Source organism: Thermoplasmatales archaeon, from assembly GCA_026127925.1.
In the GTDB taxonomy this organism is placed as follows: domain Archaea; phylum Thermoplasmatota; class Thermoplasmata; order Thermoplasmatales; family Thermoplasmataceae; genus JAKAYB01.
The window spans coordinates 115344-173014 of record JAJSLM010000003.1 but is presented as its reverse complement, the minus strand read 5'-3'; the positions used below and the strand labels follow the sequence as shown (position 1 = coordinate 173014).

Genomic DNA, 57671 nt, shown 5'->3' with positions numbered 1-57671 from the left:
CGGCGCGAGAAAAATCCTCACCTCCATCCAAACTGTGAATGTGTAAAATCTTCTTACTCTATCTAGAATAGGATATTTTCTTGGCGGCTGTAATTTGAACGCAGTTGCGGCATTTTCTTTCGTCCTCGTTAAGTTCATAATTTTTCGTTATTCTCAATTGCAACTAGCCCTAGTTTCAGGTATTGCGCTCCTCGGAGCAGTTGTTGGTGCAATAATGTTCGAAAGACTATCCGATAGATTCCGAATAAGGAGGCAGGGATGCTTATTCCACATAGAGAAGGATTACAGGTAAGGACGAGAGGGAAGTCGTCCAGATCATGCTATACAAGCTTAACAGTCCTTGCTATGAAGATTCAATAATGCGATCGTTCCTTGATTTCATAAGGAACCACATTTCTTGATTCGGTCATGGCTATTCAAGCATAGGACCAAGCCAAAAGAAGGTTTGTTTGGAACAGCCCGAAAGCATCAGTCAACTTATCAACTTGAGACTTAAGATATCAAAGTCCGATAAAGTTTTAACTTACAATACTGTTACATTTCGTGATCGGGTCGATATCTTGGATGGACTTGAGCTAGAATGGATCAGAAAAATGCTGGAAAGTGGGCTATGTCTGAACGAAGTAGAGCAAAAAATTGTCGAAAAATACATAGATCCTCACGTGGTATGGAAAGACTGTGACGGGAGTGAAGAATCAATTTTACTTGAGAAAGGGACCATTTCTGAATGGAAGGAAAATGAAGCCAAGAGATGGGTTCGACACTACATAAAGAATGCAGAGGAAGAGGATGTGGATATTATGAAGGATGTTATCAAGGTTAGTTTGTATAATTCTCTTTACAGATCAAATGATTTAGGCGAGGTGATAGAAAAAGTTCTAGGAAAGATCAGGGAAGACCGCGAAGGGAATGTGCTTCTTGAAAAGCTTCTCAACGATAATATCTCATATGATGAAACAATGAAACTAAGACTTATTCGGGACATTTGCGGTTATCCTCACATTTTCGACGTTGATTTCCCCTCACTTATGGAGGTAAGAAGGATCTGGGATATTCTTACCATGCGCGAAAAGATCGCCTTCACGCATCTGAATTCTGCCTATACGGATACTTTTCTAAAACGAATAAGGAGAAAGAAACACTGGAACTATGAGGATGAACTCTTGGATCAGTATTACGATGCTGAATGGGAACGCAATCCCGACAAGTTAAGAAGACGTCCTTAATTTTATCTTTAACAATAATATACCTTGTTCATCCGATTCTTTTAAACGACTTCCATGTATGGTTCGGTTATACAGCTCAGAGATCAATTTGAATTTATATACACTTTTATCGGTTTCTATGTATCCAGTGTTACCTTTGAGATTTTTCATATACCCACTTCTCGCGCCTTGTCTTTTGTTTCTATCCTAGCGGTGCGTTACCATACACATCCACTGAGTCTGCCTGTACTATCTCATAAATTTGAACTATCTTTTGTCGACGGAAATGGGAAACTCATTCTATATTTATCCGTCCGATTATCAACGTACGTTACCCATTTCTTTGGTCCCTTTACCTTCAGTCTCGAGGAGAGAGAGCAATTGTGGAAACAGGTAAACTGTAACAATACAAAAATAATGAAGTAACGCCTTATTTGGATTTAGAGTTCTAAGGAGTTACGGAAAGATTATTTTGCCCTTCGTCTATGAATAGCCACTTTATATGCTCGAGTACTTTTGGAATATTTATTTGCACCGGGCATACTTCCCTGCAGCCTCCAGAATGCGTGCAATAATTTGCAGTTTCATAATCCTTGTTTACTATAGCGGTCCACATGGCCCCAGTTGGTCCACCATAAGGCGGCTGTCCCCAGCTGCTTCCCTTTACCCTATAAACAGGGCATGAAAAATAGCATCTTCCACATTTTATGCAGAGTAGGGCTTCTTTCATATCTGGATCTTTAGATGCTTCCATTCTCCCATTGTCAAGTAGGATTACATGAAATTCTTTTGGACCGGTGGCTGGGCTGACTCTCTTCAATTCGATGTCTGCCGTAGAACTCGGTCCCGAACTTACATTTATGTATGTCGGAGGGTATAATCCAGCATATGCGGATTGAACCATGACCTCCTTGAGAGCATCATCAAGCGTTGGCACGATCTTGTCTATTCCGGTTATCACAATATGAACTGGAGGAAAAACGGTATCAATTCGTATATTGCCTTCATTTTCAACAAGTGCAACCGAACCGGAATCAGCGGAAATTGAGTTTGCTCCAGTAATACCTATATCGGCCTCCATGTATCTCTGCCTGAGAAACTGCCTTACCTGTGCAACAAGCTCCTCAATTGTTGAGTTTCTATTGACTGGCATATTTAGCTTGTCGTGGAGCAATTCCCCTATATTTTCCCTCGTGAGGTGGAGTGATGGAAAAACAATGTGGGAAGATTCCCCATGTGATAGCTGTATCAAATATGCACCCAGATCGGTTTCAAACACTTGATTGTTCTTTGCTTCGAGCGTTTCCGTAACATTTATTTCATGACCAACGTTGGTCTTTGCCATCACAATTTTTTTATTGCTACCAACAATGTCTTTCAAAATTTCCCTCGCTTCTTCCGCATCTTTTGCAAGGTAAACTTTTCCTCCGGTTCTTTTGACCGACTCCATGGTCTGCTTAACATATTTTTCGAGGTTATTCACTACTTCTTCTTTTGTTTGGCGTAGTTGTACGCCGTAGTCTTTCAGATATGGGTACTGATTTAATATTTCCTCTACTTTTGGGATGTTGTTCTCAAGTGCCCTTTCAATTGCTATCTGCCAATCGCTCAAGAGACCACCTCTGCTATATCCTTGATGTTTTTGATATAAGGCGAAAGATTCTGGTAGCACAATGGACACGCCACAAGTACCTTATCAGAGACAGAAAGGAGTTTCCTTGCCCTGTCTTCTGCAATCTTGCTACTCAGTTCAAGATCTACCGGGCCTAGTGGACCCCCACAGCAAGTTCCATACTCCTTGCTTGTCACCATTATATCTTCCTTCACCTTGATCCCGGCATTTGTGAGGACGTCCCTCATCGTTTCTCCAAGATCAAGATACCGGGTGTAAAGGCACGGATCGTGTATTACAAATTGCCCGTTTCCACTTAGTCCTTTGATCAGGGTGAGATAGTTCACTACCTCTATGTCCGAATTGAGTAATTTTTTCATTCTCTCCATGGCGTTGGTTGTATGAGGATCAACTGTTATCACCCTCCTTACACCGTTGTCCTTAAACTTCTGCAGCACCTTCCCACCGTACTCTTTGAATTCGTTTATCATTCCGAGTTCGAGCAACAGACCCCCACTGTACGGTTCATCATCATACAGGTATCCATGATTGATACCTGCCTTTTTGAGCATGGCAGAGATGTTCCTCAAAATTGCGTATGATCTTTCGAGGTCCTCTTTCTTTGGTTTAATGAATAATTTCCCCAGCGATGCCATCCTTGAAGAACCCCCCATGTTAGAAAACGTTGGAAGGTATTTCTCGTAAGATTTGAACAATGATGCTAACTGATACATAAACGACGTGTAAATGATTGTTTCTCCTCCATGTGAAAGATCATTCGTCCATCTACTGCACAGAGATTTATCAACTGGAAAAGGAACATAATTCTTGTTCAGAGTTCCCACCATTACTTTTTTTATGGCAGAGAGCTGTCTCTGGAGTTTTTGAGCCATAGAAGTAAGATGGAAATTCAATATATATACATATAGCTAGACATGTCAAGGTCCAAGAAAGATATATTTTCATGCCGCACTATTCTTCCAAAAGGTTTATCTTGATGTAATGCTAGATAGCTAATATGATTACCAATCAGAAAAGATTTCTAGGAAAGGGAGCAGTTGTTACCGGTGGTTCAAGAGGAATTGGGAGGGCGATATCAATTGGACTGGCACGAGAGGGAGCAAACGTTTGCATTTCCTATTCTAGTCACCCCGATGAGGCAGAATCAGCAGTAAGGGAAATGAAGGGCTTCGGAGTCAGAGCATTTAGTTATAAAATAGATCAAAGTGATGTGGATCAGGTTGATGGATTCACGAATTTTGCTGTAGAAAAACTTGGAAAAATACACGTATTAGTGAACAACGCTGGAATATGCCCATTTAAGGCCTTTTTTGATATTGATGCACCTCTCTTTGAAAAGGTCTGGAAAGTTAATGTAGAAAGCCATTTCTTCATAACGCAAAAAATCGCCTCTCACATGATACATGAGAAGTTAAAAGGAAGAATACTCATGATGAGTTCAATCAGTGCACATGTTGGGGGTGAATTTCAGGCACATTATACTACGACGAAGTCTGCTTTGAATGGACTTATGCATTCCCTTGCCATTGTGCTTGGAAAATACGGCATCCTGGTAAACTCGTTGGAGCCCGGAACTATTTTAACAGACATAAACAGGGAGGACCTTTCTAACCTCGAAAAGAGGAATTACATGGAAAAACGAATATCAATCGGTCGACTTGGAACTCCTGAGGACATGGTCGGTCCAGCTTTGTTCTTACTTTCGGAGGAGAACACCTATTCTACGGGTGCGGAGCTCCTTGCAGACGGTGGGATGCTCGTAAACCTTCAATAATATTAATCCAGATGGAATACCTCCATTGACTCTTCTGGAAGCCGTTTGCTAGATTCAGTTACTATCACGTCCGACATATATTCCTGCCATTTACTATTGATCTCACTTTTATTAAGGAATTCACTAGTTCTTTTGAAATTGTCGCATTCCCAGTAACCATATACATCAGTACCTTCGAGGAATATAGTGTAATTTCGTATACCTGCCCCTTTTAGGGCCTCGATCATTTCTGGCCAGATGTTGTGATGACGCTCTTTGTATTCGTTAATCTTCGATTCCTTTATTTTAAGATGAAAAAAATACCGCATAAATCTAAATTGCATAATTTTGATATAATTATTTTTGCAGATATGTACGGTATTTGTTATTGTTGCAACAAAACATTTACTTTCCAAGAAATTCACAAGAGTGGGCGTTTATCTTTTTATTAAAACATTCTACATGGAAAATATTATCCTATGTTGTATAGAAAATTTTAATACCAGTGAGAGCTATATAATTTGACAATATGAAGTATACACCTGTTGATTTTTCGAAAGTTGATTTCAAGATTTCCCATGAAGGTTGTTGGACTTTGCTAGGCGAAGAACTTCCTGTAAAGATACACACTTTGATTGTGAAGCCGCAAAGAGAGAAGGACAGAATTTTGGGTTTCATCGAGATCCAGAGTGACTCGAGTGCATCCCTCGGTAGTTTTGTTCGACGCTTAGGTATGCACCCATCAGTAAAGAAGGTGATCAGTGTTACGAACATTGCAGGTTCTAAACACCATTACAAGGTATTATTCCTAGAGAAATATGATCAGATGCTCAGCGGACTCCTAGATAATTATACTGTGCTGTACGAAAATGATACTATTTCCAGTGGGTATGAAAACCTTTCTGTTATGTTACCGAGTGAAGAAGTAAATAGCCTGAAGCATGATTTGGAAAACATTGGCAGAGTCTTTGATTTCAAGTTTATGCATGTTGATGAAGAAAGGTACCTAAAATTCAATCTTTCGCTTTCAGAGAGCGAGATTGAAATCCTTAAGATAGCTTATAGCAAGGGTTACTATGAATTACCCAAACGTACGTATCTTCTTGGGATATCCAAGGCAGCGGGGCTCTCAAAATCAACTGTAGAGGAGCATCTGAGAAAGGCAGAAAATATGATAATAAATTCTGAAATGGCCAAATACTGAAATAAACAAGGAATCGTACATCTGCTAAAGTACCTAATCATGCATCAAATACCCAAACCGAAAATTAACCGTTATTTCATACCTCATTACAGTTCGACAAATTCCCTAACAACAAATCTGCCATACGGACTGTTTGACATGTGATCGTCTTTGTTTCCTTATCGACGAGAGCGATGATAAAGAATAGAATTTCCTAAAATCTCTCTCCCTAGGTCAAAAAAAATAGGTAAAAATATGATGATTGTAGAACAGATCTTACTTGCTCACATTATACTGAAATGCTGTCCAAGAAGTTTATTAGTTTACTAAAGGAATCAGGAAAATCACTGCGTGAATAGCAAACCCGAATGTAAGGGCCAGTTATTCCAAAGAATTTAGCTGGAACAACGGATATAGACTCTTTAAAAAGCAGCTCAGAAAAAGTGAGAGAATCAATTTCAGAAAGTTTTGAATAGTCCAAAAACGAGACTGTGCCTAGTTTAGGCTGTCTATCTAAATAAAATTTTAAATTGCCTTTATTTTTCAAAAGAAAATTGTAGTTTTTCGTCTGAATATCCCTCACATTCTGGACTATTGAATCCAAATCGTTTAATATCCGATATGCAACGGAGATATTGTACCTAGAAACATATTCTGTGAATATTCCTCTTAGAGCTTCTATGGCCTCAGCTTCTTTTTTACTCGGTGCAATGATGTATCCAACTCGTAGGTCATCTCCTCCAAAAAATTTGGTAAATGTGTTAGTACGATAAGTGTTGGCAGGATAATGTAACATGTCTAGACTAGAGGAAAACAGAAGAAAAGTTTCGTCGATCAAATAACCAGAATAACCAACAGGTAATTGGATTAAGGCACCAGTAGGATTATTGGGGTTGCTAGTGATAAATAAACCAAAGTCCTCATTTGAAAAACCGATTTGTAGTGGTAATTTATAAAGTGGTTCGTACTCCGGAAGATTTGTTTTGCTATCTTTGATTCCGGTCTCATATATGTGATAAAGAGATGTAAAAGATGCTTCAGTAGCTCCGTGAGTTATAACAACCTGAGATTTGTTGCAATCATTTATACTTGCTATGGAATCTTTCAGATCTTCCTCAGACACTAAAGATTTAACATCGAAGTATTTATCTAGAGATATTCTTCCGTACATACCGCTCTGTGAAAGATCGTATTTTCCCGTGTGAGAATGAATCCACGAACCAGTCTCAAATCTCATCATTTTCCGTTACCTTCTTCAAGTTGGTCTAGTTTAAATTCCTTTATGTTGTAGAGCCTCATACTTCTTCTGATTAATATCAGCCCAAGTATCAGCCAGACTACAACGGCTACAGGCATGATTAGAAGGGGCATAGTAATACCCAAAAGCGAGTAGTATAGAATGATTAAAAACACAACAATGGCAATAACGGGCAAAATTATATAATAAAATTTAAACTGGTCAATTCGTTTGAAATAGATAGGCATAGAAATGGAAGTTGTGATATGATAAAATATGAAAACAAAAGTTCCGAAGAGGCCAAGCACAGCAACGCCGTAAAATATGCCCTCTACAGCCCCATATACAAATACGAATATCTGTGTTAATCCAATTGCAAGAATTAGGCCAACCAATGCAATCAGCAAGGAGCTATTCTCCGGCACATCTCCCTTGTTCAATTTAGAAAACCATTGAGGAATTATATGATCTCTTCCCAGAGAGTAGTACACTCTTGATGCTGCCCCCATTAAACCGATCGAGGTACCATAATCTGCAATTAGGAGTAAAACTAAAGCGTATATAGCAATAGATTTTCCTAGATATTTTCCTATAACAGTGTATCCTGGTGCAGTAAGTGAAATCAATGAAGATAAATCTGAGAATCCCCAACCAGCAACTATTGCGTATGTTCCAAGAATGAACACAACGGCAGCCGTTATCACAGTAAGCAGCAAAGCCTTACCAACATTTCTTTTAGGTATCTTTGATTCCTCGGATAATGTCAGGATTACTCCGTATCCTGAATAACTTCCCAATGCACCAACGATAAAACCCACAAAGAAGGCTGGTAATGAGCCAATTTTTGGGAATGTTAGCGGCTGAAACGAGTTGTGTTCACCCAATAGAACAATTATAAAAACAGCAATGGCAATTGCCGAACCTACTTCAATAGCTCCAATGATAGCACCAACATACGTCATCAGTTTTACCTTCAACCGAGCTACGAAAAAAGCAACAAGAATCACTGAAGTGTCGATGGCGTACACAAGGTACAGTGGCAGCGTAATGTGATAGAAATATGATACGAAAACTGATGTTAGATAACCCGTTGTTGCAGACAGTGCCCCTGTACTAACAGTATATCCCCCTGCGTAGGCCCATCCCGTAAGATAACCAATTTGCTTCCCTGCACCAGCAGCTGCATAGGCAGCCCATCCACCTGCGTTTGAAATTCGCTTACTGAAAGGTATTGCTATTCCTATCGATACCAGTGTAACTAAGAATCCAACCAAAAAAGCTTCAACAGCATAAGGAGTAAATGAAATGACACCTATCGCCGCAAAACCAAAAACACCGAATGGTAAGATCGTTGCCAATGAGTAAAATGAGGCTCTCAGCACAGAAACCTGATTAGGTTCCAACTTATTCCCGTCGATATAATGTTCCATAAGTCATCTCGAAGATTATTAATTGAAAAAATATAAATTTAATTCAAGACATGTACGGTACTTTATTGCTGACCCTCTAGTTTTCGGTTTTGTTAGGTTAAAAATGTATCCATTGAGAGGATCTCGAACTAAAAAAATACCGTGATAGACATTTTATGATAAATAACCCGATTCAACCAATTAAAAGTAGTTGTTATTTTGGCTAAGAGTTTTCAGAATACCCGTATAATATTACAGAGATGCTACTGTCAAATGAACGTTTTCAGGATGTCCTATCTTGTAACCTACAAGTTCTTTTTTCAGTTTCTCTAGATCCTTTCTCAGGGAGTCATTTCCTTCTTGAGTCCATCATTGATCTTATCTTGCTCATTCAGCTTCTTGAAGAGATCATCGATTGTGATCTGATCATTGGGGTACCTGGCAGACGTTTTATTCGTTATAATACTATTATGCGATCTTTATATAATAGTCCTTAGGCTTGTACCGCAGGTTCTGATAACCTTTAGATCACTGAACTCTTAACTCGTTCCAATGTTAATGAATCCGTATCTAATCTATTATATTACTTCTCTCAACCCTCGCAAACGGCCAACGTTCAATCGAGAAAGTTTACCGTATGTTAAGAGAAATAAGCAATAAAACAGTATAAAGAATATGTCCCTTAAAATTCTCATAATTTGTATCTTGAGATGATTTTTGCCAGAAAGAATGGTCAAGTCCGGAATTGTCCGGCTAATTGTTTATATTGTATTAAATCATAATAACATCGTGGATGATTCTCTAAATAAGGTGTTATACGGGAGGATAAACTTTGTAGAAAATCCAATAGGCTTAGATATAGAGGACCCATTTTTTTCATGGTTACCTAATTCCAAAAAAGTCAATTGTAATCAAGTTGCATACAGAATAATTGTATCAAAGAATAAATCTAGGGTATATAATGAAGTAGGTGATGAGTGGGATTCCGGAAAAGTGATATCTAAGAAGACCTCATTTATTTATTACGAAGGCTTGCCTCTTGAAAATTTTTCGAAATATTATTGGCGAGTTAAATGGTGGGACAATTATGATGAGGTAAGTGTATTTAGCGACGTATATTCATTTGAAACTGCTTTTATTGAAAAAAATGCATGGAAAGGAAAATGGATTTTGGTTGATTCAATACTCAGGAAGGAATTTAATGTCAATAATGATATTAAGAGCGCAAAAATTTACATAAGTGCACTTGGGTACTATGAGTTGAGAGTAAATGGTAAAAAGATAGGAACAAAAGTTTTAACACCTCAGTGGACAGACTACAAAAAAAAGGTTTTGTATTCAACTTACGATGTGACAGAGAATATTAAAAAAAATATGAATTGCATCGGGGTCATGGTGGGCAATAGTCGATATACCGCTGAATACGGATACGATGGTAAACATCAAGTTATTATGGACGTACTTTTGACTTTTAAAGATGGACAAATTATTTATTTTGGTACTAATGATTCTTGGAAAACGTCTTCTGGACCCATATTATATGCTGATATATATAACGGTGAGGTATATGATGCTCGATTAGAACAATCTGGCTGGGATCTGCCCTCATTTGACGATTCTAAATGGAAAATTTGCACGTATTCAGATTCTGTTTTAGGTGAGCTTGTTTCCGACGCATTATTTCCTCCAATTGAAATTATAGGGACTATGAAACCGAGGTCCATCGTTTATAATGATCCAGATCGGTATATTCTGGATTTCGGTCAAAATTACAGCGGCTGGATCAAAATAAAATTAGAAGGACTAAAGAAAGGAGATGAAATTAAACTGCGGTTTGCAGAATTACTGGATGAAAATGGCATAAATACGGGTTCAAATAATACAGCGAAAAACGAAGACAGGTATATATCGAAAGGAGAAAGTCATGAGATTTATGAGCCAAGATTTACATATCATGGTTTCAGGTACGTGGAGATTAAAGGAAAGAACCTATTTCTGACCCTAGACATGGTAGAAGGGAAAATTGTGCACAGTAATGTAGATCCAGTTGGTAGTATCGTTTTTGGTGGAGAGAATGAGATACTTAATAAGATACATAAAATGGTCCTCTGGTCACAAGTAAGTAATTTAATGGGAATTCCAACCGATTGTCCCCAAAGAGACGAAAGAATGGGGTGGTTAGGAGATTCTAGTCTAGTTGCCGAAGAATCTATAATGAATTTTGACATGTACGGATTTTATAAGAAATGGTTAGATGATATAAGGGACTCACAACTAGAGGATGGTGAAATTCCAGATGTTGTTCCACCTTTTTTGCAGCTTTATCCAGCAGATCCTGGTTGGGGTGATGAATATATATCAATTCTTTGGGATGTATATAGGTATTATGGTGATAAAAAGATATTGTCTGACTATTATCCTTACGTAAAGAAGTGGTTAGATTTCCTTCGTGGTAAGACCAAAGATGGTATTTTGGTATTTTATAAATATGGAGATTGGTGCCCGCCGAAGATGATCAGACCTTTGGATACCCCTGGTGAGTTGTATGCCACTTTTATTTTGTTTAAGGATTTAGACATAATGGCAAAAATAGCCAAAGTACTGGGAAATAATGACCATGAGGCTTTCGAAAGAGATAAGGAAATTGTTAAAAATGCTTTTAACCAAAGGTTTCTAATAGTGAGAGAACAGCTGTCTTCTCCATTTTTAGATAAACAAAGATCTGGATTGCCTGAAAAGTTTCAAATATCCTACTATGGTGATCGAGAATATGGAACACAAACTTCCCAAATTTTACCGTTATATTTTGGTATAACGCCAACTGAAAAGAGGGGTGAAATATTTGATTACCTGTTAAAAGATATTGTAATAAAATGCGATAATCATTTAAACACTGGTATATGGGGAACTAGGTATTTACTCCAGACTTTATCATTACATGGTCACTCCGACATTGCATTTAAAGTGGTTACACAAACAAGTTACCCTGGATGGGGATACATGTTAAAGGAGGGCGCCACAACGTTATGGGAGAGATGGGAACTGTTGACAAACAGTTCATTAAAAGAACTCAATAACATAAAGCCAACTGAGGGGGGTATGAATTCGCATAACCATATAATGTTTGGTACCGTCGATAATTGGTTCTTTGATACACTCGTTGGAATAGAGCCATGTTTTGAAAATCCCGGATTCGATGAATTCAAAATATCGCCACATTTTGTGAAAGAAATTAGGAACCTGAGATTTTCCTTTAAGTCCCCCAAAGGGTTTGTTTATTATAATTTCAAGTCCCTAAGTGAGGAGAAAAGAGAGGTTTACATACATGTACCTACAAACACAAAATGTTTGATCGAGTTAGATAATAGGGAGATTGAAGATGTAGTATCAATAAACAGTAACCTCCTGGTTAAAAGGAAAGACAAAGAGAAAATCGGATACGAATTGAATTCTGGTGATTATAGTATTGTAATTAAAATGAGGTGAAAAAGTGAATAAAAAAGTTTTGGTCATAGTTATAGTGGTTGTGCTTGTTGCGACAGGAATCGGTGGATACTTTGGCTATATGGCTACGCATCCGGCGAAAACTAATTTGCCGACTCTCCATTTGACAGCTCTTTCTCCGCTAAGTACGTTGGATGAATATCAGCTAGGGGTTATAGTGAATAATTATAAAGCATTAGGGATACCAGTTGGCATAAAACTAGTTTCACCAGCAATATTAGGAACGTGGACTACGCCACAGTCTACACCACAATTTGTTGATCTGGCATGGGGTCCAGATTGGGCTGACCCAATAGCTCAAATGCTGTATCCAATGACCTCATATGCTAACGGTGGTGCGTTCGGGGCAAACGAGGCTTGGACTACTAATGCTACACTGAATAGCAGTATAGCGCTTAACACAGCATTTATGACAAATGCGACAGCCCAGATGAATGAGTTCGTGAGCTTGTACCATACCTTTTATGATCAATACAATTATCTATGGCTTCCAAATCCTTCGCTTTCTTTCTTTGTTCAGCCTTACGTTAAGAACTTCTCATACTTTCATTTTGAAAATTATTTTTATAATTTAATGTCGTATAATATGAGCTATAATGTTAACGGTATTAGAGCTCCGAGCAACAGTAATCTTACTGATGTAGCTGATGGCGGCGCCTTAGCTCCACCTGATTCCCTTGATCCTTCACATGGGTTTACAACCGAGGACGGACCTGTGTTCGCTGCACTCTATCAGCAGCTTTATGAGTTAAATGGAACGGTTTCCCAAGTGGTTCCAGTTCTTGCGTCTGGTATGCCAACGACTCCGACTGGTGGGATATTGGACCAGAACTACGGCATAACGCTTCGTTCAGGAATACACTTTAACAATTCAGATCCTGTGAACGCTTCAACGGTTTGGTTCTCATTCTACAGAACAATAGTTATGGCCCAGGGTGTTTCTGTTGATGACTATGGTGACCTGCTATTCAATAATTCAGCGTATGCTGCAACGGCGCCGTACTCAATCCCAGCAGGTTGGCTGCATGCAGTGAGAACTGTTTACAATGAAACAGGTGAGTCTTACCTAAAAATGCCTTATGAGACAAACTATTCTAACCTTAATAAGTCGAACACAATCTTTGCAGCCAATTTCCTAGCAACAATGCTTTCTCATTATGATCCATGGAGCAACGGGACACAGGCAAAGCTTCTGGAATATCCGAATCAGGCCGTTGCTGTTCCCGACTTCGTGACGAATGCTAGCACACTCAATCTTACTATTAATATCCTTCATCCCTACCGATTCTTTCTTTTAAATATCGCACTTTGGTGGGGAAACATAGCTGATCCATTATTCATAGACAGTCACGACGGAGTTATCGCGACAGAATCTAACAATTACACAAACGTAAATGGAATGCCGGGGACAGGTCCATACCATATTTTTAGTGTGGGGGCCTCATTAGATTCGGCGGTAATAGCTAAAGTTGGCAACTACTGGGGTAACACCTATTGGAACAGCATTACTAACAAACCAATAGGTAACTTTCCCTTGATTGCTCAGCCTGCACACATAAAAACAGTAACAATGGATTACACAGTGGATCACAGCGGAAGGGTTTCTGGTTTTCTTGACAACACATACCAACTTTCGTTAGTGAGCTCATCCTACCTTAGTTCAATAATTGATTCAACACCCTATGACAAATTACCGTTAAACAGTTATTGGAAGAATGTTGGCCCGATAGCTATAGTCTATTACATCTCAATGAACAACTACAAATTCCCGACAAACATACTTGACTTTAGGAAAGCTATATGGTATTCGATAAACCAGACTGCAATTGATTCACCGTACTACTACACTTTCTCTAACGGCTCTAAAATGTTCCTTGCAGAGAACTACATAGGTCCAATATCTCCTGGGTTCACCAGTTTCTATAACAATGCAACAAAAGGCCTTGCTCCGGAAACTTACAATGTACCTCTAGCTGAACATTATCTTAACCTTGCAGGAATACAGGGTAAGTTCTTTGTTACTTTACCTAACGGAACAAAACTGGGAGACACTTCATTAGCAAGTTCTTCCGTGACTATAGTTTCTCAGGGCATTCTTACCGTGAGCTTAATGGCACAGAACATGATGATGGCTGTTATAAAAATATTCTAAAAATAATATACCGTAAAGGTATAACGTTTCTCTTTATTAAACGCTATATAGCGCAGTTTATAGTCTTACCTTTTAACTTGTTCAAAAGTTTGATAATCCGAGTACTTTAAACTTGAGTTTCGTATGAGAATCATTGTCAGATTTTCATGCAGAGCGTGTATTCGATATGGTTTCCTGTGAATCATGAAAAATTATGTATGTGCACTTTCATGGATCCTTGGATATGGTATTTTCAGACTTTTAAGAAGGGACGACGCTTCCGGGCTATCGGATGAAACGTAGATCCTCCTGTTTTCGACAGTTAATGGAACAATATCCAGGCAATTCAGATCCTTCCTTATGCTCTTAATCGATTTTCCAGTGGACTTCTCCATGATGGCGGAAACAAGAAATGATAATACACAGACGAAAACATGCGCTTTTATCCTATCGAATTTTCTGTGGTATACCGGTCTGATATCAAGGAATGATTTTATTGCCCGGAAAGTACGCTCAATCTTCCACTGTTCCTTGTAAGCTGATACAATCTCTCCGTAAGGAAGATCAGTGTTCGTGACTATGAGGAATCTTCCTGCCAGTTTCCGCATGATATCGATAAGACTCTCATTGAGTACAGAAGAGTTTTTGGTGAACTTGACAAGCGATTTGAGACTCCCCAGCGATTTCTTCAGATCACCCGGATCATGAATTTCAGAGATCTTCTTCTTGACGGCACCGATCTTCTTCTCCAGATCTATAAGATCGAGTTCCTCCCTGTCACTGTTGTATACTGCTATGTATATCCTCTTTTCTGCAAGCTTTATTTGATCCTCAGTAGGAGTGCCCCTAATTATTTCTTTGGGGCTTATCGTAACCTCCTTCACGATAAGGCCACCCATGGGATGGCCAGTGTAATCGCCCATTCAAATTTACCCATTTTCGGCCATTGAAAAGTATCTAAAAAGGGCCATTGAATATTTACCACCCCATGCATTTTCATGCTGGAGATGGTAAATGCGCTTACAGCGGAGGATTGGCACATGTTTAAAGCCATGAAAGAACAGGGAATGAACATAAGTGAGATAGTAAGGAGAACGTGAGTGAGCAGGAAAACTGTGAGGAAGTACATTGCAATGGAGAAGCCGGCGAAATACAGCAGAGAGGGGAGGTAGTCTGTCATTGCCCCTTACACTGATTATGTAAGGGGGAGGATTGACAAATATAACCTCTCTGCTGTGAGGATATATGATGAGATCAGAGAAAAAGGTTATCTCGGATCATACACAACTGTCAAGAGGCTCTGTAGGGAACTGCGCAGTGATCGTAGAGTTCAGGCAGTATACCGCTATGAGACGGAACCTGATCACTGCAGTGATGGCATGATCCTTTCTCAGTGTGGCGCAGTAATACTTGAGTGTTGAGTACCCACCCTTATACCCTTTCTTCCTTATCTCCTCAAGTATACGGACTGCTGATAGATTGTACCGATCTATCCTCTCCTTTATGTACGCTTTGTAAGATTCCAGCTTGGATACCCTGTTCATGTCCCTCTTTTCTCTAATCAAATGCCACACCTCCGCGTCGAACAGCCAAATCACCACTTCCGTAATGGAAAGTGGAAAGAATTAACTGGCGATTTTGAAAAAATTCAACCGGCGTTGACATAAGGACATCCTTATATTTTCTTGTTCTTTCTAGTTCGCTAATGTTTCCGCTGTCATCTTACACAACATGCAGTTTCTCTAGTTACAGCAGCATTTTCTCCGCGGAGTACTTTCTCAGAGGCTTAAGGTCGCCATACTCCCTCATGAGTTTGCAATGGATCCATAACAGATAGACGTTATAGGTTCTATCCCAATTCCACAGCGATTTGAGTTATCGGATATATCAGGGCTTATTCTTTTATGCTAGCATAATATAATAGTCTCTGTATGCTTAATAAACCGCTGCAAGTGGATAAAATAACTTTAATTGAATTACCAAAGAGAAATAAAAACTCTTGGCTTGATGATGAAAGGATCTACGGACCGATGGTAAAATACAACAACTATTCTGCATCCAGAGAAAGTTGGATGAACCTTGATACTCGTGTTCTATGCATTCTAGAGGATAGGGAGGGAAACTTTGGGACTTCTTTAACATCAGGTGGTACAAGCGTAATAGGTATAATTAAAGATCAGTTTTCAGGCTTTTTATTGAATGAAGAATCTCTGAATATTAATCTGATTTACGATTTAATGTACCGATCCACCGCCCCCTATGGGCATGGTCGAATGATTATGTCAGGAATAGCAGCAGTTGACATTGCACTATGGAACTTAATTTCTAATGCAAAAAGAGAACCGATCTATAACATGTTGGGAGGGATGATTAATGAAAACCTCAAGATATATGGCACCATCTCAGCGACAGCACGAATTGATAACCCAATTTATGGACTCTATAAGGTGGCAGCTAATTTCGGCCCGGAAGATGGTAAAAGTGGAATCAACTCACTGGTGAAAATCGTAAGAAGTATAAAGAAATATCTAGGCCCTGACAAGGAAATAGCTATTGACTGTTTTTCCTCTTGGGATCCTGAGTTCACAATAGAAGTTTGCAACGCGCTTCACGACACAAGGATTTCGTGGATCGAAGACCCGATAGAATCCACGGATATTGAGGGTTATAGAATAATCAGAAATTCAATTCCTTGGCAAAGAATAGCTGTGGGTAATTTCATACACGATCCAGTTGAAGCAAATAGATTTTTAAGTACAAGGATAGTCAATATTATACAACCTGACTTGTCTTGGTGCGGTGGTATATCTGCTGCTTTAAGAATAGGCTATGCGGCTCAAACTCACGGAGTTTTATTCTCTCCGCATAATGCTGCTACACAACCTTGGGCTTTGCACGTGATGAGTACGCTTCCAAATGCGGGCCTTGCAGAACTTGTTGTTATCGATAATATCTCCTCAGCCATTCCACTACATATTTATGGCAAACCTTCAGGAACTCAAATAAGTCCTGTTGGTATGACGGATCTCGCACTTCAGACTGTACAGGAACTAAAAAAGGTTGGAAAAACCATAGAAATACAATGACGCGTTAGGGCTATCAATCATGCTTGTTAGTTCACGGGTAAAGCTCTATATCCGCACATCTAAAATTTGTACAATACACGAGTGCTGCCCGCTGCTCTCTTCTTCACATTGCCCCATTTTTTCTGGGATCTCGTGTGTGTAGTAATTCTGGCCAAAAAAAGCAAACCTCTTTGCGTTTTATTTCATAGTTTTTGACCGAATCTAGGAGATCAGACACAGTCCATAGAGCAATTTGTGCCAATCTTTTCACTGATTAACACCACATTCTTTCTTAAATAACATGTTTTAAAGTGTCTCTGAAAGAAAAGACTCTTGTACTTTGTAACGAAAATAATACTACATGGCACTCACGCGCAAGTTGCGAGTAAGAAATAGCACCTACCTTTACCGTGTGACAAACCACAGGGTAAATGGACCTTAAAAAAGGAAACAAGATTCCCAGTACTTTGGCAGGGAGATAACCGTGGATGGAAAGACGGTGATACAGGAACCGAAGAAGAGAATCATGGTGAGAAGTATCATTCAATCTGCACCATATATAATGTACCGATATGCAGAGGATTTCCGAATGATAGATGGTTTCATTTCTGCCATCGGCGGACTCACAAACATTGGGGGGAGGAAGGAGGATCGTTGATCTGGTCGCAATCGACATTAAGACGCGTCAGATAGTATACTACAGTGCAAAGAGGAAAGCAAAAAGCAGGCTTAAAGACATAGCGGATATGAAATTCAACAACAGGAACGTCATACAATCGGAGTGTGAAAACAATTAGATGTATTAAGGAAGCCATTTACATAAATGGTTCTCACAGTACCGTTGAACTAACAAAGGATTAGAAAACACTGCCGGAGAAATTTTAAATTGACCCATAGTCCTAAAATAGAGGAAGATAGGTGGGAATTATATGGCAATTAAAATGCTGGAATACATAGACGCTGTCACACAAAATGTGAAGTCAACATATTGTCGGTATATATCGGGTTCAGATCAGCTATGAAATACTTGGTGAGGTGGGTCACATGTGCCACCACGACAGGTATACTAGAGATAGTGAAATGTGGCGAAACCCTCAAAAGGTACTTCGGTGGGAAAGTCAATGTGATAAGGTTAGATCCGAGTAAACCTAGTACAGAAAGTATAAAAAACAAGATCAGGACCACATTAAAGTCCTCACAAGAACTCAACGCGGACGAATACAAGGGTAAAAGGTGTAGATTATTTATGTATCTACCAATGTTGAAGAGAGCAATGAGCTATTTTTTTTAATACTTTTCAGTCCATCATGCTATTATGAGCTAATTTTTTAACGGCTCTACGTAACGTAACTGAAGCTGCCTGTTTTGACACTCCAATCATGCTCGAGAGCTCGCTCAAATCTATTTTCCGCGGCGACTCAAAATAACCCAATTTTTCCGCTTTCCTAAGGGTGAAAGACTCAACTTCTGTCAACTGAGAGTACAGAGAAAGTATGTCTTGTCCCTGGTATTTTGAACTCCAGTTCAATATCTTTGCAACATCTGTTAGATCTTGCTTGAGGTAACTGCTGACCTTCCTTGGTAGAACAATGTTCCAAACTTCAATACCATCGATTATCTCATTGGAATACCATAAAAGCGGATAATTTGACATAATGTTTGCCGTCATATATCTAGACGACTCAAAAAATGCTAAGTTCAAAACATTTGCTGCTCTCTTCATACTTATTATTTTATGGATCGTCTTATGTCTTTTAAATTGCTCAATAAACTCAGAAAGGTCTTTTGGTTCATCGCCTTTAATGGATATAATACCCAACATCAAAGACTGCTCCAGAAATGGCTTAAACACTAGTGTTCTGATTGTTACATTAGAAGAATCTGTAATCCTGCCCCAACACCCATCATGCTTAATTGAAACATGAATAGATTCTATCTCGTATAACACTGATGATTATGATATGTTGACGTATAAACATTTCTATTAAAATAGACCCACGGTAATAACGATCAAGAGAGGTAAAAATATGACAGAAAACCTAATGGAAGAGTACGACAACATGAAACTGAGCGCAAGATTTCTTGGTTGGGGAAGTATAGCAGCTTTAGGAGAATTTCTGGATGCTTTTGCTATAGTGGCGTGGTCCGTTGCACTTGTGTATCTTGATCCATATTACAAAATTCCGACAGTGTTGGCAGGACTTGTTCCAGCAATATTTGGCTACGCTTGGGCCACTACTGCATTTGGGGGAGGACATATTTCTGACCTGATTGGAAGAAAGAGGCTCTACATGTGGGATCTAATAATCTTTATCATAGGTTCGGCCCTTATGGTGATCAGTTCATTCATGAACTATAACATTGTGGTGCTCATTGGAGGCTATGCTCTCGTCGGAATTGGAGTTGGTCTAGATATACCAGCAAGCGAGGCGCTGGTTGCAGAAATATCTCCAAGAAGACACAGAGGGAAAATGATGAGTCTGGTCAATATATGGTGGTACATTGGCCCCATAACTGCGCTTTTGATCGCGTTAGTTAGCCCTACGAATCTTGTCGGCTTCCAAATACTATTTAGCTTCGCTATTGGTTTTGCTATTCTTACTATGATCCTTAGATTGTTGCTTATTGAATCTCCAAGATACCTTGCCCTCAAGGGAGAGGTTCAGAAACTGGACAAGGAGTTGGAGGAAGCGCTTGGGGTTTCGAAAAAGAATGTTGTCCCTGCTCCAGCAGAAAAGCTTCGTACCTATAAGTGGAAAGATCTCTTTATGCCAGGATTAGCTGGTTTCACTATATTTATAATGTTCATGAACTTTCTTTGGGCTATACCCGCGTCTACGTTCGGCATCTATCTACCTTACATTGCTGCGGACATTGGCAAAACTGGCTTTGTGGGAGGTGTAGTGATGGATCTAATTTGGTTTTTAACAAGTATTGCTGGGATCTTGGTTTACTGGTTATATGCGGACAAACCAAACAAAACTGTCAACAGAAAAAACATGTTCATTGCTAGTTCCATCATGGTAGCAATAGGATTTGTAATGTTTGGAATCATTCCACTCAAGGATGGTATCGTCGGAGTCCTAGGCGTTGGCATTGTCGGCTTTTTCCAAGGATTTGGGATGTGGCCAATTATATGGCTATGGGGAACAGAGAGATTTCCTACATCCATACGTGCTGCCGGGAGAGGCTTCCTTTCGGGAACTGACAGATATGTAAATTACAGTTGGACCTTTGCGTTCCCAGCGATCCTTCTTACGCTTGGTTTGAAGTATGTTGCATACATCCTTGCTATAATGGCTATCGTAATGGCAATTTCCGCAGTGTTCTTTGCACCGAAAGGCGGCGAATCACAGAGCTTGGAGGAAATAGAAAATGAAATTGGTAGTTCAAGGAAGTGAGAAAGATTGGAGGAGAATTGCTTTTTAAAAGAAGGGTATAAGTTCACAACTAGGGGGATGACTATCCCAGACGCCGCAATCTTCCTCTACGCCTCGTTAACTGGAGAATCTCATCCGGCACACGAAGATGATATATATGCAAAAAAATCTATATTTGGCAGGAGGGTTGTCCAGGGTCTTCTGACATTATCCATATGTCAGGGATTTCTCTCAAAGGAGTACGGAATAGTAGAATACGGGAAAGCAAATCTGGGTATTAACGATGTTAAATTCAAACGCCCAGTGTTTCCAGGCGATACCATAAGAGTTAGGGGAGAAGTGACCTCCGTCAGGGAATCAAATAAAGATCCAAAAAACAAAATAGTTAAGATAAGTATGAGGGGATTCAACCAGAATGAAGAAGAGGTTATTTCCTATGAGACGGTCCTTCTATTTTAATTTTTCATGAGACGGTGGTGACGACATGTTTGAAATTCAAGATGTTCATAAAATAACCGATTTGTTAAATGAGATTACCGAGAAGATTAGACGGATTATAGACGAAGATACACAGGATTTTCCATTTTCAAAAGATTTAAAAACTGGAAGATGGACTGGAACTAACTATTGCGACTGGAGTGGTGGGCACTGGGTAGGCCTACTTACGAGAGCCTATGAATGGTCAAAAGATGAAACTTTCCTCAAAGAAGCAAAAAAGAAGTTAGGTATGATCGCAAAGCGTGTCGAAGACAATGACGAATTTCTAGGCTTTATATTCCGGTATTCTTACGCTCATCTTTCCGAGGTCTTAAAGTCAGAAGATTATGAAAAATTGGCACTAAAGGCTGCCGATAAACTTTTAGAAATACAAAATAAAAAAAACGGCTTAATTCCGCTTGGTTCTCAGTGCAAAATACTAGGTACGGGGATAAAGGGCGAGGATCTTGCTGGCGTAGACGATGCAATAATTCCCAACACGTTGCTTTTCTGGGCTTACAAAAGGACTCTGGACGAAAGATACATAGAGGTTGCTATTCAAAACCTGAATCAATCAATTAAATTATTCATGAGGGAAGACGGCTCAACCATTCACATGATTCGCTTCAACCCTGAGAATGGGGACATCATACAGAAATGGAACAATCTGGGATTTGATTCCACTACTACATGGTCGAGAGGTCAAGCCTTCTTCCTCCTCGCTCTCGCATACGGTTTTAACGCTACCCGGCAAGAGAAATATAGTGAGGCTTATACCAAGGGGCTTTCGTTTTATCTAAGCGTGAACAAAGATAAAGATCTGACACCGTACTATGATATGACAGATCCAAACATACCCAACGTTCCCAAGGATACATCTTCGTTGGCTATACTGGCAGAATCCTTCCTATTAATGGTCGAGAACGGCTACAATGGCTATAATCTCCTACGGCAGATACTTGATTCTCTGATTTCCCATATAGAAACAAAAAACGAATCCTCGGTAATTCTGAAAGATGGTTGTTTTGACTACCCACGAAATATAGCAATCTATTCGGAACTCATTTTCGCCGATTATTATTGTTATGATTTCCTTTTAAGGCTAAGAGACTACCTGAAGGTGATGAAAATTGAGTGAAGACAAGGTGTTATTTTTTAAAGTTGGAGAACTGCCAGTTCCTTCTGCAGAAGTTTACTATATGCAGAATTTTGATACTTGGGAGAATATAAATTTTTATGTGTTTTATTTGCATATAAACGGTAAAAATATATTGATCAACACTGGTGTGCCGGATAACCCAGAAAATCTCGCAAACTTTTGGAGCAAATGGGATAGTCGCTCTAAATTTATAAAATACAACTCTATGAAGGAGATACTGAAAAAGCTAAATATCACACCTGATGATATTGATTACGTTTTCATATCACCATTCGTTGGCTACAATACTGGGAATATTCATTTGTTTGACAACGCAAAGATTATGCTTTACAGAGATGGGTGGATAGATTTCTGGGCTCCCAATTTGAAGAGAGGATCGTTTTCCGATCTCCCACTAGAGATTATAATTGAAAAACCTGTTCTATGCAAACTAGTGACCGAACAGAGAGAAAACATAGTTCTCCTCTCCGAACAGAAGATAAAGGATTTGAATGCTGAAATAATGTTCGGAGGCGTGCATCACCGAAGTAGTATGATCATTGTCTTCAATATAAATGGAAAAAGAGTCGCATTCACGGACAGTATTTTTAAATTAGAAAATTACACCAAACGTACTCCTATCGGAATACTAGAAAGTATAGATGAAGCGTACGAAGTTTTTAACAGACTGGATAAAATGGATGTTATAATACCGATCTTCGATCCTAAACTAGAAGAAAGATTCCTGGACGGGGTGATGAAATTATGAACGATAAAAATGAGCGTAGCAATAAAAGCAAGAAAAAATTGGTTCCAGAATTTGGGCCGCTTCGCGGGCTTAAGGTTATTGATACCTGCAGGTACGGTGCATGCCACCTTGGAGCGACAATACTAGCAGAGTTTGGAGCAGAGGTCATACATATCGACTCTCCACCTTTTGAACCTCCAACTTCAGATAGTTATAGATTTAGTGAGCCTCTGATGCCTCCGTCGTCGAAAGACCAAGTTTCCGCCCATGGAGTTCAGAACGGTAGGAACAAACTGGCGATAGGCCTGGACTTTCTTAAGTCCGATGAAGGGAGGGATATATTTAGGGGGCTTGTAAAGTGGGCTGACATTTTCATAGAGGCTTCTAGGCCCGGCACACTTGATAGGCATGGCTTCAGTGACGAGGATCTTAAAGCATTAAATAAAAGAATATCTGTTGTCCACCTATCTGGTTTTGGGCAGACGGGTCCAAAGAAGGGAGACCCAGCGCACGATCTGGATATTCAGGCCTATAGCGGATTCGCAAGTCTGGTGGGATACGAGAAAGAACCGTTGAGAGTACCTTGGGTTATTGCCGACTATGTATCCAGCATATGGATCGCTTTTTCCTCAGTTTTGAGCTATATAACAGCGAAATCAAGCGATTCTGGGGATATTGTCGATATTGCCCAATATGAAATGCTGGTAAGGATACTTGATCCTTATTACTCTTTCTTGGCTTCATATCCCAAGGCAAAGGAACCTAAGAGGCAAGGAAACGAACACCCTGACTTATTTCCATATGGGTTCTACAAATGCGCAGATGGATGGATTTCCGTGTCAGCACCATATCCCGCTACCTGGACTAGATTGAGGAAATTGCTGGGTTTCCCGGTAATCTATGACGACATTAAATTCAGAGAAAACAAGAGGAAGGAAATAGAGAACACTCTCAGGGAATGGCTTTCTAAGAAGACAGTTGAGGAGGCTGAAAACACCTTGAAACAGGAGAGCATTCCCACTTCCAAAGTAAACAGTATTCTTGATTTTCTCAACGATAATCACGTCAAGGAACGCAATCTCATTGTCGAGTGGGAAGATGAGAATATAGGGAAGGTAAAAGGCATAGATGTGGTTCCAAAGTTCACCTCAAATCCCGGTAGAATCTGGAGAGGTTTTCCAACACTCGGTCAGGATACGGAAGCAATCCTAAGCGAAATACTGGGATATTCTGAAGATAGAATAAAGGATCTCAAAGAAAGAGGTGTTATTGCATGAAGTCAAGAGCAGCCCTTTTGACAGAGTTTAAAACAAAAATGTCCATCGGCGAGATAGATATTAAAGAACCACAAGGCGAATCTGTTCTTCTACGTATTCTGGGTGCGGGCGTTTGCGGAAGCGATGTAGAGATCTGGAAAGGAAACATTATAAGGAAAGGATTTAGCTTGCCTTTTGTCCTTGGCCATGAAAATGTCGGAGAGGTAATCAAAATCGGGGAAAAGGTCAAAAACATAAAGCCTGGAGACAAGGTTATCGTTTATGCAGTTTGGAGTGATCTCACTTGTAATTTTTGTTTAGAGGGTCGCTTCAACCTATGCATTAATATGGCTGTTCCCGGCCAATCATTCTTCAACGGAGGGTTTTCAGATTACATGTATGTAGATTCGTATCGATTTCTCCATAAGCTAAAGAGTAGCGATGTCGTTGATTTTGCTCCAATTGCCGATGCGGGCACGACATCATACTCCGCAGTAAAGAAGGTATTAACTGAAATCGGTAACAGAACCGATTCGACGGCACTAGTATATGGTGTTGGCGGAATCGCACTATACACAATTCAAATAATGAAGACTTTAGCGCCGATGATACCAATAATTGCAGTTTCTCGCAAGGATGAAAAACTAAGGTTTGCGGAGAAATTAGGGGCTGACATTGCAATCCGACCGACAGAACTTGAACAAACGGTAAAGAGTTTTACGTCCAATGACGGAAAAATCTCAGCTATCGATCTTGTTGGTTCCAGGGAGAGTTTGATGAATATAAGTAAATCACTGTACGCAAGGATTAATTCCTCTATCGTTCTCGTCGGATTATATGGCAGTGAAGGGACCTTTTCAGTTTTTGACATTGTAGGGTATGAGAAGAAAATAATCGGAAGCAACTATGGGACGATGCTTGATTTCATAGACGCCAGTAATCTACTTGAACAAAACAAGATCAAATCATTTGTAATACGGCACCCATTAGATGATGTGAACTTGGCCTTGGATGAGATTCAAGAAGGTTCAGAAATCGGCAGGCATGTGTTATGCCCCTGAGCATGCTTTGATCAATAGTGTAAAGAAATTTGGAATTGAGATTACACCTACTGGTCTGTTGAGAAGTGAGGTAATTGTTGAGCAATACCTATTTTTACAGTTGTAACTTGAAAATTTGTTCTATTTTCTTTAATATGTTTTCCAATGAAGCAAGATCCGATTCTTGCATAGTTATTCTCGGCTCACGCATTTGTATACTATTTATAATGCCTCTTCTCTTAAGTATACGCTTTTCAATGTCAACGAATGACACGAAATGAGAAATTATATAGTCAAGGTATGGATCTAGCTCGGATTGCTTTTCCAGAGCTTCATTCTGGCGATTCAACAGAAATAGATCATAAATAGAACGATAGGTCTCGGGAAGGGCAGCTCCAGGTACCGTTCCTGTTACGCCTATTTTTAATTCTTCCAGAAAGTGCTTTCCTACCATCCCACCCAGAATTGGTACCTTTCTACCTGGCGAATTAAGATATTTCCTTATCTTTTCCAGGTGACCGGATCCTTCGATCTTGAGAGCGGATATGTTACTATGTCTCTTAACAAGCTGAGATATCTGTCTGGCAGTAAATGAGATTGATCCAGAAGACCGGTAATCTTGAATCACGACGTCAATATCTACGGCGTCACATACATCAGAAATATACTTCATCAAACCGGCTTTAGCCTCCTGAATAAAAGGGGCAAAATATGGATAAGAAATCACTATGCCATCTGCACCTATTGACTCGGCATGCTTGGCGAGATAAATGGATGGAAGCGATCCTGAGTGAGTTACACCAATAAACACTGGCAGATCACCATTAGCGTACTTCACAGTTTGCTCTGCCACCGTCATTCGTTCTTTGTCGCTCAATTTATAAAATTCACCACCTATTACTAGAGAAAATATGCCGCTGACTTCTTCATCTACTAGGAATCTAACTGTTTTTTTCAGGTCATCTAATTCGAGATCTCCGTTTTGCGAGAACATTGTGGGAATTGCAGGAAAAATTCCTTTGTAAATATCATTAGCCTTCATCTTAATTCTCCATGCTTAGAGCGGCGCAGACTACTGTGCGCAATGATTTAGGAGTTGGTTTCATACAGTAATCATCTCAATATATATTCATTTTTATAGGAAATGTCCGGAAAAACTTTTAATTTGAAAGTTAAATAACTGCTCGTGAGCAAAATGAAAATAGCAAGTATCGATATTATTCGAACAGAATCTGTTGAGCAGCCATTGTATCCATACGTAAAGCCAACAGACTATTACGTCAACACTTTGGGACAAATTTCACCTGTCGAAGCTGCTTTGCTCGATCAGATATCATTCCTAAGGCTGAAGACAGATGAAGGTATAGAGAGTTACATTGCAGTATCAAAAGTTGTTGCCGATTTTGTAATGAAGATATCGCGAGTGATTTATGGTTTCGATTTGACAGAGACTAGTAAAGCATGGGATCTGCTTTACAGATACACAATGCCTCTGGGACGTGGGGGTCTTGTAATGCACTCGATCAGCGCCGTAGATCTCCTCATGTACGATGCACTGGGCAAATCGTTGGATATACCGGTCTATTCTCTAATCGGGGGTAAGACACGAGAAAGGATCAGAGCGTATGCCAGTCATCTCCACCCTCTCTCGGCCGAAGAACTTGCTAAGGAAGCAATAAGCTACGTGGAAGAAGGCTACAGAACGATGAAAATGAGATTTGCTGCTGGACCATCTGATCCGTACGCAATCGAGAAGAACCTTGGATTGGTGAAGACAGTAAGAGATACAATTGGTTATTCTTTGGAGTTGGCTGCAGATGCTTGGATGTCGTGGAATTACAATTTCGCCAGAACTATGATAGGTAAACTAGAGAAGTATGAGCTTGCCTGGGTTGAAGAACCATTGCTTCCAGACGATTTCGAAGCGTATAGTCTTCTTACCCATGCAGTAGAAACTCCAATTTCCGCCGGTGAGCATCACTATTTTTTGTATGATATGAAAAGACTCTTGGATGCTGGAGTTAGAATTTTGCAGCCCGACGCGGTCTGGACTGGCGGTATTACAAGCATGAAAAAAATAGCCGCGTTGGCGGAGGTTTATGGTGCCACAGTCATACCTCATACTAGCAATATATATAATCTGCATTTCACAATGTCTGAGAAGGAGGCTGTTGCCCCCATGTCAGAATTCCTTACAAAGTACAGAGAATGGATGGAGCAGCACGTAACTAACGTTCCGAAACCTGATAAGGGTTATTTTACTCTGCCAGAGGGGAGTGGCTTTGGAATCAAGTATGATTTCCACTGAGGATGCTTTTCGGCTGGAAGTTATTAAAGTAGGAGAGGCTCAAGTTCCTGCACCCGAGGTCTACTGGATGAAAGGCTGGGGAGAATGGGAAAATCTACAATTTCACATGATCCTTGCGCATAATTCAAAGGACAATTTGTTAATAAATACGGGTATGCCACTTGATCTATCTTACAGAAATAAGGCAATGATTAAATTTGCAGGAGAACGTGCGTTGTTCAGATCCTATGATTCAATCAGTCAACTGGAGAAACATGGTTTCAGGCCTACCGACATTCGAAACGTAGCCATGACTCCAGTGCAGGATTATACGTGTGGACGTCTGGACGAGTTTGTTAATGCAACGATACACATAAATAAAAAGGGGTGGACAGAGGATATTCAGGATCCGACAGACACGGAGGTGAAAGATCCATACCTATATATGCCTAAGAATATACGAAATTTCATGAACTCGAAAGGCAAGCATAAAATACATTTCTTTGAGGGGACTTCACCTGTAGTTCTCCTACCGGGGATAACTGCTATTCCAGTTGGATGCCATCATCGTTCATCAACCGCATTTGCCATAAACACAGATGACGGAGTCCGTGTATTCAGTGACGCAGCGTTCAAGTACAGAAACATTAAATCTCACATCCCTATTGGTATCGCAGAGAACCTTCACGAATGTCTGGAGGCATACAAACTGCTTCCGCAACTCGGAAAGGTGCTGCCTGCATATGATCCAGATCTTGAATAATTTTAAACTTGAGTTCCGCATGACATAGTTTAATACCTTTTTTCCAGGCTCTTTCATTTCCTCCCTATTTCAACACATTGTCGTGCTGTGTGTATGTGCATAATTGATGCACATTTATATGTATGTCTCCACACGATTCCAGCTCTGTGTTCCTGAGATACACAAAGGTAAGGCCGGGTTCAGCTGCTCTTGAATACGCCTCCATAGCCGAAAGGGCCATTGAGAATGATAGACATAAGACAAAGACACTGAAGTACCTCGGTCCTGTGAAACCAGAATCTGACTGGGAAAGGTACAGGAGGATATTTCAGGAATGCAGGGAGGCGATGAAAAAGTTCTCGCTCACCGATCTCAGGATAAAGCCAACATTATCCTTCGGCGTCTTCCATGCCTCTACGGCTCTAACGGATCGATATGGAATCTCAGCTATCCTTAAACGCTGTCAATGCCAGTTGAATATTTTCCAAAAATGCCAAAGTAAAGTTTCCAAAATCCTAACAGTGAGAAGGTACCTGAAGGGAAAGAAGCCTCCGGAGTACAGCAAGAAGAACAGGGTATCCAAGCTGGAATCTTACAAAGCGTACATAAAGGAGCGAATAGATCGGTACAATCTCTCAGCAGTCCGTATACTTGAGGAGATAAGGAAGAAAGGGTATAAGGGTGGGTACTCAACGCTCAAGTATTACTGCGCCACACTGAGAAAGGATCATGCCATCACTGCAGTGATCAGGTTCGAGACCGAACCTGGAAGGCAGGCACAGGTGGATTTTGGTTCCTTCGGATACATAGAGATCGATGGAAAAAGGAGGAAACTCTACGCATTCTCGTACATACTTGGCTATTCCAGATACCGCTATGTTGAATTCACCACAGACATATCAACGGAGAACGTGATCAAAATGCACATGAACGCCTTCCGGTACACAGGCGGTATACCTTCAGAGATACTCTTCGACGACACCTATAAGACTTTATTGGGGAAGTCCAGAATGGATCTTATGATCTCATGAAGCAGATCGTCATAGATCGTAAGATAAAGGCCTCAGAATCGAGATTTAACGAAGCATTTCTGCGTTTTTAAAAGCATTATGGATTCAACATTCGTCTGTGTTTTCCGTATAGGCCACAGACGAAGGGAAAGATAGAGAGGAAAATAGGGTACCTCAGGAGGAATTTCTTCAATGGAAGAAATTTCTCCTCCCTTGAGGACATGAATGCACAGTGCTCCCCATGGCTTGTTGAGGCGAATGGTAAGATGAACTCAACAACAGGAAAGGTACCTGCCGAGGTTGTGAAGGATGAGATCCTAACACACATTGATTCTGTACCTGAATTTCGGTACAGTGTAAGCTCTACGAGGAAGGTTTCGAGAGAATGCTACTGACGTGGATCCATAACATATCTTGAATCCGCCAAAGACAGATCGTTCATGGAGATAATCGAGAAGTGTCGAGATGTGGCTGAATGATTTTGATGTTATGGATCCATGTCCTTCGAGCGCATTTCAGATCATCGAACTCTTACTAAGAGTTCTGGAGTTCAGGGTGCAACTAATCTTCCACCATCCACTGGTATGAGAGCCCCTGTTATCCATGCTGCTCTTTCAGAAGCGAGAAACGCAACCATCTCTCCTATATCGTCTGGAGTCCCCATTTTGTGCAAGGGAAGTTTTTTAACAAGCCAATTGAGATAATCCTCTGTGTATTGATCCTTATTCATATCAGTTGGAACACCCCCCACGGCAAGACAATTCACCCTTATATTATATTTTCCAAATGCTACTGCAAGACTACGGGTCATTGAAAACAGTGCCCCTTTTGTGGCATTGTAATGGACTTGAGTTTCCGAGCCTAAAAATATCCCTATACTCCCAATATTAATTATTGACCCCCCATTTTCCTTCATGTAGCTTCCCGCATACTGAGACATAAAAAAAGGCCCCGAAACGTTTGTTTCCCATGTTCTATTCCATAATTCTGGATCAATATCAAATATATTTCTGAATGGACATATTGCGGCATTATTAACAAGTATGTCAATTCCACCTAATTTTGAAACGACGAGATCAACAACTTTTCTACATTCACTATGAGATGATAAGTCAGCTTTAGCGATTATAAGCCTTTCATTTCCAATCTCATTAAGTAATGACTGGGCTTCTATGTCACTATTTCCATAAATGGCTGCAACTAAAGAACCGTTTTCAGCAAGTATTTTTGAAATTCCACGTCCTATTCCACGAGTTCCTCCAGTCACTATTGAGATTTTTCCTTCAAGATCATTCTTCATGAAAATCTAATTCATTAACGCAAATAATGCTTTTAAATTGATATCCTGAATTATCAGGTCGACCGCCTTTCGCCTGCTGCCAGAGAAAATATAGGTAGGGTTTTACTTATCAGCTTTTTTTCAGCTTTCGAAAGATATTCATGAGCAGTGGATGCCGAAATGCCCATCCTTATTGCAATATCCTGCAATGTAGCCTCCTTTGGGAACATATAATAACCCAAGGAATTAGCAATTGATATAGTCATTATTTCTTTCTCAGTTAGGGCAAGCATAGACGGAAGATAATTGTCTATATCAACACTAATTGAGCGGAATGAGGTTATTCTTCCTATAATCTCAAGTTTGGATTTAAAGTCCTTTAAGTCATTCTTTGGCAAGATAGAGATCACCCTTTCAACATTATTTTTAACAATATTTTCTTGAAATATAGAACCATACTCTGACAAGACAGACGCAACCATGCCGTCATATTCCTCAGTGAACAATATTCTATAAAATGTGCCCTGCCCGTTGAGTGTTTTGATATCCATCACTCCTGTAACTTTTTTGGAACCTCGTAAATCCTTCAGAAACGATTTAAATACATGTTTTGAAGGTACTCTTATCTCTATTCCAGCAACAATTTTCCCTTTTGATGATATAGGCTTGCACAATATAGTATGAGCAGTAACATTTTCATATTTAGTGGCACCACTCCAGCACCCATAGTGAATAATGCTAAAATCCACGAGTCCAAATATCTCCTCTCCGTTTGAAAAAGTATACACGAGATGTTATGTCGTTGTTATATAAAAAAATGATCAGTCCGTAATATTCAGGATGTCAGGTTAAATATATTTCAATGATACATCATTGATGAATCAATTTTCTAAGTCTATTGGTATGGGGAGCATAATATCATTTGGAGAATTTTTGGATGCCTTCTTTATTGTTGGCTTTTCGGTAGAACTTACTCGTCTTTCCCTGGCCTATAAAATTCCAACATTGTGGATTGGTCTAGTTCCAGCTTTTTTTGGATTTTCTTGGGCAACAACGGCTATACTTGGTTCACATCTTGCAGATAAAATAGGACGAAAAACAATCTATACTTATGACCTGATCATAATGCTCATTGGCACCGCCATAATGCTAATTAGTTCATATGCGGGATATAATCTTCCAATTCTGGCAGTTGGATATGTAATAGTTGGAGTTGGAGTTGGTTTTGATATTCCCGCTAGCGAAGCACTTCTAGCGGAGATATCCCCGACGTCGCACAGAGGGAAAATGATGAGCCTCTCAAATATTTGGTGGTATATTGGTCCAATGGTTGCCCTTATTATTGCTCTTTTTTCTCCTACAACAATTCAAAATTTTCGAAATGTATTCTATTTTGCAACTATCTGGATAATCTTTACACTTATAATGAGAAAATGGATCGTAGAATCTCCTAGATATCTTGCTCTAAAGGCCGAAATTTCTAAGATTAATGCGGCCAATCCAAATGCAACGAACAGCAAATTAGAACAACAAGAACCATCAAAAACGTCCTTTGGAAACATAAAGATATACAAATGGACAGAACTATTTAGCAAGAGATTTCGGGCATTCACGATTTATATTATATTTATGGACATATTTTTTGCTCTTGGTGCAACAATATTCGGAATTTATCTTCCGTACCTTGCTACTACTTTGGGTAAAAAGGGATTTGTTGGTGGTGTTACTGATGATATGATTTGGTTCGGCTTGACTATTATAGGTATACTTGTCTACTGGTCATTTATCGATAAGCCCGCATTTCCTCTCAGCCGCCGTATTGTTTTCATAATTAGCTCAATTGGTGTGGCAATAGGATTTGTCCTATTCGGAGTAAGTGATCTAAAGAACCCATCACTCATCATTCTTTCTGTCGGATTAATAGGCTTCTTTCAGGGTTTCGGAATGTGGCCCCTTATATGGTTATGGGGGACAGAAGTTTTTCCAACTGCAATTCGCTCAGCTGGAAGGGGTGTAATGGGTGCTGTTCACAAATATTTTAGTTATAGTTGGACCTTTGTTTTTCCGGCTATTCTAATTGCTACTGGGATCAGAAATATAGCTTATGTAGTGGGCTTAGTTTCTGTTATTATGGCTATAAGCACGATCTGGCTTGCTCCAAGGGAAAGTGCTGGGAAGAGTCTAGAAGAACTAGAGTCAACAGGTCCATATTTACCAAAAAACTGACCGTGGTACAAAGTGTGTAAGTATCTAACTAAACATTTCATATGAACAAATAGCATTATTTTAACAGGTAAAAGGTATATAGAAATGTATCGTGACAGTATCTCATTCATCTGCTGTGGAAGATTAAAGGTCCCAAGATCCACAGTTTACTTTGGCGCTTCCAAAAAAGAGATGACAGTGATTTCTTTTTTCTCTTTTTTAATAAGAATCAAAGAAAAAAATGTTCTTGTTAATACGGGATTCCCGAGTTGTACCTCTGAGATTGAACGCTTCTGGATCAGTAATGATCATAGACAAAAGTTTTTCAAAATAGGTACAGTTTTTGATTTACTTTCGCGTTCTAAGCTAAGACAAAGTGATATTAATTACATATTTCTGACCCCAACAGTTCAATACTCAACTGGAATGGTTTCTAAATTTCGAAAAGCAAAGATTGTTATGTCATCAAATGGATTTCTTGAATCCATGTTTCATTGTATTAAATCAAAAAGCCCGGACACTCTGCCAAGCAATCTCTATTTTGATTCGACTACTCTGAATTTTCTCCGCAAGTGTCCTTCAGATAATATCTGTCCATTAGATAGCTATAAGTTTGAAGAGTTGGGAATAAAGGTTGAGCACTCTGGTCAGCATCACACCAGTAGTCTGCTTATTACTTTTGAAATGCAGGGAAAGACCATAACATTTACCGATTCCATTTTTACTACAAGAAACCTCAAGGAAAGATTGCCTATTGGCGCACGATACACGTCTGAATACCCGAAAGATCTTTTTGATAAGCTTGAATTATCAGATATTGTGATCCCAATTATGGATCCGGTTCTTGAAACGAAATATCCAAACGGCATAATTCAACTTTAATTTGAAAGATCATTTCCAGTTTCATTTAGTCTATATTATTTCTACAGTTTTTATATCGTTCAGAGGTTGAAAATGAAATAGAAAACGATGTATTCAGGATTAGTGTTATAAAAACCGACAAATTCGACTTCCTCTCACCGGAAGTATACTGGATGAAATGTTGAGGTGATGGAAAAATTTCATTCCACGTACTCCGGTTAAGAAACGAGAACATGAATTTCCTTATCAATAAAGTGCTCTCAATTGATCTCAGTTAGAGAAATCAAGTGATGATGGAATCTGACGGAAAATGCCCTGTGTTCAAGTATTATGACATCACCTTAGTACTTAAGCGTCTTAGAGTAGAACCCTCCAAAGTTAATAGTGTATCCTTCACTCTGTAGAAGGATTATTCAGCAGTGGGAATTTCACTGTGTAAAGATGCAAAAATATTCACAGACCGTCATGGATATACGGAAGATATTGTTGCACTGCATGTCAGGAAACATTAGCTAAGCAACCTGCTCGTTCCTGAGCGGATTATACGGTATCTGATGTTTTATGCATTGAAGCTCCTTACCTTGTTTGACAGTCTAACCTTATATGGTATACTGTTGTGTCCCAATGTTGTTTGGTTAGGATGCAACCATGGTTCCTCATTCACCTTCCGAATTACGACAAAGTCGGGCAACATCATTTTATCTGGTTGCTCATTCTAGGGAAGGAAAATTCAAGGGAAATAAAAGATTCATCAATTGTTATGGAACCAGAGAATGAGGGGCTGGAGTTTTGATCAGCTGAAAAATGGATTGTTTACATCAACCGGTATTCAATTCATTAATTTTCTGTTAGGACAATCATATTGCTTTCTGCAGTTTTTAGGATCGATTATTTCATTGTGCTTCAGGATTGCCCCTCTAATGTATAGACCTTTTTCTAAAAACTCTCTTGAACCTTAACAGATCATGAGCTGAGTTTTCATCATCACGTTGTCTGAACATAACTGAATCTGCAACAGGACCTTAAGGCGACCAAACAATGCGATGACCTTAAACCCTCACATGAACTAAATAGACTTTTAAAAGTTGATCCCATATTGAAAAAATATGATTAATATCAACATAAAAGTAAAAGATTTGCACCTGCTCTTTCATCTCGAGTACCTGTAATCACAACATCTATACCAATTGATGCCCAATAATTCTCTCTACAGTATAACTGATGTGGTTCACCAAATGACAAAATGAAAAGAAAAATCAGACAGTAGTAAGGAAGGGAATATGGATTGCTATATTTTTCATCATCTGTTATTACGATTTGATTCTTCGTAGAAGATTATATAACTCCTCTTCCTTTTTCTCCATCGGGTGTTCAGCGTTCATTTCGTGAAGACGCTTAAAGACAACCATGCCAGTGTTCTGTTCGTTTGTCCACTCTCTGGCGAACTTACCGTTGAGTATATCCATAGCATTCTCATGCATCATATTTTTGACTGCATCTCCGGCAAATGCTGGTCCATATACTAACTGCCCATACTGACTTGTCCCGGAATGAGTTTTGAGCTGTTTAAATAGTCCCAAGTCTTTCATAGATTCGGCAATTTCCGCTAGTTCACCAGATGCATACATTTCTAGAATTGCGGCTTCTGGAGATGCACCAAGTTCTGTAACGACCTCATAGTACGTCCTAAAAATAAATAAGATGGCTCCGGCCCATGAATGTTCTGAAAGAAGGTCAAGCAAAGTCTCTTCCCTGAAGCTGGATCCTATTGCACATCCTCCTTCCTGAAATACACCTATTGCAGCAGAGAGCCCAATTAGGACTTCTTTTGAATTTCCGCTATAATCATGCCCAACTGCTACCAATACAGGGTACCCTTTTCCTTTCACGTATAGATCTCGCACTCCCCAGCCAATCATTCTTGGCGCAATCATGATAACATTTATGTTATCTGGAGGGCGTGTGTATCCATAGAAGTAATTGTAACCAGAAGCCATAACAAGCGTATCTCCCTCTTTGAGATAGGGCAGTATTATCTCATTAAAGACTTTCGGTTGAATCTCATCAGGGATAAGGACAAAGATCACGTCAGATTCGCTGCACGCATCCTTTATACTCATGACCTGGAATCCATCTTTCTCGGCTGTTTCCAAATAAGAATCATTTCTATTACCAATTATAACTTTCAAGCCAAAATCCCTCATATTTAGGGCTTGAGATCTTCCCTGATTCCCGTAGCCTATAACGGCTATTTTCTTTTTCTTTAGTAAAGTTTTGTATTTTTCTATGTCATCAAGTTCAGAGATAATTTCAGTCATAAGAAGTGATCTTCGCTAATCTGTATTAATATTTGTGCGAACATGTTCGAAACTGTTAAAATAGAATATGTCGTAACCATTATCTAATGCAGCGTCATTTATTTTTGATTAGTTAGAAAATGAATTAGCATTTCGCAATTTATTTCACAATATAGGAAGGTAAGAATCGTATTGGGACTGTACCGTTTTTTGCAATTATTCTCGTCTGTAGTTGTGTTTGTTATCCTTTTGTGTGTTGTATTAAGAGTAATCAATCGTGCCAATTTTGAAATTTTGTATAATCATTCATCATGGATAAACCATTTCGACACACTGTTTTTTTTTAAAAAACAAATAATAAAGAACTCGACGGAACCTCAAAACTATGTCTCAACCTTAGATATCCCGTACATTTATGAGATTATATTTAAATAGTAATTTTAGCATTCAAGAATATGTTTGGTTTTGAAAAATGTAAGCTGCTGTTAAACGGGGAATTGGTGGAAGGAAACGGGAAAGCAATTGTCAACAGGAATCCAACAACAGAGGAGGAGCTTTCGACCTTTAATGGTTCTAACCAAGAACAGCTAAATGAAGCCATAGACTATGCGTTTGAGAGCCAAAAAAAATGGGAACGCTTAACTGCAGTCGATAGAGCTCATTACTTGAAAAAAATATCGAGTCTTATTAGAAGCAAAGCAGACAATCTAGCTAGGATAATAGCTATTGAACAAGGAAAGCTTCTAAAGGATGCAAAAGTAGAAGTGGATTTTACAGCCGATTATGTTGAATACGTTGCTGAATGGGCAAGGAGGATCGATGGAGAAGTTATACAGAGTGATAGAAGAAATGAGAATATACTGCTCTATTATAAACCCATAGGCGTTGTTGCGGGAATAGTGCCATGGAACTATCCTTTCTTTGTCTTTGCAAGAAAGATGGCGCCAGCTTTGCTTGCTGGTGATTCTATCGTAATAAAACCAAGCAGCGAAACACCAAACAATGCTTATGAATTCTCCAAGATATTGCTCGAGGCTGGACTTCCAAAGGGCATTGTAAATGTTATATATGGTTCAGGAAGAGAAATAGGATCAAACCTTGTTAAGAATAAACATATTGACTTTGTTACCTTCACGGGAAGTATTGCAGCAGGCCAAGAGATAATGAGAAATGCTGCACAGAATGTTGCTAAAGTATCGCTTGAGCTGGGGGGCAAAGCACCTGCTATTGTTATGGACGATGCGGATTTGCAACAATCCGTCAAATACATCGTAAACTCAAGGATTGTTAACACTGGCCAGATATGCAATGACGTTGAGCGTGTCTATGTCCATGAAAAGGTGAAGGAAAAATTTGAACGTTTGCTCACGGAACAATTTAAGGGTGTTAAAATAGGGGATCCAATGAGCACCGACGCAGATATGGGGCCACTCATCAATAGTGACGCTGTTGACAAGGTTGAATCAATGGTACTGAACGCAGTTAAAGAAGGCGGAAAACTCCTGTATGGGGGTACCCGAGAGAGTATAAACGGAAGAGGTTATTTCTTTGAACCGACAATAATAACCGACACAGAACAGAAAAGTGAGATAATCCAGAAAGAAATTTTTGGCCCTGTCATACCAATAAGATCATTCCGCACTCTTGATGAAGCCATAGATTTGGCAAACGATTCAGAAGCGGGCCTCACCTCTTCTATTTATTCAAAAAACTTAGATGTGATACTTAGAGCAGCAAACGAGTTGAAATTCGGGGAAACATACGTAAACCGAGAGAACTTCGAAGAAATGCAGGGTTATCACTCTGGATGGAGAAAATCTGGAATAGGTGGAGATGATGGAAAGCATGGAATTTTGGAATTCTTTAACACCCATGTTGTTTATCTTCAATACGATAGAGATGCTGGGAACTAATGTATCGGTAACTTAGCAGTTCGATCAATAATTCTTCGTTTTCAGCTTTATTACATTTCCTGAAAGATTCCTTAAGGCGACAAAGGTGGGCTTTCTATCCTGCGGGATTGTACATGTACATCCTTCTTAACGCACATTTATTTCATGACAAATAGGTCATTGACCGAAAACAGAATATTTTGAGTCTAAATGTAATTTTTTAAGAACCCATTAAAAGTATCTGGTGGCAGGTCCCTTCCATCTCTGATATATATACTGTGGTACGTATAAAAGAAGGTTTTGAGCTGAAATCTGGACTATTTAAGATCGTTTACAACATTTAGATTCTTAATATAACTATATTGATGCAGGCCAAGAATCACCATTCTTCTTATTCGATATTTCCATGAAGTGAAATAAGAGCAACGGAAATATTTATTGATTCTTCTTTAGTTATATAGCTCAAGATTCTAAAAAGAAGAGTCGAATACATATCTTGACTATAAAGCGAGGTCCTCATTTAGTCTGTATCATATTACAAATGGACGGAACCATGAAAAGGATATAAATAACTATAATTTTCATAATTGCTGTGCGCCTATCCAAGTATTCTTGTGACTTTGAATGCTACTTTCAGATTAGGTTTCAGGATCTCAAAAGCTTTCGACTTTTTGATCTAGTATCCTTGTAACGTTATGGTATATTTCACCCATCTCCGTCTGTTCTAATGAATCCAGCATGGGAGGTGTGCCTGTGATGTCTTGTCCGAGTATGAGTTTATGGAAAAGAAATGAGTAAACCTGAGGAAAAGACTTAGTGTTGAGATAACTCTTCAACATGCTCAGCTTTCGTTGTATTCCAGCTGCAGCTCCTATATTGCCTTCTTTGAATGATTTCATAACTTTTGTAGCCAGATCTATAAAATTTGTGGACCCACATACACCTCCTGCAGCCCCTAATACAAGAGAGGGGAGTAAGAGTTCATCCTGTCCTTGAAACACTTTTATCTTTTTCGGAAGACTGAGTAAATAGTCTTGAAACAGAGTGAGGTCTCCACTCGAATCCTTTATTCCCACTATATTTGAGTAATTTTCCGAAAGTTTGAGAACGGTTTCGGGTCCTATTGTATTTCCTGTCAACTGGGGTATGTTATATAGTATTACTGGTAAATCCACTCTCGCAACGATGCGGTCGAAGTAGGAATAGATGGATTTCTGACTTACTTTCAGGTAATATGGTGTTACGACAACGATTGCGTCTGAATTAATGTCAGCTGCAAATTCTGATAGTTCTAATGTATCTTCTATGTTATTTTTTCCAACACCAGGCACGAAATATTCATCTTTACTTCTGTATCTTGAAAACACTTCAAGGATTCTCTTGTGCATTTTATTTGAAATAAATGGAGAAGAACCGTTACTTCCCATTGGAAATACCCCGGATACTCCGATTTGGTGAAGGTGAGCCATCAGTTTTTCTATGGCTGGCTCGTTTAGCTCATCGCCATTGAATGGGGAAACTGCGGGAGTTATAATGCCACTAAGCCTTTCCATAGTTAAACATCACAAGAATGTATTAGAAATTTCGTACGTTGTCTAGCAGAGGTTTTGTTGCTATCGGAAAATAATCATATGGACTATTCGGAATGATACAACTACTTGATTGTAAAACGTAAGCAAAAGTCTCTATTGCTACTTCCCTTGATTTTAAATTATTAGGTTATCATTATTATTTTTTGTTAAGTGAAGTAAGAGATTTTCCTCTTTTCCTATGGTCGAATATTTCCCAGTGAATATGCGATTCTCAGACATGTCTCTGACGTTATTCCTGCTTACTACGTGTCAATTTTCAATCAGTTGCTATAGACCTAATTCTATCCGTTGAAATACTTCTTCATAAATAACCAGGATTATTATTCTTCTAAGCAGCAAGCTCATAGTGACAGATAGCACATGTCTCGTTTTGCCATCCATACCACTTTAGGACCTTGCTACTATAAATAGCAATAATTAATTTACAATTCAATGGATGTGTATGTTAATTTTCCAATTGAAGATAAAGTAAAATCAATCGCTGAACGTGTTTTATTTGGATGCGATATCTATTGGTACCCTGAATATTATGACACAGAAGTACAGATCATAAAAAACAAATATATTGTCGGAAAAAACACTAAAATGATTCAAACAGTAAGCGCGGGAGTGGATCACTTGGATATTGCTAGGATTCCTGACAGCGTGATACTATGCAGTAATGCTGGTGCCTACTCTATATCTGTAGCTGAGCACACCTTTGCGTTGATCCTTTCACATGCAAAGAATATAATAGAAAACAATTACGATATGAAGAGAGGCGTGTTTAAACAATCGTCTACAACTCTGCTCTATGGCAAGACATTGGGCATTCTTGGATATGGTGGAATTGGCAGGAGGGTTGCCTCTATAGCCAAAGCGTACGATATGAAGGTTATCGCATATAGCAGATCAGGCATAGACGAGAATGTAGACGAAACTACCTCCACTGCTTCAGAACTGTTCGAGAAGTCCGACATAGTCGTGCTATCTATCCCGTTGACTGATAAAACGAGGGGAATGGTAAATATTGGTCTACTTTCTGGGCTAAAGAAAGGTACCATGATAGTTAACGTAGCAAGACCCGATGTGGTTGTTAAACAGGATATGATACGATTCCTAAGATCCAATCCTTCTATATGGTATATGTCAGATGTTTGGTGGAATGAGCCAGATTTAAAGGACACCAATCTGGATAACGTAATTTTATCGCCACATGTGGCTGGAGGGATGTCTGGAGAAATTATGGACATCGCCTATGAATTTGCTTTTAGGAATGTGATGGAATATTTCAGAGGAAATGCAAAAAATGTTGTTAAGAAGGATGACTATAAACTCAGCAGTTCGGCGAAGGAATCATTCCCTGGCATTCCTTAATAATTTCTATCCTCTACGCCCGAATTCTATTTCTCTTACTTGGACTATTTGAGATATAGCCCTTAAAAGATAAGCCCATTCCACAACATTTAGTTTTTGAAGACTGTGACGTCTCTTGTTGGAGAGGTTATGCGGTCTGCATTCCTGGAAACCATGTTTGTGGTACTTATAACTACTCTCATGCGGTATAGAATTCTGTTTATATAGCTTCAGTATGAGTCTGTTTATCGTTTAATGCAGTGCCATCTTGGGAAGGTGAAAGAATATCTATGTCAATTCTATATATATTACACCACACTCATTTATTTAAAAAACGGTCACAAATTACGAAATCGAAAGCGCTAACACAAACGAAGTTCCTTATCTTCCTTTGATTTCTCTGTAGACCTTTATTGCTTCTGGACTCGTGTGCCATACATTATTCCAACGGAATCCAGGAAGTTCTCCTTGGTTGATTCTCAATGCCATGTATTTTATCGAATAATCTATCCGAGTCACCTCTTTCGCTTGTTGCAGTGTCATTAGCTTATCTGAGCTGGATCCTACCTTATCGAGAAGAAAGACGAGTGAACTGGCCATATTATTTTCCAGGAACTTTGTTAGATCATCTAATCCGTTAGAATGACCAATCTCAAGTGCGTTGAGGTATGCCGCTCTATCATGCGGAAGAATATTTATTAATGGCCAATTATGATTAAGAAAATGTATGTTCAGAAGCAGTCTTCCCACTCTTCCGTTTCCATCCGAGAAAGGATGTATCGATTCAAAACCAAAGTGCATTTCCGCTGCCTGATGAAATACGTCGTCCCTCGCAAGTTCATTTTCCACGTACTTCTCCACCCACTTTTGCAAGAGTGACAAGAGTTTTTCCACTCTAGGAGGTGAATATCTAGATCCATATATCTGTACGTTGACTTTTCTCCATTGACCTGCATCTATAAGTATTCCATGGAAGATGATATTGTGTAATTCCAGTGCATTTTTCATGTTTATTTCGGATATGTTCCCTTTGACTACTTCAGCCAGAGCAGAAGCATGTTGAATTGTTTCCATAAGATGTCTTATTGGACGATTTGGTACTGTCATGCCGCTTTCTATTACTCGAGTTACTTCCTTTAAAGTTAAAGTGTTCCCTTCAATCGTATTTGTTCCCCATGTGTTCACGATGAATGATTCTTTTAGCGTTTTCTCTGGCATATTGCGAATCGAGCCTCGATCCAGCAACCTTTCCCTCAGGCGATTTAGTATGTATCTATCCATATTTCGTTAGATATACATATCTGATATAAAAGTATATATGTAATCTATTATATACGTTAAGGATATCATATACAAACACATCTCAGGTAGATTTTAATAAACAAACCATATAGCACGATTACGTCACGTTCCTAACCGGCTTATCCTTTTTTCTAGTAATTGTATTGTCTTATTTCTTAGGGTCCTTGAGATGCTGACGAGTTGGTGTCCTACATAAAACTTGTGTATACGTCAAAAGAGCGCCTTTCAACCTACCTGATACGGATCCAGTTATGTTCAGACAACATAAGCGAAGGGAGAGATTTGTGTATTCTAAGACTAAGAAAAAAGCAATTTCATAATCTATTTTTCGTTTACAGAACTATGGGAGGAAGGAGAGAGCACTAATGAGACGTGCCCAAGAAATGTTCCCAAGATATTAAATGCCGGATTCATTATATATTTGCAAGTTTATATGTAAGATTTCCTGCGCCATGATAATAAATGTAATAATTGTTTGTTACTAGTGCAGTTAGAAAGATATATTTTAGTTCAGGATGAGATTAAGGTATAAATGAACACTAGAGTTTTATCTCCAAAAGGTGCCCAAATTCAAATTGTAATAGAGACTCAAGGCTTGATGTTTACGCCAGATAATCTTATGAATGTTCTTAAGAGCAATGAATTTCAGATCGTCCAAGGAGTTGCTTCTAACCCTCTCAATCCAGCCTTTCCACCTCAGAATACGCAGATCTACTCCAAAGATTCCCTGATGATTTATTTGTTGCAAACTCAGCCACTGAATAGTTTGGTATTTACACTTATGAATACGGTTGACTTAAATAGCGAGAAAATTGGTGGAAAACCTAGCTCAGAAATGATACGGTATCTAATGGATTCGCTTAGCTTGGTAGATGAAACTGTTAGCGCCATTACATTCAATTTTACAACAAGATTTACAGCTACGAGGAAACCAATAGATCAACTTACTAAACTAATACAAACTGACTTTTTTAAAAAATTGAAAAAAGATCCTCTGCTTCAAACTCTAAATGTGTTGTCCATAAGGTTAGGTGATGTATTCCCTCTGGAAAGACAAGGATTTAACCTTGTCATTGAACCACTATTATCAAACCCTGAGAAGATGTTCTTTATTCAATTTACAAAAAAACTTATTAATAGGGATTCGTTATTTGAACTTGTTGACAAATTTCCAAGGACACTTGAAAATTTGATATATGGGGTTGATTCCAATGATTAATACCATTTCATTTTACGATAGAAATTCTTTTGATTCTGTTAATGATATTATTGTGAGGGACACCGAGGAACTCTTGCGCACAATGAACATAATGAAGATGACGAGTCCTCAGATGGCCTCTGTTCAGTTCGAGAATACATTACTCAATTTTTATATAAATGCAGAGGAAAAAGCGTACGAAGAGAAAATTAGAAATCTAAGCAAGTTTATCAAATTTAATTCATTAACGGAACAAGAACGCTTTTTGAGTAAGAATACCTTCTTGATTGATATTTTAGATGATGCTATAACAAAAATTAGAGAGCTATTCACGAATGAAAGACTTGAACTTGCAATTGAGAGTGATCCGGAAATTCAAAATGATTCTGATATCTTGGTTTTGAAAATCCACACGAAAAAAAATCCAAAAGAAATGATTAAGTTGCTAAATAGATTAGATAAAGAGTGGTGGTTGGAGACCAAGCTGAAGACTAAGCAGAAACTTATCATAGAGGAAGAATACGATTGACATTCGAATGGTCTGAATATCTTGATCTAGCCATTAGACTTAATAACGAGGCTAAGGGTAATATCTCTCTCAAAGAGGCGCTTTACAGAACTTCTATTAGTAGGGCATATTATTCATGCTTTAATTTGGCAAAGAATTACTTGATATCCGCAGGTAAGGTACTGAGCAGAACTGCGGACGCGCATAAGGAAATACAACTCATTCTTGAAGACATGTCTATCTTTGAGATCAATAGCGTTAAAAGAAAAGATCTAATTGAAATCTCAAACGAGCTAGCCGTATTAAGATCCTTTAGAAACAAGGCAGACTACAATAATTCTATAAATAAGATAAGTATGATAGCCGAATCTACTATAATTCGGGCAATAAAGATTAAAAAACTCATTGAAAGACTTTGGTGAATTCTTCTGTATATTTTGCGCTGTTGCTTTAAATACGGATTAAAATTTCTCATTTTCATCTGATGCCCCCTTTGGAACAAAATTGTTACTGTGTTTTTTTAGTTCCTCTTCGTCATCTGTCGTGTGTTCTATCTCATTCAAATTAGGTTTTAGGCTATGCAACCAGGAGGAGTTCATTTGATGTCTAAGCAGGTTAAACATGCGCAATGATTTTAAGCGTTCATATAATTAGCATTTATGGAATTAAAGGTAGATGAGCTACTTGGTACAAAAGATCTCGCACTAAGAGTGTGGGCCGATGAACTTTTTACTTTATTAGCTGCTAAGAATGATAAAACTTTCATTCTTGATTTCTCTAATATAAAATTTATGAGCAGATCCTTCGCAAACGAATATTTGAGCCAAAAGAAAAATTTTGAAGCAAAGATTCGAGAACGAAACATAGACACAAATCTGAAGAAAATGTTCGATGTTGCAGATCATTTAATGGACAAAAAGGAAGTTCATGCGATCAGGGCTTCTACAATACGAAGTTTATAATTCTGTTAACGGCAGACTAGGATTCGTTCTTCCCTTACATCTACACGTTCAAGCACCAGATGTGGTTAACTGATTGACATGATTATCAGTTATCAGTGACAAAATAGAGTAATCAGTGAAGCTGAATCTGGTAGATTTTTGATTCCTGAAGGTACTCCATAAACTCCCAAAAGCAGGGTAGTTAACAGTCGAAATAGTTGTTGATTCATTGATTAATTTTCCTGAGATATTTGCCCCTCCCGTAGATTTTGCCCTTACAAGCACAACTGTCACGATTTCATTAATGACGTAATTTGATGCGACCCTGCGACATATTCTCAAGGGATTGTCTCATTAATTCTTATTATTAAATCATCCCGACTGCCATCCCTGTCAGTGATATACTCAACTAGAAGCTCGGGTCAACGAAGATCAAGATGATTTACCATACAGTATTTCGTCTACATCTTCACTCCAATTTACTGTGTGATCCACCTTTACGATTCCATTTAGCTTTAGAAGTTTTCTGATATCTGGCTGTTTGGCTTTACTTTCTATAGTTAGCCAGTAACTCATAGCTTGGTTAAGTGCTTCACCAATGTTCTTACTTTCTTCCTGCGCCTTCTGCTTAAATTTTTTATATATTTTTTTGTTGATTTTCCTTACAACCAGAATGTCATTATTTGATTTCCTGTTCATTGAGGTCATATGTACTACATATACAATAAATTAAAAGTATTTCACTATGAGTTCCCCTTCAATAGGAAATTAGTTCACTGCCAATATCCCAGGAAACTTTCATGTTGGCGATATTAAATTTAAAGTCATGTCTTTAGGATCTTTTCCCGCAAATTATCTACCCGGGATGTTCAGTAGTTAACTTAATCAGATTCGTACTTTTCAATCAGATTAAGCTAGATCCTAGTTATTTTCGAAAATACCTTCACAGATTCCGAGCGAAAATAAACCATGTACTAAACACTATTGTTCACAGAGCTATAATACCGAGATTACCGATGTATTATCTGTATTTATTAGGTACTGTAATTCAACAGACCTTGAAGCTGACTAGACAGATAGTGCATAATTAGAGATAGAGAGTATATAGTAGCGTTACTATACATATATTATATTGATGTACAAGAACACACTACAGACTATGGACTGTATCGAAAGCCAGAGACTACAAATTCGAAAAAATGATACTCGAAAATTATTGCAATCAGAGATTGGTAAATCATCCCTATATCTTTTCTCGCATTCTAGGCATTTTTAAGAGGGTATGATATATTAATATGGGTCATTGCTATTAAACAGATCATGTACCGATATCGATAGCTGGGCAATCGATCACGTAACAGATCCCTGTCCCATCTTGTCTCTTAGTAAATACATATTATATATCGTATATATTGCTATTATAGTTATATAATATGCATATATCAATTTCACTAAATAAACCGAAGTTTATGTTCCGGACGCAAGAATAAACAGAACGCGAATCTTTTACGGATTCATATGGATGCTTGAGTTAATACGTAAAATACAGCCTGTGCAATCAATTCACACCTTTCAGTTTGGTGGGTAAAATCGCCTGTATGCTGTATAACAGGGGTTATACGGCGTTAACCTAAGTTCAAGAGAATCACCACAGAGCCTGCAGTTACTATCTCCAGGGCAAATCTGATCAACAAAAATGGATCCCTTCGACCTATATAAATCAAAATTCACCAGGCATCGACAAAATGGATTCCGTTCCGCTTTAATCACTACAGTTACAATCATGAAAATGCATGGATGTTCCGTACTGATTGAAACAGGTCTTACTCCACTAAAATATAACTTGACTTAAAACCAAGTTTTTTGAAGTCGCAGCCGACGGTCATGGATCGGGAAAGAAATTACATTGCACAACAGGATATGAGTATAACATTGCATATATAACGATATACTAGCTATGAAATATGCGTATCTTACCTTTAAATTATGATCGCATTTCCATTACTCCTTTTGAAGGAGCGTTTAGTGAAGTTACTCATCTCTCCTGTTTGGGTGAAAAACAAAATATGTGGCCTGCCCAAGAGTCGGCACCGAGTCATAAGATGAGTTCACTAAACATACAATCACAGCTTACATGACTTCACTAAAATGCATTAGTGGATATTCGTAGTTCGATAGTGAGTTCACTAACTTTAACAATTTTAAAATTAAGCACTGTTGTTTCAAATCTCATGGTACCATCAAACAGATCCTTAGTCCTTGTCAGTCGACCAGGAACGAATTTTAGCTCTGAAAGTGTATAAACTAGGAACTACAGATTCTAAAGCCAGGTTTAGGTGAATTTCTTGTGCAGAACATCTGGTTATTTTTGGTTTCGCACATTGTGATAGATAAAATGGAATACACAACATGGAAAAGATAAGTATTGAAGATGCACTTGTCGACTTTATAATGGGCAAGTAATCGAATCGAATAATCCGAGGTCCAAGTAAAGTATCATTGTATTCTGACCATATTAACAGTTTCGGCTATTCTTCTAGTACCTATAGGTCCAAGTAAAGTATCATTGTATTCTGACTCTCTCGGGGTTTTAAACTATTAGAGGTATAATAAGAATTATAAGAATTCCTACCCGACAGAAGTACCGCGTAACAGATGCTTTTCAATACTAACTGGTTAAACTGCAATTTGCTTGGATGTGGCTCTCATACAGAGCTACGAGCTGCTTTCAATACTAACTGGTTAAACTGCAATTCATAATGGTATTCCTCTGGAATGGAAGACCTAGTTAAATTTTCAAGAGATACTCGAATTCTTCTACCATCGAGATTCATTATTGTATCCGCATGAGTACATGTTTGTTAGTTAAAAAATGTTTGTAATTGGGTAGTATCTCCGAAGATACTTATTTCTGTGATACAAGAATTCATTCCTGGTTTCCATTCTAATCAAAGGAAGTATCCGTTCCTAGCTTATGAAGATCCGTTCGATACCCAATGAAAAAATGTAGACGAATGTAGTGAACATACTCGGTATAGAAGAGATACAGGGATTCTTCGTGAAGACAGTGACAAGATTCGGAACAAGTGCAAAGGTGGATTGACCTAAAGAATTCATAGGAAAGACAGTATATTTAGAAATACTATGAACAATTCCTTCACACACCCAAAGTCTCTTGGCACTCTCGAAGGATTCACCAACGATGCTCTGAGACTCAAGCACTATTCGGATTATTTGAATAGATTCAATTTCAACCGCGAATCCATCAAAATTATGGATTCCGCCACGTACATTTAAACTATCGGTAAAATATCAATTATAATTCTCCATGAATCTCTCCTCACGATCGTACAGGGGGATGAAAGAAACAAACATCACAATTGACTCTTGAACTATTTCGAGGGATAATGATTCTGTGGTGGCGATTTTTTTATTTCTGTCCATTGCACATTCTCTATTCACATTTGAATTCTTGACGATCTGCACGATAATTTAAGTGCACGTACAAATAATATTTATCGAGTGTTTAAAAAAGTAAAACTGAACAGAAAAAATTGAATGGGAAAGGGTCGATCTTTATCTTCGAGCAAAGCTTAAGCAGCTGTAAGAGAGAATCACAGGTAAATCAAAAGGTGATCTCCGCGCCTTTCAGAGAAAAGGGTATGGTCTAAGAACCTTACTTAAACGAGTCTGATCTGTTAACTAGGGTGAAGAATGGAATCAAAGCGAACATGTAAGGACAAGGAAGGTTTGACATATTAGTGTTCTTTATGTTCTCGTTCTGATATGAGAATCCATCTCTCCTTAACCTCTGAACCATTACGTTTTTCCATTTTATTTCCCCACCCCAGATTTCCGATCTAAATTTTGAGAAACTGCAAGTCTCATGTCGGGAAAAAAGAGAGTATATACGTAGTATATTTACCACTAGGGAAATAAATAGGGAAATAAGGGGAAATAAAGGGTAATAAAATGGAATATAAAAATCGTTTTATTTTCCCACTGCTACGAGAACCAATAAAATGGATAAATATTCATAGTGGAAAATAAAAATATTGCCATAAACCCAAAAAATCACTTGAATAAAATGCGCCAGAGGAACCAAATTCATCGGAATCAAAGACGATTCCTTCGCACTGGTCGAGAATAATCATCAGAAGCTACCATAGGGAAGTTGGAAAAGGATCGCAAGGATAATGGTATTCTACGATCTCTAAGTCGTAATAAGTTTGCATGCTTTTTAATAGAATAATCCTTTTATTGGACCTTGGAATAACATGTTCAGAAATGACTAAAAATAATAATATACTATTGATCAACTTTCAAGGAGTTGAAAAAGAAGAAATCCTTGAAGGTATGGGCTTTTCTATTGATAAAAATGGTTATTTGCTTAAAGAAGATAAAAGAGTTTTAACGCATGATCGATCCAGTTATGTCAGAATTGCAGATGTCAAGGCTGTGTTACCTGGATCCTTAGATGTCATAACTGATCTAATAGAAGCAGAAGAATACTTCAAGAGCTATTAGGAATATGGTTTCAATAGCCTTTTTAGCTTTATTGAAGAAATATGTATCTAAAGCATTTAAGTGGCTCAAAATAAGTTTTATAGATCCTGATTCTGGTAACGTCATAGAAATCAACAAGAATGGCATGATTAAAAACTCGAACAATGTAGTAATTAATAATAATATTTACATGAATATTAATGTTGATAAGACTGATAAAACGTACGATAAAAAGGATTTTAAGGAATTCACACGAAATCTAGCATCCGGCATAGAAAATAATGAGGGATACGGCGTTTCGTTTGATTCAAGCGTTTCGGTTATACATTCCACCGCATTATCAGAGACTCAGATTAGGCAAATAAAAATTCTTAAGAGAGCTGAATGGCCAGAGGAGATATTTAACGCCTTAGCAATAGCTCTTAAAATAATAAATTTAGAAGATAAAGGTAAATATGATGATGCTAAAACTCTGATGGAAAAGGCATTCAAGAGCAAACTTGGTTCGAACATTAAAAAATTTTATAACCTTACAAGGGCAGGATATCTAAATGGCTTTGTTATGGATGTTATGTTTTCTCCGGCAAATCACGGACCGAAATGGATATCAAAAATACTCGATTACTTCCCAGATGCTATTTTTGTTGATGAGAATAGCCATGTTCAGGATATAGCAGAAGAAATTTTAAAAAGACAAGCAGAAAACCTGAAGGAGATATCATTATATGCAAGGGGCAGGAAAATTGAGATACTCACTCATGCCTATTCTGCGTATATAGACAGAAATCTTCAAGATCATCAGAGCGAGAAAAGATCGCCATTTAAAATGTATGTAATTGTTGAGGATGAAGACTATACTATTGGCTGGTCAAAAGCTAAGCGCCTAGTGCTGAAACTTGAAGATGTACGAGAAACATCAATAGAATTATTACAAAAATGGCGTAACGACCTAAACAAAATATAATTAGAAATTGTTTTTTTATCAAATAAGTCTGTTCGGTCATGCAGGAACCTGTATCTTTGGTTAAAAACTTTTCTTCCCTTAGCTCACATAAAAAAAGTGATGTCAGAGGCATCTTGTAGGATTTACATAAGACTCTTAATCGTGCTAATGTTTATGATTTCTGAAATATCCCTAGAATTTTTGTGTCCCCTTAAGCTTTTTAAATTCACTATTATAAATCCCCGTCATAAGATTGGTTACAAACTCTCTTTTCAAGCCACTTAGAGGGCTCGGATCACTCATGAGGGCCGGAACCCAGTTTCTTTCCGACAAGGGACAAACCATGTCGGCAACGCCTGTAGCAACAGGAAGAACCAGTGTAAAGTTCAGCAACCCATGAATCATTCTCATTGCCCTTATGCCGGTCACCTGAACGCCTGCCGATCCAAGCTTCGCAACATAGGTTTCCCCATCGTCCCTAAGGGGATCATGCTCTACTGTTATGATTACTGCTTCAGGCAATCGTGAGAGATCGCTGTGCAGTATCGGAGATAAATAGGAGTTTAGAGCATTATCCTTATTTCTCATGTACATCTCTGCGAACAAGTCAGTCTGATCTCCAGTGAGGAAAAACCCATCAGAGAATTCACTTATTGATTCGGAGAAGAAGTCCAGGTCGAGAGGAGGATAGAATAGAACCTGAAACTTGGGTTCTTCAATGCCGCGGTCCTTGATCATCATGCAGACAACAGCCGAAAGTCTCCGCTGAAACTGTCACCTGCCACGGTAATTCTGTCAGGACTGATATCAAGAGTATTGGCATTTTTCCTTGCCCAAAGAGACTTCGAATGCCGTTCTCCTCGCTTTTATCGGTGCCCCTATCTAAGCTGTCTTGCATTATATACTATAATGGAGATCATTGTGGTAATAGCAAAGTACGAGAGCATTATTATGACCGACTCTGCCACCGTCGGGAAATAAGATGTTACTTGAACTCCGTTGATAACATAGGATGAAATGTGGGGTGGATAGGTGGGAAGAGGGACCGCATCGATCGCATCACCACCATAGGTAAGAATGTACCACGGTTCCCTTCCTAACTGAAGTACGACCTGTTCTATCGCTAGAAAACCCACGAAGAGTAGCATAAATGATGATATGATAGAAACAGGAATGCTCCTGAACAAGGTACTGAAAAAGAAGGCAAAAGACAAACTGGCTAGTAAGAAAAGGATTGCGAGTCCGTAGGAACTTACTATTCCTGCTGGGATTGAGGAGTAGTGATATAAGCTTGCTGCAGCATCTACCGCATAGTAAACGCCAATCACCAAAACTCCAGATGTGAGAGCGCCGAAGAGCCTTCCTACATAAACTGATATCCTTGAGATAGGCTGGGTCAAGATCATGAGCCCTGTGCCAGAATAGAAATCTTGAGCAAATGCATCCCCTCCAAAAAATACCGCAACCACCACTATAACCAGGGTTACGTTCCCAAGAACATCGCTTATGAATGAGGCTGCCAAGTGTGGAAATTTGATGGCACCGGAGAAGTAGACTGTAGCCATCATAACGGAAAGCAACGCCGAAACAATGAGCATTCCGTAGAATCTCCAGCTCCGAACGTAGTAACGAAGAAAAGTAAGGTAGAATGCGTTCGTCACTTTCATGAAACTTGGCTTCATTTGTCTCCGCCTATCATCTTAATGTACGCCTCCTCCATTCCCAGGGCTCCTTTGCCTTCGAACATTTTATTGACTTCAGCAACAGACATCCTCGATATTATCTTTCCTTTATTTATGAAGATAACTTCATCACACAAGTCAGAAACTTCAAACATGAGGTGCGAACTTATGAATAACAATTTTTCTCTTTTCAAAATCTTCATGTAATCGCGGAATATTTTAGATTCTATCGGATCAAGCCCCGATGTGGGCTCATCAAGAATTATGATTTCTGTTTCTGGAAGAAGTGCAGCCATCAATATGACCCTCTGTTTGTTACCCTTGGAGAGATGACCGCAACTTTGATTCAGATCCTCCAATCTGAATGTTTTCTGCAATTCATCAATCTTATTTTTGACTAGGTTTCGCTCCATGCCCCTCAGTGAACCAATAAGAAGAAGATACTCTTTCACTGTCAGATAAGGATATGGAGATGGCGTTTCAACTACACTTGAGATCTTAGATAGTGCAGTGCGTTTATCACTCGTTATGGAAAAACCATTAATGAATACATCTCCAGAATCGGGTCTGATGAGACCTGCCATTACCTTTATGGTAGTTGTCTTACCAGCACCGTTTGGACCAAGATAACCTATGACGCCATTCCCAGATATTTCCATAGAAATTGAATTTAGTGCCTTAATTTTACCAAAGGACTTTGAAAGGTTTGAAATTCTAAGATCCACATTAAATAATCCCTTATCAATATTTTAACTTTTATCCATTTCCTATAGCGCTGAAATATGGTTAGGGCCCTATCGGATCAGCGTTTCTCGGTCATTTCCCTCTTGAACTGTATGCAATACTCAACATCTCATCCGTATATGGGTTCTGTTTGAGCCTGTCTGAAAGTATCATCTTCGTGCTCGGATCAGCAAACTTCTCTATCCCGCGTAGTGCCAAGAATCATGCGTAAGACAAAGAATACCTATCCATGTGCTTTCAATAGCAAGGAATTGGATCTTGAACTTAACATAATTGATAAAATTGATCCATAAAGAAAAGATTGGAGAAAAATATCATTTTCTCTTCCTCATCATTATCGTTACGGCCGCACCAACAACAGCAACCGCAGCTACAGCACCTATGATTATGTAGAGATCAGTGTTCGGAGATGTGGGACTTGAAGATGGATTTTGCTCTTTCAATTAGAGTTTGTTTCTGCCGTTATTTGCGAATTTATCTTAATTCATAATCCTCATTTACATGTTGATGTTATTCATAAATATAGGCCATGCAACTTAAGTTTCTGATCATTTTGCGTCGATAAGTTCGATCGAGTTACTTCTTTTTATTCAAGGAGACACACTCTTATGATTGATCCTGTACGTAAATCGATTGCAATAACCGGTAAGTGAAAGTTATAATATAATATAACAATTACTTACTAAGATGGAACCAATAGGGGCATTCCTACGTGGAAATAGACTTAAGCTATCAGAACTCCAAGACTACGTGATTGATATTATCTATGATAAGTATCAATCAGATGCTTTGTTATACGGAGGGACGGCGATATGGAGATGTTTTGGAGGAACCAGATTCTCAGAGGATATAGATATGTACTTGGATAAGAGATCTTTCGACAGTTTCGTTTCCTCGCTTAACAAGTACGGTCTTAGACTTATATGGCAAGATCCAGAATTTCCAACCACAGTTAGGATATCAAACAATCAGGCTGAGCTCCTGCTGGAAACAAAGGAAGGGTACGCTGAAAATGAGATAAGAGCATACTCAAGAATTGACGGATCTACAAAGACAATAAGCGTTCTGAGCGCAACAGAGTTGATGGTGAGGAAAGTAGAGGCATATCTTGGTCGAAGATTCATCAGGGACATATACGATCTTTTTGTTCTAACGAATTGGTTAGATAAGCGCGATTATTTTATTAGAACCAAGCTTTACAGGTTCCTGAATGAGATCCCAACACCAGTCGATGAACAGATATTATCCTCTTTACTCTATTCAGGGACAAGCAATCTGAGTTTTATCAGTATGGTTACATACATTAAGAGGTGGCTTGATGAAATATGAAAAATCATTTATAGATTTCTTTTCTAAACATAATCTTTTTTCTATGAGTGATGCAAGAAGGTTTCTGTCCCGTCTCGGCGCAAGTGAAAGCTATATCAGATTAATGCTTCACAATATGGTACACTCCGGGAAGGTAATAAAGATTGGCAAAGGGATCTATACTCTACAAGAAAATGAGGCCGTAGTTGGATTCAAATTTAGACCGTTCTATTACGGTCTCGAATATGCCCTTACGATCAGAAAAATATGGACACAACAATCAGTTCCTGTGATAATAACGAGAACTAAGGCGAATCCAGGAACGAGAGAACTCATGGGAATCAAGGTCATAGTACATAGAATCGGCCCAGAGAGATTTTTTGGATTTGATTACATGAACTATGATGGAATATTTGTTCCCGTATCAGATCCAGAGAAGACGCTTCTTGATTTCACATACTATGGGATTAAACTAGATCCTGAGACCATGACTGAGCTCAGAAATAGAATAGATGAATCAAAGTTGAAGGATTATTCTAAGAGAATGTTTGGAAAGAACAGAAATATCGAATTGATACGCCAATGAAATGCTTGTCGGTGTTGAAGTAAATGCTGTGGAACATCAATTATTACACATCATAATACTCAATAATGCGATTTATAATGCATTATATTGCACAATGTTTTCTGATTGAAGAATTACGTAATAGTATACAAAATCATGTTTGGGAACAAAAGTCCTTATACACATGCTTCACTAACAAAAAGTAAGATCACAGACATTATAAGATTAACAAAATTGAACAGAAGGAAATATTGGAGAAAAATATCATTTCTTCTTCCTCATTATCGCAACGACTGCACCAACAACAGCAACTGCTACTACTGCGCCTATGATTATGTAGAGATCGGTGTTTGAGGATGTAGGAGTTGAGGGCTTCTTTGGTGGGGGCGTGGTTGAAGGTGCCTGGGAGAAGTTTATGGATTGAGTCACATTCTTTCCATTGACCGTTACGGAACCTGAGGGTTTTGATATGTTGTATCCGGATATATTAGCGATGGTGTATGAGTATGTTCCATTGGGTAAGGAGAAGGTGATCGTATTCGTGGTAGAGGATTCCGTTGTTCCGTTCAAGGTCACAGACCACGATGTTCCAGAGGAGAGACCTGATTCTGTGAATGTAACAGTATATAACTCCGCGAAACTTACTGATTTAGATGCTGTGGAACCGGCAACTGCGACAGAACCCGAAGATGAAGACGGCCCGTATGTGTGATCCGATGTCGATACGGTGTATGAGTATGTTCCGTTAGGCAAGGAAAGAGTGTAAGTGGATGCTGTAATTGGACCTGAATCATGACCTGTTATGTTCACATACCATGTCGATCCACTCGGAAGATTGGATTCTGTGAATATGATGAAATATGTCACTTCACTAAAGGTAATGGACACTGTGACTGCAGTACCATCCACCGGGAAAGAACCTGAATACGCAGACGGCTTGTATGTGTGATCAGATGTAGCAACAGTATATGTATAAGATCCGTTCGTTAGTTGAAAAGAATGGGAAGTGCCGGATATCGGGCCGGAATCATAAGTCAAATTATTTCCTGTAATATTCACGTACCATATAGTTCCTGCTTGAAGGCCAATTTCAGTGAAAACAGTAGCGTAAGTAGAGGAGGTCATAAGTGCAAGATACTGACCTGGTAATAGACTGAAGTTGCCTTGAGTTACAATAATGCCTTCTGGACTGTACAACTCCCATACATAATTTCCGGGAAATAGCGTAATGTTGATGTCACCATTTATAAAAGGATAGGATGTTTCATTGATTATTAAGGTACCTGATTGCATGTCCGTTGAGACGTTAATTATTCCTATTTCGGATCTATTATATATCTGTTCCAAACTACCATTGCCATCAGTAACATTGGCAAAAAGCGTCCCATTGACATTATAGTACATTCCAGAAGAAACAACATTATGAATACCTTCAGCAGTGTCGCTTCCAAAGTTGAATGCGTTAACAACCTGTTGGAAGTTGTGTCCGTTCCAGTATTCTAACTGCAACTGCAAGTTAGATGAACAATCGGTAGTCTTTGAGCCTCCACCGGGTCCCCCGAGTATCAACTCAGCATCGTAAAAAGCAAAACCATTGGGTTCGTAGTTATTGCCGTTGACTACGAAACCATGATCTGCAGTCAAATCTCCAACAAACTTAAACACCACGTTATCGTAGGTGATCCAACCGTATCCATCGTTGTACATAAATGCAACTTCTGGTTGATTGCTGGTTGTGATCAGCGAATCCATTTTGAACTCTACTCTTGTTGGATAGTGCAGAGCCACGTCGTTGCCGCCCATCGATAGACCTGCGCAATCGTAATAGAAGTACGTTCCAGATGAATTGGATACCGTGCCATTTCCGGACACCGTGGAATTGTGCATGTTAGCATTAGATGCGGATAAATTCCAAACATTATCTATGAAGTTAATATTATTGGAACTTGTATTCAAATCTGCCACATCCTGTACCCAATATACATATTGCGAGCCACCGTTGAAAAATTGTAGGTTGACATTGAGCTGAAAGGTCATTCCATAAGGTCCACCGGTATAGTTGTTATAGTTTAGCGATGAATTATATGTACTTAGAGAATTAATGCCTACAATTCCCAGGAACGATGTCGTGTTGTATTCATACGGGCCATCGTTAGCACCTATACCATAATCAGCAATACCCATAGGTGCAGGTTCTCCGGAATACAGAGAGAATGGATTTACCTCCAGCCCTGTTGATGGGCTAGCCGAAACATTTCTTACTTGGCCCTCGAAAGATGACATTACATTTTTGGGATGACCTACATCACAGACGTTACAGCGCTGACCGAACAAATTAAAATTATTCGCATATGTATCCCCGAAAACGCCACTGGGATTAGAATGCTCAAATGAAGGCACTTCAGAAACTAAAAGAAATACAAATAAAAGAAGAATGACAACTACCTTCAAATAAATTGATTTTTTTCTACTTATTAAATAATGCACCTAACATAATATGCATTGAATTATTAAGCCTACCGGTACTTTTATTTTTCACAAATGCTTTAATAAATATTTCGACAACATACTCCAAGTTTTTGGAAATTCGTTCCTCTCTACGGATCGTTGCAATATGAATCCAAACGTACTCGTCTCAACATAGACTTCCAAAACATATGTTCACGATCTCTAGTCCCTTCTATTATAAATTTGGAATAATTTATGAACATTGTAAGGACAAAAGAATGAAAGTCGAGTCTAACAAACTTTTTCATACAGGAAGCCGCATGAAGAAAAATATCAATAACCATTTCGCTCAATTAAATTATCTAAAAATTTTGAGAAAATATTGTTGTAATCACGCCTTTTGGGACTTACTTGTTGAAACAATCCTCCATCTTATGAAGACCAGGGAAAGTGCCAATATAATAAACAGAATAAGTAAGTAAGGTATATTGAAAATCGTTACTGTAGCAGAGTAGAACATCATCCCAAAACCAAATAGATAATATAACCACATAAACACCCTAAGAATAAGGGTATTCCCAATGAACGCATACAAAAAATACCCCACCAGAGAAAAAACTACGGAGATTATCCCGACATAAATACCAGCAATAAATCTGTCAGTGATTGAGGTAAGAATATAATAAAACAACAGAGCCGTGAAAAGAGTGAGAACAACTGCAACCACGACAGAAATTGATAGTTTAGAATCCATTGATATCCGACAAGAATTATGTATATCAATATAAAGTCATAGGTATTGTAGGTTTTCCCAGACTTCCTACGATCCTTTCGATATTCTCGTCTTATATGATTATTGACGATTAA

General features: G+C 38.7%; 52 protein-coding genes. 30 read left to right on the top strand and 22 right to left on the bottom strand.

Translation table 11 applies throughout. The features are described 5' to 3' along the window. The first annotated feature begins 449 nt into the window (after window positions 1-449). Window positions 450-1226: a hypothetical protein gene (locus LVQ96_04265; GenBank protein ID MCW6170369.1), complete on the top strand. Its 777-nt coding sequence runs from the start codon at window positions 450-452 to the stop codon at window positions 1224-1226. A 427-nt stretch (window positions 1227-1653) separates the two neighbouring features. Here LVQ96_04265 and LVQ96_04260 read toward each other — a convergent pair whose 3' ends face one another. Continuing rightward, complete coding sequence (locus tag LVQ96_04260) at window positions 1654-2817, bottom strand: lactate utilization protein (protein MCW6170368.1); 1164 nt, start codon at window positions 2815-2817, stop codon at window positions 1654-1656. Then, complete coding sequence (locus tag LVQ96_04255; protein ID MCW6170367.1) at window positions 2814-3710, bottom strand: (Fe-S)-binding protein; 897 nt, start codon at window positions 3708-3710, stop codon at window positions 2814-2816. The genes LVQ96_04260 and LVQ96_04255 overlap by 4 nt, the downstream gene beginning before the upstream one ends. A 125-nt stretch (window positions 3711-3835) precedes the next feature. Here LVQ96_04255 and LVQ96_04250 point away from each other — a divergent pair, with 125 nt between their 5' ends. Next, entirely contained in the window at window positions 3836-4612 is a 777-nt protein-coding gene (locus tag LVQ96_04250) for an SDR family oxidoreductase (GenBank protein ID MCW6170366.1), read from the top strand. A gap of 2 nt (window positions 4613-4614) precedes the next feature. Here LVQ96_04250 and LVQ96_04245 read toward each other — a convergent pair whose 3' ends face one another. After that, a complete protein-coding gene (locus LVQ96_04245; protein ID MCW6170365.1) occupies window positions 4615-4920 on the bottom strand; it encodes an L-rhamnose mutarotase in 306 nt (101 codons plus the stop codon). 200 nt (window positions 4921-5120) lie between these two features. On the opposite strand from LVQ96_04245, the gene LVQ96_04240 reads away from it, so the two are divergent. Further along, the gene (locus LVQ96_04240) at window positions 5121-5795 is read left to right on the top strand and encodes a helix-turn-helix domain-containing protein (GenBank protein MCW6170364.1); all 675 of its coding nucleotides are present in this window, start codon (window positions 5121-5123) and stop codon (window positions 5793-5795) included. A 268-nt stretch (window positions 5796-6063) separates the two neighbouring features. On the opposite strand, the gene LVQ96_04235 is transcribed toward LVQ96_04240, so the two are convergent. Continuing rightward, window positions 6064-7014, bottom strand: coding sequence for an aminotransferase class I/II-fold pyridoxal phosphate-dependent enzyme (locus LVQ96_04235; GenBank protein MCW6170363.1), 951 nt, complete (start codon window positions 7012-7014; stop codon window positions 6064-6066). Beyond that, window positions 7011-8441, bottom strand: coding sequence for an APC family permease (locus LVQ96_04230; protein ID MCW6170362.1), 1431 nt, complete (start codon window positions 8439-8441; stop codon window positions 7011-7013). The genes LVQ96_04235 and LVQ96_04230 overlap by 4 nt, the downstream gene beginning before the upstream one ends. 696 nt (window positions 8442-9137) lie before the next feature. Between LVQ96_04230 and LVQ96_04225 the strand changes: the two genes are divergently transcribed. Beyond that, window positions 9138-11906: a family 78 glycoside hydrolase catalytic domain gene (locus LVQ96_04225; protein MCW6170361.1), complete on the top strand. Its 2769-nt coding sequence runs from the start codon at window positions 9138-9140 to the stop codon at window positions 11904-11906. A 4-nt stretch (window positions 11907-11910) separates the two neighbouring features. Then, on the top strand, window positions 11911-14076 hold the full coding sequence (locus LVQ96_04220) for an ABC transporter substrate-binding protein (protein MCW6170360.1): 2166 nt from the start codon (window positions 11911-11913) through the stop codon (window positions 14074-14076). A 191-nt stretch (window positions 14077-14267) separates the two neighbouring features. Here LVQ96_04220 and LVQ96_04215 read toward each other — a convergent pair whose 3' ends face one another. Together LVQ96_04215 and LVQ96_04210 are read right to left on the bottom strand one after the other, a co-directional pair. After that, a complete protein-coding gene (locus tag LVQ96_04215) occupies window positions 14268-14978 on the bottom strand; it encodes a transposase (protein MCW6170359.1) in 711 nt (236 codons plus the stop codon). 354 nt (window positions 14979-15332) lie between these two features. Continuing rightward, window positions 15333-15620: a hypothetical protein gene (locus tag LVQ96_04210; GenBank protein MCW6170358.1), complete on the bottom strand. Its 288-nt coding sequence runs from the start codon at window positions 15618-15620 to the stop codon at window positions 15333-15335. A gap of 387 nt (window positions 15621-16007) precedes the next feature. Between LVQ96_04210 and LVQ96_04205 the strand changes: the two genes are divergently transcribed. Together LVQ96_04205 and LVQ96_04200 are read left to right on the top strand one after the other, a co-directional pair. Then, entirely contained in the window at window positions 16008-17141 is a 1134-nt protein-coding gene (locus LVQ96_04205) for a mandelate racemase/muconate lactonizing enzyme family protein (protein MCW6170357.1), read from the top strand. Window positions 17142-17716: 575 nt separating this feature from the next. Further along, window positions 17717-17917 (top strand): hypothetical protein, encoded by a 201-nt coding sequence (locus tag LVQ96_04200; protein ID MCW6170356.1) that lies wholly within the window; start codon window positions 17717-17719, stop codon window positions 17915-17917. A gap of 166 nt (window positions 17918-18083) precedes the next feature. Here LVQ96_04200 and LVQ96_04195 read toward each other — a convergent pair whose 3' ends face one another. Continuing rightward, entirely contained in the window at window positions 18084-18305 is a 222-nt protein-coding gene (locus LVQ96_04195; GenBank protein MCW6170355.1) for a hypothetical protein, read from the bottom strand. Between the two features lie 112 nt (window positions 18306-18417). Continuing rightward, window positions 18418-19068: a helix-turn-helix domain-containing protein gene (locus LVQ96_04190; protein MCW6170354.1), complete on the bottom strand. Its 651-nt coding sequence runs from the start codon at window positions 19066-19068 to the stop codon at window positions 18418-18420. A gap of 79 nt (window positions 19069-19147) precedes the next feature. Between LVQ96_04190 and LVQ96_04185 the strand changes: the two genes are divergently transcribed. From LVQ96_04185 to LVQ96_04160, 6 genes are read left to right on the top strand one after another with little or no spacing between them, the layout of a single operon-like run. Further along, window positions 19148-20521 carry a sugar porter family MFS transporter gene (locus LVQ96_04185; GenBank protein MCW6170353.1) on the top strand — a complete coding sequence of 458 codons (1374 nt, stop codon included), beginning with the start codon at window positions 19148-19150 and terminating at the stop codon, window positions 20519-20521. A gap of 6 nt (window positions 20522-20527) precedes the next feature. After that, the gene (locus tag LVQ96_04180) at window positions 20528-20959 is read left to right on the top strand and encodes a MaoC family dehydratase (protein MCW6170352.1); all 432 of its coding nucleotides are present in this window, start codon (window positions 20528-20530) and stop codon (window positions 20957-20959) included. A 25-nt stretch (window positions 20960-20984) separates the two neighbouring features. Continuing rightward, complete coding sequence (locus LVQ96_04175) at window positions 20985-22115, top strand: glycoside hydrolase family 88 protein (protein MCW6170351.1); 1131 nt, start codon at window positions 20985-20987, stop codon at window positions 22113-22115. Further along, window positions 22108-22884: a hypothetical protein gene (locus LVQ96_04170; GenBank protein ID MCW6170350.1), complete on the top strand. Its 777-nt coding sequence runs from the start codon at window positions 22108-22110 to the stop codon at window positions 22882-22884. The genes LVQ96_04175 and LVQ96_04170 overlap by 8 nt, the downstream gene beginning before the upstream one ends. Continuing rightward, window positions 22881-24140 carry a CoA transferase gene (locus tag LVQ96_04165; GenBank protein ID MCW6170349.1) on the top strand — a complete coding sequence of 420 codons (1260 nt, stop codon included), beginning with the start codon at window positions 22881-22883 and terminating at the stop codon, window positions 24138-24140. Before LVQ96_04170 ends, LVQ96_04165 begins: the two co-directional genes overlap by 4 nt. After that, window positions 24137-25180, top strand: coding sequence for an alcohol dehydrogenase catalytic domain-containing protein (locus LVQ96_04160; GenBank protein ID MCW6170348.1), 1044 nt, complete (start codon window positions 24137-24139; stop codon window positions 25178-25180). The genes LVQ96_04165 and LVQ96_04160 overlap by 4 nt, the downstream gene beginning before the upstream one ends. Window positions 25181-25274: 94 nt before the next feature. Here LVQ96_04160 and LVQ96_04155 read toward each other — a convergent pair whose 3' ends face one another. Further along, window positions 25275-26201, bottom strand: a complete 927-nt coding sequence (locus LVQ96_04155; GenBank protein ID MCW6170347.1) for a dihydrodipicolinate synthase family protein — start codon at window positions 26199-26201, stop codon at window positions 25275-25277. Window positions 26202-26354: 153 nt separating this feature from the next. Between LVQ96_04155 and LVQ96_04150 the strand changes: the two genes are divergently transcribed. The 4 genes from LVQ96_04150 to LVQ96_04135 all read left to right on the top strand — a co-directional run bounded on the left by LVQ96_04150 (window position 26355) and on the right by LVQ96_04135 (window position 29593). Then, window positions 26355-27467 carry an L-rhamnonate dehydratase gene (locus tag LVQ96_04150; protein MCW6170346.1) on the top strand — a complete coding sequence of 371 codons (1113 nt, stop codon included), beginning with the start codon at window positions 26355-26357 and terminating at the stop codon, window positions 27465-27467. Further along, on the top strand, window positions 27442-28209 hold the full coding sequence (locus tag LVQ96_04145; protein MCW6170345.1) for a hypothetical protein: 768 nt from the start codon (window positions 27442-27444) through the stop codon (window positions 28207-28209). The genes LVQ96_04150 and LVQ96_04145 overlap by 26 nt, the downstream gene beginning before the upstream one ends. 122 nt (window positions 28210-28331) lie before the next feature. Continuing rightward, the gene (locus LVQ96_04140; protein ID MCW6170344.1) at window positions 28332-29219 is read left to right on the top strand and encodes a DDE-type integrase/transposase/recombinase; all 888 of its coding nucleotides are present in this window, start codon (window positions 28332-28334) and stop codon (window positions 29217-29219) included. A 200-nt stretch (window positions 29220-29419) separates the two neighbouring features. Further along, window positions 29420-29593 carry a hypothetical protein gene (locus LVQ96_04135; protein MCW6170343.1) on the top strand — a complete coding sequence of 58 codons (174 nt, stop codon included), beginning with the start codon at window positions 29420-29422 and terminating at the stop codon, window positions 29591-29593. A 155-nt stretch (window positions 29594-29748) separates the two neighbouring features. On the opposite strand, the gene LVQ96_04130 is transcribed toward LVQ96_04135, so the two are convergent. Together LVQ96_04130 and LVQ96_04125 are read right to left on the bottom strand one after the other, a co-directional pair. Continuing rightward, window positions 29749-30498 (bottom strand): SDR family oxidoreductase, encoded by a 750-nt coding sequence (locus LVQ96_04130; GenBank protein ID MCW6170342.1) that lies wholly within the window; start codon window positions 30496-30498, stop codon window positions 29749-29751. Between the two features lie 53 nt (window positions 30499-30551). Then, the gene (locus LVQ96_04125) at window positions 30552-31265 is read right to left on the bottom strand and encodes a helix-turn-helix domain-containing protein (protein ID MCW6170341.1); all 714 of its coding nucleotides are present in this window, start codon (window positions 31263-31265) and stop codon (window positions 30552-30554) included. Between the two features lie 88 nt (window positions 31266-31353). On the opposite strand from LVQ96_04125, the gene LVQ96_04120 reads away from it, so the two are divergent. After that, window positions 31354-32703 carry a sugar porter family MFS transporter gene (locus LVQ96_04120; GenBank protein MCW6170340.1) on the top strand — a complete coding sequence of 450 codons (1350 nt, stop codon included), beginning with the start codon at window positions 31354-31356 and terminating at the stop codon, window positions 32701-32703. A gap of 438 nt (window positions 32704-33141) precedes the next feature. Next, complete coding sequence (locus LVQ96_04115; GenBank protein ID MCW6170339.1) at window positions 33142-33564, top strand: hypothetical protein; 423 nt, start codon at window positions 33142-33144, stop codon at window positions 33562-33564. A 1289-nt stretch (window positions 33565-34853) separates the two neighbouring features. Here the strand turns inward: LVQ96_04115 and ilvC are convergent. Further along, a complete protein-coding gene (gene ilvC, locus LVQ96_04110) occupies window positions 34854-35861 on the bottom strand; it encodes a ketol-acid reductoisomerase (protein MCW6170338.1) in 1008 nt (335 codons plus the stop codon). A gap of 434 nt (window positions 35862-36295) precedes the next feature. Here ilvC and aldA point away from each other — a divergent pair, with 434 nt between their 5' ends. Next, on the top strand, window positions 36296-37753 hold the full coding sequence (aldA, locus tag LVQ96_04105; GenBank protein MCW6170337.1) for an aldehyde dehydrogenase: 1458 nt from the start codon (window positions 36296-36298) through the stop codon (window positions 37751-37753). Between the two features lie 632 nt (window positions 37754-38385). On the opposite strand, the gene LVQ96_04100 is transcribed toward aldA, so the two are convergent. Next, window positions 38386-39285 (bottom strand): dihydrodipicolinate synthase family protein, encoded by a 900-nt coding sequence (locus LVQ96_04100; protein MCW6170336.1) that lies wholly within the window; start codon window positions 39283-39285, stop codon window positions 38386-38388. Between the two features lie 471 nt (window positions 39286-39756). Here LVQ96_04100 and LVQ96_04095 point away from each other — a divergent pair, with 471 nt between their 5' ends. Continuing rightward, on the top strand, window positions 39757-40680 hold the full coding sequence (locus tag LVQ96_04095; protein MCW6170335.1) for a 2-hydroxyacid dehydrogenase: 924 nt from the start codon (window positions 39757-39759) through the stop codon (window positions 40678-40680). A 360-nt stretch (window positions 40681-41040) separates the two neighbouring features. On the opposite strand, the gene LVQ96_04090 is transcribed toward LVQ96_04095, so the two are convergent. After that, a complete protein-coding gene (locus LVQ96_04090) occupies window positions 41041-41940 on the bottom strand; it encodes a Fic family protein (protein MCW6170334.1) in 900 nt (299 codons plus the stop codon). Window positions 41941-42493: 553 nt separating this feature from the next. On the opposite strand from LVQ96_04090, the gene LVQ96_04085 reads away from it, so the two are divergent. From LVQ96_04085 to LVQ96_04070, 4 genes are all read left to right on the top strand, one after another. Continuing rightward, window positions 42494-43180: a hypothetical protein gene (locus LVQ96_04085; GenBank protein ID MCW6170333.1), complete on the top strand. Its 687-nt coding sequence runs from the start codon at window positions 42494-42496 to the stop codon at window positions 43178-43180. Then, window positions 43173-43688 (top strand): hypothetical protein, encoded by a 516-nt coding sequence (locus LVQ96_04080; protein ID MCW6170332.1) that lies wholly within the window; start codon window positions 43173-43175, stop codon window positions 43686-43688. Before LVQ96_04085 ends, LVQ96_04080 begins: the two co-directional genes overlap by 8 nt. Next, on the top strand, window positions 43685-44089 hold the full coding sequence (locus LVQ96_04075) for a HEPN domain-containing protein (protein MCW6170331.1): 405 nt from the start codon (window positions 43685-43687) through the stop codon (window positions 44087-44089). The genes LVQ96_04080 and LVQ96_04075 overlap by 4 nt, the downstream gene beginning before the upstream one ends. Before the next feature lie 237 nt (window positions 44090-44326). Then, complete coding sequence (locus LVQ96_04070) at window positions 44327-44629, top strand: STAS-like domain-containing protein (protein ID MCW6170330.1); 303 nt, start codon at window positions 44327-44329, stop codon at window positions 44627-44629. Between the two features lie 48 nt (window positions 44630-44677). Here the strand turns inward: LVQ96_04070 and LVQ96_04065 are convergent, their stop codons facing one another. Next, window positions 44678-44950 (bottom strand): hypothetical protein, encoded by a 273-nt coding sequence (locus LVQ96_04065; protein ID MCW6170329.1) that lies wholly within the window; start codon window positions 44948-44950, stop codon window positions 44678-44680. Between the two features lie 90 nt (window positions 44951-45040). Continuing rightward, entirely contained in the window at window positions 45041-45307 is a 267-nt protein-coding gene (locus LVQ96_04060; protein MCW6170328.1) for a hypothetical protein, read from the bottom strand. 2445 nt (window positions 45308-47752) lie between these two features. On the opposite strand from LVQ96_04060, the gene LVQ96_04055 reads away from it, so the two are divergent. The 3 genes from LVQ96_04055 to LVQ96_04045 all read left to right on the top strand — a co-directional run bounded on the left by LVQ96_04055 (window position 47753) and on the right by LVQ96_04045 (window position 50078). Continuing rightward, window positions 47753-47905, top strand: a complete 153-nt coding sequence (locus tag LVQ96_04055; protein ID MCW6170327.1) for a hypothetical protein — start codon at window positions 47753-47755, stop codon at window positions 47903-47905. A gap of 990 nt (window positions 47906-48895) precedes the next feature. Beyond that, the gene (locus LVQ96_04050) at window positions 48896-49135 is read left to right on the top strand and encodes a hypothetical protein (protein ID MCW6170326.1); all 240 of its coding nucleotides are present in this window, start codon (window positions 48896-48898) and stop codon (window positions 49133-49135) included. 4 nt (window positions 49136-49139) lie between these two features. Then, window positions 49140-50078 carry a hypothetical protein gene (locus LVQ96_04045; GenBank protein MCW6170325.1) on the top strand — a complete coding sequence of 313 codons (939 nt, stop codon included), beginning with the start codon at window positions 49140-49142 and terminating at the stop codon, window positions 50076-50078. A 171-nt stretch (window positions 50079-50249) separates the two neighbouring features. Here LVQ96_04045 and LVQ96_04040 read toward each other — a convergent pair whose 3' ends face one another. The 3 genes from LVQ96_04040 to LVQ96_04030 form a co-directional block, all read right to left on the bottom strand. After that, window positions 50250-50798: an alpha/beta hydrolase gene (locus LVQ96_04040; protein MCW6170324.1), complete on the bottom strand. Its 549-nt coding sequence runs from the start codon at window positions 50796-50798 to the stop codon at window positions 50250-50252. Between the two features lie 137 nt (window positions 50799-50935). Then, entirely contained in the window at window positions 50936-51739 is an 804-nt protein-coding gene (locus tag LVQ96_04035) for an ABC transporter permease subunit (protein ID MCW6170323.1), read from the bottom strand. Beyond that, on the bottom strand, window positions 51736-52464 hold the full coding sequence (locus tag LVQ96_04030) for an ABC transporter ATP-binding protein (GenBank protein ID MCW6170322.1): 729 nt from the start codon (window positions 52462-52464) through the stop codon (window positions 51736-51738). The genes LVQ96_04035 and LVQ96_04030 overlap by 4 nt, the downstream gene beginning before the upstream one ends. 706 nt (window positions 52465-53170) lie before the next feature. Between LVQ96_04030 and LVQ96_04025 the strand changes: the two genes are divergently transcribed. Next, window positions 53171-53812 (top strand): nucleotidyl transferase AbiEii/AbiGii toxin family protein, encoded by a 642-nt coding sequence (locus LVQ96_04025; GenBank protein ID MCW6170321.1) that lies wholly within the window; start codon window positions 53171-53173, stop codon window positions 53810-53812. Then, window positions 53802-54377: a type IV toxin-antitoxin system AbiEi family antitoxin domain-containing protein gene (locus LVQ96_04020; protein MCW6170320.1), complete on the top strand. Its 576-nt coding sequence runs from the start codon at window positions 53802-53804 to the stop codon at window positions 54375-54377. The genes LVQ96_04025 and LVQ96_04020 overlap by 11 nt, the downstream gene beginning before the upstream one ends. Window positions 54378-54620: 243 nt before the next feature. On the opposite strand, the gene LVQ96_04015 is transcribed toward LVQ96_04020, so the two are convergent. Both LVQ96_04015 and LVQ96_04010 read right to left on the bottom strand, forming a co-directional pair. Continuing rightward, window positions 54621-56639 carry a thermopsin gene (locus LVQ96_04015; protein MCW6170319.1) on the bottom strand — a complete coding sequence of 673 codons (2019 nt, stop codon included), beginning with the start codon at window positions 56637-56639 and terminating at the stop codon, window positions 54621-54623. A gap of 556 nt (window positions 56640-57195) precedes the next feature. Next, window positions 57196-57558 carry a hypothetical protein gene (locus LVQ96_04010; protein ID MCW6170318.1) on the bottom strand — a complete coding sequence of 121 codons (363 nt, stop codon included), beginning with the start codon at window positions 57556-57558 and terminating at the stop codon, window positions 57196-57198. Window positions 57559-57671: the final 113 nt, after the last annotated feature.

What these genes read in the sequence shown, in the direction of transcription:
- LVQ96_04255 (MCW6170367.1), bottom strand. Translation starts at nt 3,710, where the DNA reads ATGGCTCAAAAACTCCAGAGACAGCTCTCTGCCATAAAAAAAGTAATG.
- LVQ96_04250 (MCW6170366.1), top strand. Translation starts at nt 3,836, where the DNA reads ATGATTACCAATCAGAAAAGATTTCTAGGAAAGGGAGCAGTTGTTACC.
- LVQ96_04245 (MCW6170365.1), bottom strand. Translation starts at nt 4,920, where the DNA reads ATGCGGTATTTTTTTCATCTTAAAATAAAGGAATCGAAGATTAACGAA.
- LVQ96_04240 (MCW6170364.1), top strand. Translation starts at nt 5,121, where the DNA reads ATGAAGTATACACCTGTTGATTTTTCGAAAGTTGATTTCAAGATTTCC.
- LVQ96_04235 (MCW6170363.1), bottom strand. Translation starts at nt 7,014, where the DNA reads ATGATGAGATTTGAGACTGGTTCGTGGATTCATTCTCACACGGGAAAA.
- LVQ96_04230 (MCW6170362.1), bottom strand. Translation starts at nt 8,441, where the DNA reads ATGGAACATTATATCGACGGGAATAAGTTGGAACCTAATCAGGTTTCT.
- LVQ96_04215 (MCW6170359.1), bottom strand. Translation starts at nt 14,978, where the DNA reads ATGGGCGATTACACTGGCCATCCCATGGGTGGCCTTATCGTGAAGGAG.
- LVQ96_04200 (MCW6170356.1), top strand. Translation starts at nt 17,717, where the DNA reads ATGGTTTCATTTCTGCCATCGGCGGACTCACAAACATTGGGGGGAGGA.
- LVQ96_04185 (MCW6170353.1), top strand. Translation starts at nt 19,148, where the DNA reads ATGACAGAAAACCTAATGGAAGAGTACGACAACATGAAACTGAGCGCA.
- LVQ96_04175 (MCW6170351.1), top strand. Translation starts at nt 20,985, where the DNA reads ATGTTTGAAATTCAAGATGTTCATAAAATAACCGATTTGTTAAATGAG.
- LVQ96_04165 (MCW6170349.1), top strand. Translation starts at nt 22,881, where the DNA reads ATGAACGATAAAAATGAGCGTAGCAATAAAAGCAAGAAAAAATTGGTT.
- LVQ96_04160 (MCW6170348.1), top strand. Translation starts at nt 24,137, where the DNA reads ATGAAGTCAAGAGCAGCCCTTTTGACAGAGTTTAAAACAAAAATGTCC.
- LVQ96_04155 (MCW6170347.1), bottom strand. Translation starts at nt 26,201, where the DNA reads ATGAAGGCTAATGATATTTACAAAGGAATTTTTCCTGCAATTCCCACA.
- LVQ96_04150 (MCW6170346.1), top strand. Translation starts at nt 26,355, where the DNA reads ATGAAAATAGCAAGTATCGATATTATTCGAACAGAATCTGTTGAGCAG.
- LVQ96_04140 (MCW6170344.1), top strand. Translation starts at nt 28,332, where the DNA reads ATGTCTCCACACGATTCCAGCTCTGTGTTCCTGAGATACACAAAGGTA.
- LVQ96_04135 (MCW6170343.1), top strand. Translation starts at nt 29,420, where the DNA reads ATGAATGCACAGTGCTCCCCATGGCTTGTTGAGGCGAATGGTAAGATG.
- LVQ96_04130 (MCW6170342.1), bottom strand. Translation starts at nt 30,498, where the DNA reads ATGAAGAATGATCTTGAAGGAAAAATCTCAATAGTGACTGGAGGAACT.
- LVQ96_04120 (MCW6170340.1), top strand. Translation starts at nt 31,354, where the DNA reads ATGAATCAATTTTCTAAGTCTATTGGTATGGGGAGCATAATATCATTT.
- LVQ96_04115 (MCW6170339.1), top strand. Translation starts at nt 33,142, where the DNA reads ATGTCATCAAATGGATTTCTTGAATCCATGTTTCATTGTATTAAATCA.
- ilvC (MCW6170338.1), bottom strand. Translation starts at nt 35,861, where the DNA reads ATGACTGAAATTATCTCTGAACTTGATGACATAGAAAAATACAAAACT.
- aldA (MCW6170337.1), top strand. Translation starts at nt 36,296, where the DNA reads ATGTTTGGTTTTGAAAAATGTAAGCTGCTGTTAAACGGGGAATTGGTG.
- LVQ96_04100 (MCW6170336.1), bottom strand. Translation starts at nt 39,285, where the DNA reads ATGGAAAGGCTTAGTGGCATTATAACTCCCGCAGTTTCCCCATTCAAT.
- LVQ96_04095 (MCW6170335.1), top strand. Translation starts at nt 39,757, where the DNA reads ATGGATGTGTATGTTAATTTTCCAATTGAAGATAAAGTAAAATCAATC.
- LVQ96_04090 (MCW6170334.1), bottom strand. Translation starts at nt 41,940, where the DNA reads ATGGATAGATACATACTAAATCGCCTGAGGGAAAGGTTGCTGGATCGA.
- LVQ96_04085 (MCW6170333.1), top strand. Translation starts at nt 42,494, where the DNA reads ATGAACACTAGAGTTTTATCTCCAAAAGGTGCCCAAATTCAAATTGTA.
- LVQ96_04080 (MCW6170332.1), top strand. Translation starts at nt 43,173, where the DNA reads ATGATTAATACCATTTCATTTTACGATAGAAATTCTTTTGATTCTGTT.
- LVQ96_04070 (MCW6170330.1), top strand. Translation starts at nt 44,327, where the DNA reads ATGGAATTAAAGGTAGATGAGCTACTTGGTACAAAAGATCTCGCACTA.
- LVQ96_04060 (MCW6170328.1), bottom strand. Translation starts at nt 45,307, where the DNA reads ATGAACAGGAAATCAAATAATGACATTCTGGTTGTAAGGAAAATCAAC.
- LVQ96_04055 (MCW6170327.1), top strand. Translation starts at nt 47,753, where the DNA reads ATGAACAATTCCTTCACACACCCAAAGTCTCTTGGCACTCTCGAAGGA.
- LVQ96_04050 (MCW6170326.1), top strand. Translation starts at nt 48,896, where the DNA reads ATGACTAAAAATAATAATATACTATTGATCAACTTTCAAGGAGTTGAA.
- LVQ96_04045 (MCW6170325.1), top strand. Translation starts at nt 49,140, where the DNA reads ATGGTTTCAATAGCCTTTTTAGCTTTATTGAAGAAATATGTATCTAAA.
- LVQ96_04040 (MCW6170324.1), bottom strand. Translation starts at nt 50,798, where the DNA reads ATGATGATCAAGGACCGCGGCATTGAAGAACCCAAGTTTCAGGTTCTA.
- LVQ96_04035 (MCW6170323.1), bottom strand. Translation starts at nt 51,739, where the DNA reads ATGAAGCCAAGTTTCATGAAAGTGACGAACGCATTCTACCTTACTTTT.
- LVQ96_04025 (MCW6170321.1), top strand. Translation starts at nt 53,171, where the DNA reads ATGGAACCAATAGGGGCATTCCTACGTGGAAATAGACTTAAGCTATCA.
- LVQ96_04020 (MCW6170320.1), top strand. Translation starts at nt 53,802, where the DNA reads ATGAAATATGAAAAATCATTTATAGATTTCTTTTCTAAACATAATCTT.
- LVQ96_04015 (MCW6170319.1), bottom strand. Translation starts at nt 56,639, where the DNA reads ATGTCATCTTTCGAGGGCCAAGTAAGAAATGTTTCGGCTAGCCCATCA.
- LVQ96_04010 (MCW6170318.1), bottom strand. Translation starts at nt 57,558, where the DNA reads ATGGATTCTAAACTATCAATTTCTGTCGTGGTTGCAGTTGTTCTCACT.